The organism is Kitasatospora sp. NPDC101183 (assembly GCF_044767945.1).
Taxonomy (GTDB): Bacteria; Actinomycetota; Actinomycetes; order Streptomycetales; family Streptomycetaceae; genus Kitasatospora.
The window spans coordinates 340324-395318 of sequence record NZ_JBIWOW010000001.1; the positions used below are offsets into that span (position 1 = coordinate 340324).

Below are 54995 nucleotides of genomic sequence, written 5' to 3' on the forward strand. Positions count from 1 at the left end.
TCTTGTTCTCGCTCATCGGGTTCGGGCGGAAGGCGGCGGCCGTGTCGGACTGGCGTTCGGCCTCGGTGATGGGGCGGGGGACGGAGGCCGCGACGATGATGGCGTGGCGCTCACCGAACTGGCCCCCCAGGTAGGCGGTGACGTTCACCTCGGCCTCGGGGGCGGCGTTCTGGGCGATCCGCTGGAGTTCGGCCGTGCCGGCGAACGTGTCGTTGCGGGTCAATCCCTGGAAGGCGGCGGGGAGTTGGAAGCGCTTCAAGGGTTGGGTGGCGCCGCCGCCACCACTGCTCGTGGCCCCGCTTCCGCCGCTACCACTGGCGGACGCCGGCTTCCGCTGGTCCCCTCCGGCGGCACCCGTGCCCGAACTTCTGGTCGCCGGTGCCGCGTTGGTCACCTGCGCGGTGCCGCCACCCCCGGCGTCGCCCACCCCCGAGAGCGCGTACGCCCCGGCGCCCACCAGCAACGCTCCCCCGGCCACCCCGACCGTCACCCACACCCACGCCCGCGAGGGCCTCGGCGGCGGGGGCGGCGGCCCGTAGGGCCCGTACGGGCCGGGCGCGTACCCCGGCGGCACGACCGGTGGCACGCCCGGCGGTCCCGGAGGTGCGGGCGGCACCGGCGGGACGTTCCCGTACGGGTCTGCGGGCATGCCGGGCTGCTCGTACATCGGGGTGCTCCTGGAGACGTGGTGAGGCAGCGGTGGACGGTTCGCGCCGCCGCTGTGAAGAATGCCGATGCGGCGACCCGCCCCGCCAGACCTCGCCGCTCCTGTTGCCGTTCTGTAGCACGACCTGTCAGGACCACGACTGACGGTCCGTCATCCGGCGGATCTAGGGAATCCTCCCTATGGCCCGGCCGCCGCCGCGCTGACACGATGACCCGATGCGGATACTGATTATCGGCGGCACCAGGTTCGTCGGCCTCCACTTCGCCCGGGCGGCCCTGGCCGCCGGCCACGACGTCACCGTGCTGCACCGCGGCAAGACCGGCGCCGACCTGCTCCCGGAGGCGACGCACCTGATCGCCGACCGCGACGCGGACCTGTCCGTACTGCGTGGCGGCAGCTGGGACGCGACCGTCGACGTCTGCGCCTACTTCCCTCGCCAGGTACGGGAGTTGGCGGCCGCCCTCGACCCCGGTGCCGCCGGGCGCTACCTCCTGGTCTCCACCATGGGCGTGTACGCCGTCCCCGACGCCCCTGGGTTCACCGAGGACTCCCCGCTGCTGCCCGCCGACGGCCCGGAGGCCGACGCCGTCAGCCCCGCCACCTACGGCACCCTCAAGGTCCAGTGCGAGCGCACCGCCCTGGAGGCCTTCGGGCCGGAAACCCTGCTGATCCGCCCGACGTACGTGATCGGCCCGGACGACTACACCCACCGCTTCGACCACTGGGTGCAGCGCCTCGCCCGGGGCGGCGAGGTGCTGGCCCCGGGCCTGCCCGAGGCGCCCGTCCAGGTCGTCGACGCACGCGACCTCGCCACGTGGACGCTCGCCCTGCTCGAAGGCGGCGCGTCCGGCGCCTACCACGCCGCCGCCACGCCCCCGCCGTTCGGCATGCGTGACCTGCTCGACACCATCGCCTCCGCCGTCGCCCCGCCCGGCACCACGCTCACCTGGGTCGACGACGAGTTCCTGCTCTCCGCCGGCCTCACGGGCCGCACCCTGCCGCTCTGGTCCCCCGACCCGCTGCTGAGGGCCACCAGCACCGCCGACCCCGCCGCCGCGATCGCCACCGGCCTCAGGCTCCGCCCGGTGGCCGACACCGCCCGGGACATCCCGGCCTTCGAACCGCTGCCGGAGGCACTGACGCCCGCCCGGGAGGCGGAACTCCTCGCCGCCTGGCACCGGCAGCAGGCCTGAGGCGTCAACTATCCTTCCTTCACCCCCAGTTGACCGAAATCCCGCTTCCCGCAGCGCCGCCGCGGCTGCATTCTTGTGGCGCTCCGGCGAAGAAGCCGGGAAGAATCCATGGATCAACTGGGGGGAAGATGAAGGGAACTGCGAACCGGACCACCACCCGGCGGCTGCGGGCCGCCCTGAGCGCGGCGGTCGTGGCCTGCACGCTCACAGCGGTGCTGCCCACGGCCGCCTCGGCCGCGACCTCCTCCACGACCGGGGACACGGTCGAGAGGATCAGCGTCGCGGCCGACGGCACCCAGGGCGGCGACAACTCCCAGGACGCCTCGATCACGCCCGACGGCCACCACGTCGTCTTCTCCTCCTCCGCGGCGAACCTCACGCCCGACCAGGCGGACGGCGGGGCCAAGGTGTTCGTCCGCGACCAGCCGACCGGGCAGACCAAGCGGATCGGGTACCTGACCACGCTCCAGCCCCCGACGATCAGCGACGACGGGGCGTACGCCGCCTACCCGGTGCAGTGGATGGCGAACGTGCGGATCCGCGAGTACCAGGTGGGAACCGGCCGGACCATCTCCGCCAACTGCGTCTGGAGCTGCGACCAGCCGTCGTTCAACGGGGACGGCCGCTCCCTCGTCCTCGCCTTCTTCAACGAACGGCGGGCGGCCACCCAGCGCATCGAGGTCCAGAACCTGGGCGGCCCCACGCAGACCGTCGCCGACCTCGGCAACGCCCTGCCCGCCCGGCCGTCCATCAGCAGCGACGGCCACCACGTCGCCTACCAGGACGCCCAGGCGGGGAACGTCTTCGTGTGGGACGGCACGAACGGCACCACCTCCGACCCGATCTCGGGCCCGCAGGGGGCCTCGCTCGTCCAGCTCAGCGCGGACGGCACCGAGGTCGTCTACCTCTCGGGCTCCGACACCTACGTCCACGACGTGGCCTCGGGCAGCGAGCAACTCGTCCCGAACTCACGGGGCGTGGCCGTCGACCCCACCGGCCGCTACCTGCTGTACGCCCCGCAGGGCGCCACCGGCGGGCCCTCGCTCGTCCTGCGCGACCTGCAGACGGGCACCGACCGGACCGTCTCGGACCAGCCCGCCTCGGCCGGCGTCCGCGCGGTCAGCTCCGGCGGACGGGACGTGGTCTTCCAGTCCACGGCCGGCGGCATCGTGCCCGGTGACGCCAACGGCAAGTCGCAGGTCTACGTCCGCCACTTCGGCTGACCAGCCCGACACCCACGCGGCCGTACGGGCCGGCGAGTGCGACCTCGCCGGCCCGCACAGCCCGCACAGCCCGTACGGCCCGTACAGCCCGGCCGGCACCGACCGCCGTCACCGGCCTTCCGTCCGCCGAGCCGGGGCCCCTGCGGCGTCCATCCGACCGGGCCCCGGCCGACCGGGGTGCGACGGTCCACCGCCGGTCAGTCCGGATCCGCGGTGGCGCGGGCGTCGATGAGCTCGCCGATCGCGTCGACGCGGTCGAGGCTGCGCAGTTCGTCGTCCGTGATGTCGACTCCGAGGTCGCTGTAGACGCGTTCGGCGAGTTCGACGAGAGCCAGGGAGTCGAGTCCGAGACTGCTGAGCGCCGTCCCGGCGTCGAGGGTGTCGGGGTCGAGGTGGCAGGTGTCGGCGAGGAGGCCGAGGAAGGCGTCCGCGCTCATGACGCCGACGGGGTGAGGTCGGGCCAGGTCATCGTCGTGGAGGCCCAGGTGAGGCCCGCACCGAACGAGGTGACGAGGACGCGTCGGCCGGGGCGGAGACGGCCGTCGGCGGCGGTCTCGGCGAGCACCAGGGGGATGGAGGCGGCCGAGGTGTTGCCGACCTCGGCGATGTTGGAGAGGCAACGGGCCTCGGGCAGGCCCAGGTTGTGGGCCAGGACGCCCAGGATGCGGGCGTTGGCCTGGTGGGCGAGCAGGTGGTCGATGTCGGCCGGGGCCCATCCCGCGGCGTGGCAGGCCCGGCGGCCGGAGGCGGTCATGTGGCGGACGGCGTTGCGGAACATGGCGGGCCCGTTCATGGAGATGTGGTGGTCGTGCTCCCCCGGCGGGTGGCCCGCCGAGCGTCGGCGGGCTCCGGCGGGGACGTGGAGGAGTTCCTCTCCCGTGCCGTCGCTGCCCAGGTCGAAGGCGCCGAGCGCGCCGGGTTCGTCCCGGTGGCCCGCCCGCAGGACGACGGCTGCGGCCGCGTCGCCGAAGACGGTGGCCGTGGCACGGTCGTGGGGGTCCGTCAGGGTCGACATCGTGTCGGCGCCGACGACGAGGAAGCTGTCGCCGATCCCGGCCAGGAGCCAGCCGGCGGCAACGGCGAGGGCGTAGACGAAGCCGCTGCACGCGGCGCCGACGTCCAGGGCGGCGACGGGGCCCAGGCCCAGGCGCGAGGCGACCAGCGGGGCGGTGGCCGGTACGAGCCGGTCCGGCGTGCTGGTCGCGAGGACCACCCCGGCGGGGGTCCGGTCGGTGAGGGCCAGGGCGCGGCGGGCTGCGTGCACGGCGAGATCGGAGGTGGTCGTCCCCGCCGGGGCGATGCGGCGCCGGTGGATGCCGGTGGTCCGGTGGATGTCGTCCTCGGTGACGCCGAACCTGCGGGCCAGTTCGGTGTTGGTGAGCTGATCGGCGGGCAGGCAGGAGCCGACCGCGCACACGACGGCGGCACGGCCCGGAGCGACGATGCGGCTGACCGTGCTCACCGGGCGCCCAGCAGTCGGGCGGCGACGCGCTCGATGCCCTCCGCCAACTGCCGGGCCCGGCCGGCGGTGTAGTGGGCGCGCGGCACGGCCAGGGTGAGGGTCGTGGTACGGCCCTCGTGGCCGCTGAGGTAGACGGCCGGGACGGGCCCGGGGGCGGGGGCGTACCCCCAGGGCTCGGTCGAGGCGAGACCGGCGGGGAGGACGAGGCCGGCCGAGCGGGTGGAGAGGTTGCTGACGACGACGCTCATGGGGGCAGCCGCCTCCGGGTGGGCGCGGGCCTCGGCCATGAGCTGGGGCATCGCGGCGATCGCCCGTCCGGCGTCCCCGGTGCGCACGGTCTCGCGGATCTGGTCCCAGACCTGGCGGCCGACGCCCACCGGGTCGGCATCGTCCGCCACTTCGGCCACCGCTTCGGTCACGGCGGCGGCCATGACGACGCTCTCGCGGGGCAGCGGCGGGCTCATCCGCGGCCGCAGGTCGATGGCCGACATGCAGGTGAGGGCCCGGGTGCCGGGCGTCGGGTCGGCGGCGGTGCGCAGGGCCGTCAGGATGATGCCGCAGGCCAGCGCGTGGGGGGCGAGGCGGTGGTCGCGGACGAGGGCGAGCAGGCGGGTGCACTGGCCCGGGCTCAGGGCGATGCGGCGGACGTGGGCGCCCGTGTGCCCGGTGGCGTCCGGACCGTCCGGGGCCAGGCGCAGGGGGTCGAGGGCCTTCATCCGGGTGGCGCGGTCGAGGAGGTACGCCTCGATGTCGGCGGTGGTGAAGCGGGCGCGGAAGTGGTCCTCGACCGGTGCGCACAGCACGGCCCCGGAAGGCGACGGGCCCGGCCCGCCACCGGCGGCGAGGTCCGCGTAGGTCCTCCACAGCCGGGCCAGCAGGGACAGCGCGCTGGTCCCGTCGGCGATGGCGTGGTGGACCGTCAGGTACAGGTCCCAGCGCTGGGCCGCCTGCGGCAGGATCGCGGCGCGGACCAGGGGCGCGCCGACGGCGAACGGGGCTCCGGCAGCCTCCTCGTGCTCCTCCCGTCCGAGCGCGGTGTCCAACCGGGGCCTCGGCAGGTCGGGGTCGATGCGCAGGGTGTACCCGGTGGCGGTCGGCAGGCAGCGGGCGGCCAGGACCGGGTGGCGGTCCAGCAGGACCTGCCAGGCGTGTTCCAGCGCGGCGGTGTCGAGGGGGCCGGTCAGGGTGTGCCCGAGAACCATGGGGGTTCCGGGATCGACGAACATGGCCTCGCTGGCGGCCATCGGGCGTTCACGGACGCGGGGATCAACGGTCATCGTTCCTCCTGTTCTCGCGCCGGCACCCTCCACGGGGGGCAGCGCAGCGCCGCGCCACGGGTCACGGGTCACGGGTCACGAGGGAAGCTGTCCGCCGAGCTGGTGCAGCAGCGCGGCGAGGTTCCAGGTCTCGGTGACGTGGGCGACCAGTCCCTGGTCGTTGACCCGGACCAGGCTGGTGCCCACGAAGCTGAAGCGGCGGCCGACCGCGGAGTCGGGCCAGACCCCGGGCATCGCGGCCGTGATCAGTCCGGTGTAGCGCCAGTGCAGCGCCGCGCGCTGCCCGGCCTCGAAGGAGTCCAGGCAGTCGACGTGGGTACGGGCGCAGTCCACCCAGGCGGCGTAGGCCGCACGGAGCTCGTCCTTGGAGTGGAGGTCCCAGCCCAGGGTGGTCTCCTGGTAGTGGATGTCGGGGGCGGCGGCGGAGACGGTCGCGTCCAGGTCCTGGGCGTTGACGGCCTCGAAGGCGCGCCGGTACATCATGACGATCGGTCCGGTGCTCACACCGGTCTCCCTCCGGGCGGCGGACACGGCAGTCCCAGTACAGGCCCCCCCGTCGCCGCCCGGCAGGGCGCGCGAACCCCGAGCCGTAGCGCCCGGCCGGGGCGGGGTTGGTCGGTCCGGCGCGGGCCGGCCGGAGTGCGCCCCCAGATGCCCGGGCCGCCCTGCGCCCGTTCAAGCGACCGCCTGGCGCGGCGGGTTCACTCCGACGGGGCCGTGTGTGTACGACAGGGCCACGTTCCGCAGGACGCCGACGCGGCCTGCGCGATCCGCGAGAGATCCGAAAGGTGGCACCCGTGCCCGTTCCGTCCGCGATCGACCACACCGCCAGGGAGTACAGCCTCACCCAGGCGTACTGGCTGGCCAGGGCGTCCGACCTGGCCTACAAGGACGACGCCGTCATCGACCGGCAGGCGGCCGACTGGGGCTTCGACCAGGTGCGTCACCACGCCACCCGGTTCACCCCGCCGTTCCCGCTCCAGGACACCCAGGCGTACACCATGGCAAGCGATCACATGATCGTCACCGCGTTCCGGGGCACCGAGCCCCAGGAGCTCCGCGACTGGCTCTCCGACGCCACCACCCCGCCCTGGCCCGGCCCGGGCGGCACCGGCTTCGTGCACTACGGCTTCGCCGAGGCCCTCGCCTCCGTCCTCCCCGATGTCGAGAAGGCCGTGACCGGCCTGCGCACCAACGGCCAGAGCGTCTGGTTCACCGGCCACAGCCTCGGCGGCGCACTGGCGATGCTCGCCGCCGCCCACCTCGCCCTGGAAGCCCCGAACCTCCGCGCCGACTGCGTCGTCACCTTCGGCCAGCCCCGCACCTGCGAACGCCTCCTGGCCGCCGTGTACGACAAGGCGTTCAAGGGCCGCTCCTACCGCTTCGTCAACAACAACGACATCGTCCCCCAGCTGCCGCCCGAGCCCTTCACCCACGTCGAGGCGCTCAAGCACATCGACGCGAAGGGCGTGATCCACGACGGCCAGTCCCTCCTCGCCGGCCTGAGCAGCCGGGCCAAGGGCCTGACGGAGGCCGCCTTCTCCCCCACCGGCGAAGGCCTGCGCGACCACTTCATGCGGAGCTACCTCACCGCCCTGGAGAAGAACCTCGCCTGACCCCTGGGCTCCCCGCCCCGCCCTGCCGGCCCGAAGGGACCGGCAGGGCCTCTCGCGTCGGACGTCCGCTCAGCCGGACGGGACGGTCGACACCACGGTGTAGCTCCCGGGGGCCGGTGTCGTCACCGTGTACTGCGACACGCCGCTGCAGGTGTAGATCCCATCGCCCGGCACGTCCGTGGCGGGGTGCGTGCCCGCGTGGAAGTTCACCGGACTGCCGTTGGCCGTGACTCCGGTGTAGGAGACGTTCACCGGGGGGATGTCGGCGCAGGTGCTGATGCCCGAGAACTTCTCGATGAACGCGTTCGCGTTGGGGGAGAACCCGGCGAAGTCCTGCGGCAGGCGCCAACTCCCGATGGTCCGCTCCTTCCCGCTCGTGAGGTCCTTGATCGTGCCGGTGTAGGTCACGGCGTCGGCGCTCTCGGACTTCCGCGTGGTGATGGTGTACTTCCGCCCGGCCGCGTAGTCCAGGTCGTCGATGGCGCAGGTGACCCCGGCCCCACCGTCGGCATCCCCGTGGCAGTTGGGGTTGTCGGGTGTCGCGTTGGAACCGAAGTAGGAGAACCGCACCCCGGCCTTCCCGTTCGGGTGCGGCTGGATTCCCGAGTAGTAGCCGTTGTTGTTCTTCCCCCACACGTAGTGGGCGTAGTAGATGGAGTCGGTGGCCAGCGGCGTGTCGACCTCGACCGTGTACGTGTACGTGTTGAAGTCCTCCGGGACGGTGTAGTTGAAGTCGATGAAGTGCTGAGGGGGGCTCGCGGGGATCGACCCCGGGCCGGCGGCCTGCGCGGTTCCCAGGGTGAGGGTGAGGGTGAACGCGGCGGCCAGCGCGGTGGCCGCGGCCAGGCGCACGTGACGGGGGGAACGGGTCTGCATGGTCTGGGTTCTCCGGTTCGCTCGGTAGGGGCCACGGACGCGGCGTGGCGATGCCATCGACGCTGCGGGAGTTCGCCCGGGCCCGGACGGTGCCGTCGATCGGGCCTGGGATCAGCGAACCCGGCCGGCCCTTCGACGCGCATCGCCCGCAACGATCCCCGGCGACCGCGCCCGGGACGACCCGCGACGGACCGTTCCATCCGGGCGGCGTAAGCGCGTTGCGTCGCGCGGGCGGGCTTCGGACGGAGGCGCCCGTGCCCGTCGGCCGTCCGCCGTTGGCGTGCCTCCGCAGTTCGTCTTCATGCGAACGGATCACCTCTCCGAGCGACCCGGATCGACCCCGCCATAGCCTCGGGACAGGTGCACGGCGCCGGCCGCGGCACGCGGCCGCTCAGCGCGATTCGCATCGATCACCCCTGCAATCGATCACCCCTGGAGACGACATGGCCGCGCCCGTGCGCGAAGCCTCGACCACCGATCCGGTCACCTTCCCGATCCACGAGCCCTTCACCGGTGGCACCACGGTCAACCCGAACTGGGTCCTCCGCGGCAACGCCCAGCTCACAGCAGGCCCCAACGGCAGCCTGCGGCTGACCTCCGACGAGAACAACAAGGCCGGAACGGCGCTGCTCGACCAGCCGTTCTCGTCCACGAACGACGTCAGCATCGAGTTCGACTACGCCTGCGAAGGAACCGACAGCGGCAACTTCGGCGACGGATTCTGCCTCTACCTGATCGACGGATCGAAGACCACGGACACCGGCGCCTACGGCGCGGCACTCGGGTACTCCAGCATGGGCATCCCCCAGAGCTCCGCGAAGCCGGGCGTCACCGCGGGCTACGTCGGCGTCGGCTTCGACAACTACGGCAACTACTCCGACGACCTCGCCGGCCCGAACGGGCCCGGCCGGAGGCCCGATTGGCTCGCGGTGCGCGGCTCCGGCGACAGGAACACGGGGTTCCGCTGGCTCAAAGGGGAGCACGTGTCTGGTGGTTTCAAGGCGACCTGGGCACAGGAGGCCCACGTACAGATCAACATCATCGACGAGAAGCTGACGGTCCGTCACCGTCGTGGCGGCGATGTCACGCTCGTCATCGACGAGTTCGACCTCGCCAACGCCTCGAACCAGGTGCCGATGCCCGCCACCTTCAAGCTCGGCCTCTCGGCCAGCACCGGCGGGGCCCGGGCCGCCCACTCGATCAGGAACCTCCACGTGGCGCTGCCCGCCGACATGCCGGTGCGGATGGACGGCCCGAAGGAGGTCAAGGCCGGAGCGAAGGTCTCCTACACGATCGCGGTGAGCAACAACGGCCCGAACGACGTGCCCGACGCGGAGGTCACCGGAACGATCCCCGCCGAGCTCACCGGCGTCACCGTCACGTGCGAGCCGAAGGGCGGCGCCACCTGCGGCGGCAGCTCCACCGGTGGCGGCCTGCACCAGTTCCTCGACCTCCCCAAGGGCGGCAGCGCGCTGATCACCGTGACCGGCACCGTCTCCTCCACGGCCGGGGGCGGCACCCTCGCCTGCACCGCCGAGGTCAAGTCCCCGACCCGCGCGAACACCTCCGCCCACCCGTCCGACCGGCTCGACGTCAAGGTGCTGCCCAAGCCGCCCGTGCCGGTCGGCGGCCAGGTCCCCGCCGACGACTCCACCTGGAGCCAGGGCGGCGACTCCCGCATCGTCTTCGTCACCGTGGACACCAGCGCGGCGAACTTCGAGAAGACCCCGGTCTACGTGGCCTCCGTCGCGGGCCAGAAGTTCGTGGCGAACCTCGGCGCCCCCGGGATCTACGGCACCTCGAACAAGCACTTCTCGGTCGGGCTGCGGTGGACGGACCAGGCGGACCTCAGCGTCGCGGACGCGAAGGCCAACGGGTTCCGGCTCCACTGGATCGCCTGCCCGCAGGACGCCGAGGGCGTGGCCAGTGGCCAGACCAGCCCGGACTCCTGGCGGCAGGCGCAGGACGACCCCCGGGTGGTCCTCGTCGACATCAGCACCAGCCACGCGGGCTTCACCGAGACGCCCGTCCACGTCGCCTCCGTCGTGGGCGACAAGCTGACGGCCAACCTCAGCACGGTCGCCATCCTCGACCGGAGCCGCGACGGCTTCACCGTCGGCATCCGCCTCAGCGACCAGAGCGATCTCAGCCCCGGGACCGCGAAGGCCAACGGGTTCCGGATCAACTGGATCGCCTGCCCCGCCGGCCTCGCGGGCCTCGTCAGCGGCCGGACGGATCCCGCCGCGTGGACGCAGGGCGAGGACACGGGAATCCTGTTCACCAAGGCCACGGCCGGGCAGGCGAACCTGCCGCAGAGCCCCGCCTTCGTCGCCTCCGTCGCGGGCGGCGCCAAGGTCGTCGAGCTGGGCTGTCCCGGGCTCTACGGCGCCACGAAGGCCGGCTTCACCGCGGGCGTCCGCCGCAGCGACCAAGCCGTGCTGCCGCCGAAGTTCGCGCAGGACAACGGCATCGCCGTGGACTGGATCGCCTGCCCGACCCCGTCCGCCTGACCCGTCCCTCCACCTCCGGACACCGGGCCGGGAAGCGCCCGGGAAGGGAACCGACCATGTCCAGGCGTCAACTCCGGCGCACCCTCTGCGTGACCGCGACGGCGATCGGATCGCTGGCCACCGCCACCACGTCCGCCGGCGCCGCCACCGCCCAGGAGATCGCGATCACCAATCCGGCGTTCCTCCAGCCCCGCGTCGGCCCCAACAACCTCCTCAACAACATCGGCCCGAACGACAACAGGATCACGGGCTGGCGCGTCCTCGGCGCCAACGTCGACATCTACGGCACCACGCGCGCCGAACTCACCGACGGCTACCAGGCCGTGGACCTCAACGGCAACAACACCGGCGGGATCGAGCAGGCCGTCTCCGTCCCCGCGATCGACGCCGGCCCCAAGACCTCGGTGACGATCGGGTTCCAGGCCAAGAACAACAACCACCCCGACTGCCCCAAGACCACCGAGCAGAAGTTCCACGTGCAGTTCGCCGAGGACCCGGGCGACCGGGTCAACTTCACCGTCCACACCGTCACCTCCCCCGGCCCGTACCGGACCTGGCAGCACGTGACGGCGCAGTTCAACGTCGTTCCCGGAGTCCGGCTGCTGCAGTTCGTCTCCGACAACGCCGGCTACTGCAGCGCGCTCGTCACCAAGGTCACGGCCTCCGCCACCCGACCCTAGGACGACCTCCGGGACCCGCCCGGCCGGTCCAGCACCTCCGCCACCGGCCGGCGCGGGCCGGCCGCGTCCCCGGGGGCGCCTCCGGCTCGGGCGAGGGGGCGCGCCCGTGGCCTCCGCGCCCCAGGGCGCCCCTCCCGATCCGCGCCGCGACGGGCAGCGGCGCGGGCACCTGGGTACCGGGGATCACGTACCGGACGCACTGGGGAGGCACGGATGACCGCACAGGACGACGCGACGCCGATCTCGATCTTCTACCGCCGCGACGGGCTGAACCCCGGCCCGGCCCTGCGCGAGGCCCAGCACGAGGAGCCCGTCCAGAAGGTCCGGGACTTCTGGCTGTACCGCACCGGCGAGTACTGGCTCGTCACCCGCCACGCCGACGTGCGCCGCGTCCTGGCCGACGAGGACACCTTCGCCATGCACGACCCCGACCGCGCCCCGATCCTGCCCGACGAGCTCCTCAACATGGACCCGCCGGAGCACACCCGGCTCCGCCACGTCCTGACCCCGGAGTTCACCGGGCGGCGCATCCGCGCCCTGGAGCCCATGATCCGCGCCCTCGTCGGCGAGCTGATCGACGCCATGGAGGCGCACGGCCCCACCGCCGACCTGATGGACGTCTTCGCCCTGCCCCTCCCCCTCGGCGTGATCTGCGGTCTCCTCGGCGTCCCCTCCCCCGACCAGGCCGCCTTCCACCGCTGGTCCCGCACCACGCTGGACCTCGGGCTCCCCCTCGACGACCGCCTCGCCGCCGGACGCGAGGCGCACGAGTACATCGCCTCCCTCGTCGCGGAGAAGCGCCGCGCCCCGGACGAGGGCATGATCGGGATGCTCGTACGGGAGCACGGCGGCGCGGTCTCGGACTCCGAACTCGTCGGCGTCGCCGAGCTGTTGCTGCTCGCCGGCCACGTCACCGTCTCCAACACCATCGGCCTGGCCGTCCTCGCCCTGCTCGCCCGCCCCGAGCAGGCCGACCTGCTGCGCAACGCCTCCCCGACCGACCCCCTGCTCGACACCGCCGTCGAGGAACTGCTGCGCCACCTCTCCGTCTCCAGCACCGCCCTGGCCCGAACGGCCGTACGCGACGCGGAGATCGGCGGCGTGGCCGTCAAGGCCGGTGAGCAGGTCGTCTGCCAACTCCCCGTCGCCAACCGCGATCCCGCCCTCGGCCCCGGCCTGGACCACCTCGACATCACCCGCAGGCCCGTCTCCCACCTGGCCTTCGGCCACGGCCCCCACCACTGCCTCGGCGCCCCGCTCGCCCGCACCGAACTCCGCCTCGCCCTCCCCGAACTCCTCCGCCGCCTCCCGGCCCTGGCCCTCGCCCACCCGGCCGAGCCCGCCCGCTACCTCGCCAACAGCGAGGTCTACGGCCTCCACGCCCTCCCGGTCACCTGGTGACCGCTCAGCCGCGGTAGCCGTCCGCCCTGGCCCGGCTGAAGTCGCCGGCCGCGAGCGCGCCGACCGGAATCGTGAAGTACAGCGTCCCGGCGTCTCCCCGGTGCGCCGGACCGGCCTCGAAACCCCTTGGACGGTACGGGGATTGCCTTGCTGCAATGGGAGACGACCGCTGGTGCGTGCAGGCGAAGGGATACGGGCGATGACCGAGATCAGGCTGCAGGTGTCCGTCCGCGACCTCACCCACGCGGACCTGCCGTCCTGCGGGTGGGCCGGGGACGCCCTGCACGTGCGCCAGCTCGCCGAGCAGTTGCGCCGGGCCGAGGCCGGGGAGATCGACTACCTGGCGGCCTGCACACCGGTCGGGCTGCCGGTGGCGGTCGGCGGGATCGACTACACCGCCAAGCCCGGCGCCGGCGAGATCTGGCAGCTCGGCGTCCACCCCGCGCTGCGGTCCTGCGGCATCGGCACCCTGCTGATCCGCGCCGCCGAGCAGCGGATCGTCGACCGGGGCCTGTACCGCGCCGAACTCGGCGTCGAGGAGGGCAACCCGCGCGCCCGCGCCCTCTACGAGCGCCTGGGCTACCGGGCGTACGGCAGCGCGCCGGACTCCTGGGACGTGGTGGCCGAGGACGGCTCGATCCGGCGCTACGAGACGATGTGCACAGCGATGCACAAGGACCTGGCGTGACACGGGACTTCGCGGATTTCGCCGCCTTCGTCGCCGACGTGACGGCCGACCCGGCCGTCCTCGGGCTCGTCCTCAAGGGCTCGCAGGCCCACGACGGCATGGCCACCCGCCACTCCGACCACGACCTCTACGTCCTCCTCGCCGACGACGCGGCGAGCGGCCTGGCCACACTCGACGGCCACCGCTCCGCGCGGCTCGACCTGGTCGTCACCACCCTCGACCGCCTCCGCCGCCCCGCCGACTGGGAGCGGTACGCGATCGCCCGCTCCCGGGTACTGCTCGACCGCAGCGGCGGGGAGGTCACCCGGATCGTCGCCTCGGCGGGGCTGCTCGACGCCGAGGAGGCCCGCCGGTCCGCCGCCGACCTGCTGGACGCCTACGCCAACGCGTTCTACCGCTCCGTCAAGAACCACCGCGACGGCGACCCCCTCGCCGGCCGCCTCGACGCGGCCGCCGCCATCGGCTTCCTGCTCGACCTGCTCTTCGCCCTCGACCGCCGACCGCGCCCCTACAACAAGTACCTGGCCTGGGAGTTGGACCGGTTCCCCCTGCCCGGCTGGGAGAGCGCCGCGCTGCTGGCGAGCGTCTCCGCGATCACCGCGACCGGCGAGGTGGCGCCCCAGCAGCAGCTGTTCGCCCGCGTCGAGGCGGCCGCCCGGGCCGCCGGTCACACGGCGGTGCTGGACGCCTGGGGCGAGGACCTCCTCCTGATGCGGCCCGACCCGGCGGGGCTACCGCGCCCAACGCCCCATGGCCGGTGAGGTGCCGATCAGGCACTCGACGGCGCGCGGAAAGCCGACCAGGGCGTAGGCCGTCAGACGCAGGTGGCCCTCCAGGCAGACCAGGTCGTCCTGCCGCTCGCCGACGAGGATGAGCGGCGGGAACCGCTCACCTCTACCGAGCGCGCGGGCCGCGTCGACGAACGGTTCGTTGGGCACGTCGAACGCCCGTAGCCCTGCCCCGATGCGTGCGGCCGCGTCCGTCGGCCGGCGGCTGCCGCCCGACAGCTCGACCCAGTAGGAGTAGTCGAGGTAGCGCGCGCCCGCCGCCTCGTCGGCGGACAGGATCGCCCTGCTCCAGGAGACGTGGGCGGGGAAGTTCTCGAACAGGTCGCGGTTCTCGCCGTACCCGCGCGTCGCCCCGAGCAGGGCGCGACGTGCGCGGTTCGCCCCGGCGTCGGAGAGGTCCGGACGCGTCAGCAACTGCTCCGCCTGCCCGGCCTCCGCCAGCCGGGACCGGAGGTTCCCGCCGAACCTCCGGCTGGCCAGCTCGCCGCCCAGGAAGCAGGCGACCATCTCGTCCTCGCTGATCATGCCCAGTACCTGCACGACCGTCAGCCTAGGACCGATCCCCCGACTCCACGGTCTCCTCGCCCTCGCCCTGCGGCGCCTCGAACCGCGCGATGAAGTCGTCCAGGGCCTCCGGCGTCACGATCAGCGCGTTCGCGTCGCCCCGCCGGTTGCGCTCGGCCAGCCTGCGCAGCAGTTCGTCCCGGCCGACGGGGAAGTACAGCAGCCGCCACCGACCGCCGGCCGACTCCACCAGTTCCTTCATCGCGTCGCGGTCCCCGCGCGGCCACAACCCGTGGTCCCACACCACGTCCCGCCCCTCGGAGACCAACTCGACCAGCCGGGAGCGCAGTTCGGCGACGACCGGAGCCTCCTTCCCGGCGTAGGAGTCCTCCGGGTAGTCGACGCCGTACCGGCCGTGCCGCTCGTGGACGACCTCGTCCACCGACAGCCGCACCGCGCCCCACGGCTCCAACTCCCGCTGGGCGTAGGTCGTCTTCCCCGAACCGGTCAGCCCGACGAGCAGGTACACGACCGGGCCGCTCTCAGCCACCGGCACCTCCCCCGAGCGGCTGACCCCCAGCCGCCTCGCGGATGCGGGTGAGCAGCCAGCGGTGGGCCGGGTCGTTCTCGCGGCGGGGGTGCCACAGCAGGCTGACGCGGAGCGGCTTCACCTCCAACGGCAAGGGGAACGTGGCTAGTTGGAGCTTGCCCGCCAGGCTCGCGGCAAGGGTGGCCGGGGCGATCCCGACCAGGTCGCCGGTGGCGATCAGGCGCAGCGCCGTCGTGAAGTCGGGCACGGAGGCCGCCACGACACGCCCGACGCCTTCGGCCTCCAGCCGCCTGTCGATCGCGGTGCGCAGCCGCCCGTGGCGGGAGACCACGACGTGCTCGCCCGCCGCGAACCGTGCCGCCGTGATCCCCCCGCCGCGTGTCAGCGGGTGGCCGGCGCGGACCACGCCGACGAGCGGCTCGCGGGCCAGTCCCTCGACGCGGAGGTCGGGTTCCTTGGGGGCGTTGACGCTGATCGCGGCGTCGGCGACGCCCTCCCGTACCGCCGCGCCCTCGTCGGCCACCCGCCCCGTGCCGAGGAAGCGCAGCTGGACGCAGGGCGCCTCGGCCCGTACGCGGGTCAGCAGGTCCGTGCCGTAGCAGGCGATCAGGTCCTCGGGGGCCAGGACGGTGAAGGCGCGGCGCAGTGTGGCCGCCGTGTCCTCCTCGGCCGGGCCGAGCAGGCTCTGCGCGTCCTCGACCAGGGCGCGCACCCGGGGGCGCAGCGCCAGCGCGTACGCGGTCGGCTTCATGCCCTGCCGGGAGCGCACCAGCAGGGGGTCGGCGAAGGCGGTGCGCAGCCGCCCGAGGGCCCGGCTGACGGCGGGCACCGACAGGTCCAGGCGACGGGCCGCCGCCGTGACGCTGCCCTCCTCCAGGACGGCGTCGAGGACGACGAGGAGGTTGAGGTCGAGGGAGGTCACTTTCACTTGGCGAAAGTAGCACTTGCGTTCTTTTCACTGGCCGCAACCTCTCGACCGCTCCTAGGGTCGGACACATCCCCGCAAGCACCAGCAGGCGCAGGCAAGCACCAGCAAGGAGCGCACATCCATGTCGGACGCAACGATCAACGACCCGGCCACCCTCGTCTCAGCGGGCAGCCGGGCCCTGGCCGCCGCCGGGCACGGCGACATGGTGTGGGGGCACCTGGCGGTCCGCGACGCGGACGGGCGCGGCGTCTGGATGAAGTCGGCGGGCTGGGGCCTGGAGGAGATCACGCCCGAGCGGGTCCTGCTCGTCTCCTGGACCGGCGAACTGCTGGAGGGGACCGGCCGGGTCCACCTCGAACACCACATCCACACCGGGATCATGTGGGCCCGGCCCGACGTCCACGTCAGCGTCCACACCCACTCCCCCACGGTCAACGCCTTCAGCGCACTCGGCGAACCGCTTCGCGCGCTCAGCCACGACGCCGTCGTCTTCGCCGAACACGGCCTCCCCCGCTTCACCGCCACCGACAACCTCGTCCGCACCCCCGACCTGGGCCGCGCCCTCGCCGCCGACCTCGGCCCCGCCCGCGCCTGCCTGATGCCCGCCCACGGCCTGGCGGCGGTCGGCCGCGACATCGCCCACGCGGTCATGTACGCGATCCTCCTCGAACGCGCCTGCCGCGCCCAGCTCACCGCCCGCGCGGCGGGCGAACTCCGCCACTGGACCGGCCACGAGGAGTGCCTGGAGAAGGACGAAGTCGCCTGGCCCGACAGCCAGATCGACGCTGGCTGGCGCTACTGGCAGCGCCGCGCCGCCCGCGATCTGCCCGCCTGACGCCGGGAGGCGATGTCGCACCTGGCACCATCTCGCGGCGTCCCGGTGAACTGCGGGTCCCGCATCGGACGGCACGCGGCGGCCCTGACCTCCGATTCGATCGTCAATTCCCTTTGCTGGAGCACCTGTTCGATCGCCCGTGGCGCGGCAGCCAACCAGCGTGGCGCGGACCTCGGGGTTGGCCGTGGCACGCGCGCACCCGTGCGTCAACCCCGCGCCCGAGATTCGGGCGGAATGCACCGATTCCCGTGGAGAAGCGGTAAGTTGACCGCTGCCGACCGACCTCGGGAAGGAACGCCAGCGTGACCATCGACAAGGTTGCCCTCAAGAGCGCGGTGAAGGCCGTCGCCGCCGCCGCGCACGCCGATGACCCGGCCGCGATGTACCAGGCAGTGATGCCGCCGGCGGGCGGGGAGACGCCTCCGGCCGAGGTGACCGCCTGGTTCGGGACGCTCCTCATCCAGCTGGCGCTCACCGCCGCGTCCGACTCGCCGCTGGAGCAGGGGTGCTGCCGGGAGGCCGTCTCGGAGTGGATCGGGCAGGTACTCGGCCCGCCGCCCACCCCGGCGCTGCTGCGCGCCCAGGACCCGGGGCGCATCGACCACGTCGCGGCGGTGAGCACGGCGGAGGCGTACTCCCAGTACCGCGAGTACGCCGTCGACCTGGTCCGGATCGGCCTGACCGACCCGAACGAGGCCCCGGACCCGCGCGGCGTGAGCGCCCACTGCACGGTGACGAACGAGAAGACGACCCGGATCACCGTGATGGCGATGCTCGGACGCCTGGCCGCCGCCCCGGTGTGACACGGGCCCGCCCTCGCCAAGTCCCGCCCGCCCGGGCCGCCCCGGTGGGCGCCCAGGCGGGCGGGCGGGGGATCATGGACCGGTACGACGGAGGCTGGCGACGCGGCGGAGGATGCATGGTCCGGGTAGTGGTGGTGGACGACGAGGCCCTGATCAGGTCGGGCTTCAGCATGATCCTCAACGCGGCGGACGGCATCGAGGTGGTCGCGACCGCCGCCGGAGGGCAGGCCGTCGCCACCGTCCGCGAGCACCGGCCGGACGTCGTGCTCCTCGACATCCGGATGCCGGACGTGGACGGGCTCAGCGTGCTGCGCGAGCTGGTCGCGCTGCCGCAGCCGCCGGCGGTGGCGATGCTGACCACCTTCGACACGGACGAGTACATCCTGACGGCGCTGAACTCCGGGGCCTGCGGCTTCCTGCTCAAGGACACCGAGCCCGAACAGCTCGCCCCGCTGGTGCGCACCCTGGCGGCGGGCGGGGTCGTCCTGTCGCCCAAGGCCTCGCAGAGCCTGCTGCGCGACCACCCCGGCTCCCGGGCGGAGGCGCCCGACCCGCAGGCCGGGCGGGTCGACCGGCTCAGCGACCGGGAGCGGGAGGTGCTGGTCCTGATCGCCGAGGGGCTCTCCAACGCCGACATCGGCGCGCGGATGCACCTGGGGACGGGCACGGTGAAGGACCACGTCAGCGCGATCCTGACCAAGCTGCGGGTCGGCGGGAGGGTCCAGGCCGCGCTGCTCGCCCAGCGCGCGGGCCTGCTGGCCGACGGGCCGGAGCGGCGACCCTAGCGCTGCGCGTCCGCCCCCGTCTCCGTCTCCGTGTTCGTACGTGCCCGGGGTGAGCCCCGCAGGACGCGGGCGATGGCCAGCGAGCCGCCGCCGTGCAGCAGGATGCTGCCGAGCACGACGAGCACCATCGAGTCCAGCGCGCTGTTGGCCGCCGGCCCGTCCGGGAGGGCGTTGAAGGCCAGCAGGCCGAACACGATCGAGGTGGTGCCACGCGGCCCGAGCGCGGCGATCATGAGCCGCTCGCGCCTGCTCAGCGGGGAGCCGAGCAGGGACAGCAGGACGGGCCCGATCCGCAGCACGGTGAGCGCCGCCGTACACAGCAGGAGCACCGACCAGTCCAGGCCGACGACGAAGGTGAGCACCACCGCGTTGCCGAAGAAGAACCACATGACCATGGTCATGAGGGCGCTGGTGTCCTCGATCAGCTGGAACTCCGACCCCGAGTGCTCCGCCGCACCGTGGCGCTGCGGCGCCTGCCGCACGTAGCGGAAGGCGACACCGGCGACGAACGAGGCGACGAAGCCGTTGCCGTGCATCTCCGTCGTCGAGGTGTAGACCAGCAGCGGGACGACCAGCACCGTGATGCGCCCCGACTGGGCGGTCATCCAGTCCGCCCGCTGGGCGAGGTTCATCAGCCAGGCGAGCAGGGCGCCGATCAGGGCCCCGGCCACCAGCGCCTTCACCGCGAACGGCACGGTGGTCGCCAGCGCCTCCGCCGGTGTGCGCTTCTCGCTCGTCGACCCGGCCAGCACCAGGGCGAACAGGAACAGCGGCGACACGATGCCGTCGTTGTAGCCGCTCTCCACGTTGAGCACGCTGCGCACCCGCACCGGGATGCGTCGGTCCCGTACGAGGATCTCGGCCGGGGCGAAGTCGGTGGGGATCACCACGCAGGCGATCAGCAGCAGGGCGGCGACCGGCAGTTCGGGCAGCAGCGCCCCGCCGAGCAGGACCGTCGCGCCGAGGCTCAGCGGCAGGGCGACCAGCAGCACCCGCGCCGCCGCACCGGGGAAGCGGCCGAACAGGCGCCCGCCGCGCAGTTCGGTGGCATCCACGAAGAGGAGCACGGCCAGGATGATCTCCGCCACCCGCTGGGCGACCTCGGAGTTCAGGGCGACGGCGATCTGGCTGTGGGTGAACAGGCCGGTGACGACGCCCGCGAGCACCAGCACCAGCGGCGCGCGCACGTGCCGGCGCTCCAGCCTCCCGGCGACGAGCGACCAGGCCGCCGCCACCGCGGTGATCACGATCAGGACAGGGATCAGCAAGAGGACTTCCGCTTCCGACGCTTCCGACGCTTCCGAACAGCGACAGGGGACACCTCCCTGGGCGGTGAGGTGTCCCCGGGGGGCTCCAGTAGATGCCGGGTACGGCCCGGGCGGGCGCAGGCCGGCGGTGCGCCACCGCGTGTCGCAGTGCATCGTGTCCATCCAACCCCACCCGTCTCCCCCCGTCACTCCCCCGATCGTCGGGACCGCCCCCGCCGACCGGACGATGCGCCTCCGGTCTCCGCCGGGTACAGCCACGCACGGCCTCCGGCCCCGACGCCGCCCCTGCCGACCGGATGAGGACACCCCGCCGGGTGGCGGGAGCCGCCGTCCGACCTGCGCTCCGGCAGCGGCGAGGCCTTAGGGTCGGCTGCGACGAACCTGCCGGAGGCGGTCGCGGCACGGGCCGCGGCCGCTCCGGGGCCGAGGGGGCGGGGGTCGGAACGGAGCGAAGGCGAGGCGGCGCGGATGAGCAGGGAGGCGGTGACCCGGCGGGGACCGGTGACGGACCGCGAGGCACCCGACGGAGCCGGGCCCCGGACGGAGGCCGCGGGCCGGGCCCGCGCGCTGTGGACCAGGGTGCCCGCGCCCGTCGTGGACGCCGCCCTGGTCGCGGCGGCGGGCGTGGACGCCTGGCTGAACCTCACGGAGGACGCGACCCCCTTCGACGTGGTCGTGGCCACGCTCGGCTGCGCCGTCCTGGCGCTGCGGCGGCGGTACCCGCTCGGCGTCCTGCTGCTCACCCTGCCGCTCGCCCTGACCCAGGACGACATCGCGCTCGCCCCCCTCGTCGCGCTGTTCACCCTCGCCGAGAACTCCCGCAACCGCCGCCTGCTGACGGCCTGCGCCGCCCTCACCGCGCTCGCGCTCGCCAGCAGCGTCCCCTGGCTCTTCGGCGGCCTCTTCGAGGTCACCCGGACCGTCACCCTGGTCACCTTCCTGTACGGCCTGGCCACCGCGGCCGCCGCTGTCCTGTTCGGGCAACTCCTCCAGACCCGCAGGGACCTGGAGCACCAGATGGCCGAGACGGAGGAGGCCAGGGAGCACGAGCGGCTCCTGCACGCCCAGGCCGTGCTCGCCCGCGAACGCGCCCAGCTCGCCCGCGAGATGCACGACGTGGTCTCCCACCAGGTCAGCCTGATCGCCGTGCACGCCGGGGCGCTCCAGGTCTCCTCCCAGGACGCGGACGCCCGCGAGGCCGCCCGCACCATCCGCACCCTGAGCGTCACCACGCTCGACGAACTGCGCACCATGGTCCGGCTGTTGCGCGCCTCCGGCGGCCGCGACACCGAACTCACCCCGCAGCCCACCCTCGCCGACCTGCGGCGGCTCGTGGACTCCAGCGGCATCGAGACCCGGCTGACCGGCGGACTGCCCGCCGCCCTCGGTGCCTCCGCCCAGCGGGCCGTGTACCGGACCGTCCAGGAGGCGCTGACCAACGCCCGCAAGCACGCCCCCGGCGCCACCGCCACCGTCGAACTCTGGCAGGACGGCGCCGAGGTCGGGGTGACCGTCACCAACAGCGCCGCCGCCCGCCCCTCCCTGGCGCTACCCGGCTCCCAACAGGGCCTGATCGGCCTGCGGGAGCGCGCGGAGATCCTGCACGGCACCCTCGACTCCGGCCCGACCGCCGACGGCGGCTACCGGATCGGCCTGCGCATCCCGCTCAGCACCGACGGCGGGTGAGCCGGACCGCCCCCGCCGACGCAGGCGGTCGGCGGGGGCGGTCCGGCCGACCGGCGGGGGCCGCACGGAAGGGCGCCGGATGGTCCACGGGGCCCGTCGGCGGCGAGATTTGACGGCATGACACAGACCGATCCCGTCCAGGCCCCGCCCTCACCGAGCGCGTCGCCCCGGCCCGGCCCCTCGGCGTCCGCCTCGCCCGCGTCACCCGCCTCGACCGGCCGGCTGGTCGGGGTGGACCTGGCCCGCGCGCTGGCCGTGTTCGGCATGTTCGCCGTGCACATCGGTCCGCAGCCGGGCGCCGTGGGGGGCGTCGGCGGCTGGCTGCTCCGGCTCTCCGAGGGGCGCGCGTCGGTGCTCTTCGCGACCCTCGCCGGGTTCTCGCTGATGCTGATCGCCGGGCGGCGCGAGCCCAGGACCGGCCTCGACGGCCGTCGGGTGAAGATCCGGATCGCGATCCGCGCCCTCGTCCTCTTCGCGATCGGCACCGCGCTCTCGGCGGCCGGGGCCGGCGCCATGGTGATCCTCGCCTACTACGGCGTGTACTTCCTGCTGGCCCTGCCCCTGCTCCGGCTCCAGACACGGACGCTCGCGATCCTCGCGGCCGTGCTCGCCGTCGTCACCCCGCTCCTCCAGTTCGCCCTCACGACGTGGGTGGTCGGCCCCGTCGAGGCGACCGTCAACGCCAACGACCCGCTCAAGCAGCTCGGCGACGTCGGCGTCCTCGACCTCCTGGTCACCGGGTACTACCCGACCGTCACCTGGATGACCTTCGTGGTCACCGGCATGGCGCTGGGCCGCCTCGACCTGTCCGCCGTCGGCGTGCAGCGCCGGCTCGCCGGGCTGGGCGCGGCGTTGATCGCCTTCGGGTACGGCGTGCCGTACCTGCTGACCAGGCTCTCCGGACGCCTCCACGAGGTGGCACAACTGCCCTGGGGGCGTGCGGCCGAGGGCGGCGGCTCCGGCAAGGCGGCCCTGGAGGCGGCCGGTGACACCGACGGCTGGATGCTGCTGCTGGCGCAGCCGCACAGCGGATCGACCTTCGACATGGCCGGGAGCCTGGGGGTCGCGTTCACCGTCCTGGTCGGCGCGACCGTCGCGCTGGCCCGACTGCCGTGGCTGCGGCGGCTGCTGGCCCCGGTCGTCGCCGTGGGCACCATGTCGCTGACGGCGTACGTCGGCCACTTCGTCGCCTCCACGGCCCTGGGCGTGCCGCTCGGCGAGGACATCGTCTCCGCCGCACCGCTGCTCTGCTTCATCGCCGGTGCCGTCCTGTTCGCCGCGCTCTGGTCCCGTTTCTTCCGCCGCGGGCCGCTGGAGCACCTCGTCCACCTCGCCACCAGGGCGGCCAGGTGACCGCGACGGCCTGCCACTCGAACCACACGTGATCTCCGCAGAAGCCTCGCTCGGCCCCGGTAGGCGACCGGGGCCGCTCTGCGTAGGCTCGAAGATCATCCGCCGCCGCAGGCACGCGAGCCCCCACGGAAGACCCCATGAGCTACTGCACGTTCTGCCAACGGCGTCTCAACGGCGCGTTCTCCTGCCCCGGTTGCGGGCGCCCCAAGGAGGAGCTCCCCGAGCGGGAGCCCGAACGCCCGGCCACGGACCCGCCCACCGCGACCCCCGTACCACGCCGGGCCCGGCAGCGTACGACCCGACGTCGCGGCGCCCCGATCGCCCTGGCAGCGCTCGGCATCGTGGCGGGCGGCCTGGCCAGCGCGGTCATGGCCTTCGGCCAGGACGACGGAACACCGCCCCCTCTCCCGCCCGAGGCAACATCGGCGGCCCCGCTCCCCACCCGGGGACCCACCGGCACCCCCACGACGGCGACGGCCGTACCGGTCACGGCGAGCCCCTCGGCGCAGCCGTCGGCCACCGGCGCCCGGCCCTCGCCGTCCAGGACGGCCGCCACCCCGCCACGCCCGTCCGCCCCGACCGAGACCACCGCCCCACAACCCCCGCCCCCGGCCCAGCCCACCCACCAGCCACCCGGACCGGGCACCCCGACGGCGGCGCCGACGTGCACGAAGTTCATCGTGTGGTGCGTGTGACAGCACGGGGCGGGAGCGCCTCCGCAACGTCGGTCGGATGTACGTGCGGGAGCGGCGACCGCCAGGGTCGTACGCCGGAAGCCGACGCTCGGCGGCCGCCTGCCCCGGGCCGAACGGGGCAGCGGGCAGTACCGCACCCTCCCCGGCCTGCACTCCCGTGCCGACGCCGACCGCGCCGACGCAGACCGCGCCGACCCGACCGGTAGATTCCTCCCGGCCCACCTGTGGACTTCCGGCGCGGGCGGGTGGTCACCGGCGCCTGCGAGGAGCAAGACCCTGAGTACGTCGTTCGCCGAAGCCCTGTCCATCGGGCTGCTGGTCCTCGTCCTGGTGTGCGCGGTGGCCCGGCCGTGGGGCCGGCCGGAGGCGGTGGTCGCCGTCCCGGCGGCCGGGCTGGCGGTGGCCGTCGGGGCGATCTCCTGGGACCACGCGGTGGCCGAGGCGCAGCGGCTCGGGCCGGTGATCGGGTTCCTGGCCGCCGTGCTGGTGCTGGCGCAACTGTGCGACGACGAGGGCCTGTTCCGCGCCTGCGGGGCGTGGATGGCGCGGACCTCGGCCGGGAGCCCCCGGCGGCTGCTGGTGCAGGTGTTCGCGATCGCGTCGCTCGTCACGGCGGTGCTCAGCCTGGACGCCACCGTGGTGCTGCTGACGCCCGTCGTGTTCGTGACCGCGGCCCAGCTCGGCGCGCGCCCCAAGCCGCACCTGTACGCCTGCACGCACCTGTCGAACACCGCCTCGCTGCTGCTGCCGGTCTCCAACCTCACCAACCTGCTGGCCTTCACCGCCAGCGGGCTGAGCTTCACCCGCTTCGCCGCCCTGATGACGCTGCCGTGGCTCGCGGCGATCGCCGTCGAGTACGCGGTGCTGCGCCGGTTCTTCGCCGCCGAGCTGGACGCGGGCGCCCCCGCCCCGGCCGCGACGGACGCGCCGGAGCTGCCGCTGTTCGCGCTCGTCACCGTCGCGGGCACGCTGGCCGGCTTCGTGCTGACCTCGGTCCTCGGCGTCGACCCGGCCTGGGCGGCGGCCTGCGGCGCGCTCGTGCTCGCCGTCCGGGCCCTCGTCCGGCGCCGCGCCACCCCGGTGACGATCCTGCGCTCGGCCGCCGTGCCGTTCCTGGCCTTCGTCCTCGCGCTCGGCGTCGTGGTGCGGGCCGTGGTGGACAACGGGCTGGCCTCCGCGCTCGGCCACCTCGTCCCGTACGGCACCTCGCTGCCGGCCCTGCTCGGCGTCGCGGCGCTGGCGGCCGTCCTGGCGAACGTCATCAACAACCTGCCCGCGACCCTCGTCCTGCTGCCGCTGGCCGTCCCCTCCGGCGCGGGCGCCGTCCTGGCCGTGCTGCTCGGGGTGAACATCGGCCCCAACCTGACCTACGCCGGTTCGCTGGCCACGCTCCTGTGGCGGCGGATCGTCCGGGAGCACGACACGGACATCGGCCTGGGCGAGTTCACCCGGCTCGGGCTGCTCGTCGTGCCCGCCGCGCTGGCAGCGGCCGTGGTGGCGCTGTGGGGGTCCCTGCGCGTCGTCGGAATCGGAGGCTGACCGCGCGACCGTCCCGTCCGGGCCGTGGTCTTCGATGCCGAACCTCCCGCCACGGGCGGGAGGTTCGGGCCGGCTCACCGGTTCCGGTCAGGCGTACACCTTCACGGAGTTCGTGGACGTGAGGCTGGTCCACAGGCCCGTCGAACAGTTGTTGGAGGTGAGGTTCCAGGCGATGCTCCCCGTGCCGTTCCAGCCCGTGAGTCCCATGACGCCCGCGCCGCCCGTCTGGCAGTTCCTCACGGTGTAGTCGCCGATGAGGTTCTGCACGTTGTAGGTCCCGTAGTTGTAGAACCTGTACACCATCGGGTGGTTGCTGCTGCCGTCCCAGACGTCGCCCTGGTAGATGCAGACGTAACCGTCGCCGCACACGTCGGTGGCCGATGCGGCGGGCGCGATCGCGACCGACGCGCCCAGCAGCAGCGGGACGGCGGCGGCCAGCGTGGCGATCTTCTTGCGGATGTTCATGGGAACGTCCTTCCGTGTCGTGTACGACTCGGTGTGGTTGGGGTGGTGGAGCCGGTCATCAGGTGCTCACGCAAAGGGTCGTGCGCCGGGCGCGGCCCGGCACGTCTCCGGCTCCGTTCGCCATCCTGGGTCGGGCCCCCGGGCCGGGCAAGGGATCAACCGGTGGACGGGACGTCCCCGGGACGGCGTGCCCCCTGACCTGCTGGGACGCCCCGTTGGGATGTCGGTGGGACGTGAGGGGACCACCAGGCTCGTCGTGCCCGCCGCGCCGGCGGCGGCCGTGGTGGCACTGTGGGGGTCCCCGCACGTCATCGGAGGCTGACCGCGTGACCGTCCTCGTCTGGATCACCGAAGGCACCTGGCCCGCCTGCGTGGACGCCGCCCGCGCCCACGCGCCCGGGGAGGCGGAGATCGTCCTGCTGCACGTCAGCGGCCAGGAGCTCCCCGGCGTCGCGCACGGCGCGTTCGCGGGGCTCCTCGGCCGCGGCCACCGGGACCGTGATCCCGGCACCCGGGTGGAGGCCCTCGCGGCGGACTCCGCCCGGCGCCTCCTCGACGCCGCCGCCGAGCGCCTCGGGCGGCCCTGCGCCCGGCTGGAGCGCACCGGGCGGGTGGAGCGCGAGGTCGTCACGGCGGCCGAGGGCGCGGCCCTGCTCGTCCTCGCCCGCGACGGCGACCGCACCCGCCTCGGCCCGCACAGCCTCGGCCCGGCCACCCGCTTCGTCGTCGACCACGCCCCCTGCCCGGTCCTCCTCGTCCGGCCGGAACCGCCGCCGGGCACCGCGACGATCCCTCCCCCGCCCGAGGGGCGGTAGCGCCGCCACCTCACCAGGCGCGGCACCCGGGCCGGACCACGGGCAGCCCCCACGGCTCCGGCGCGCCGCCGACCAGGTCGGCGAGGAACTGCACCAGCCCGCCGGCGTAGTGCCACCAGGCGCCGTTGCGCGAGGCGACCGTGACGGTCCACTCCTGCGGGCCCGCCGGGCTGGTGGTCCACAGGAAGAAGTCGCCCTGGTTCGACCCGCCCCAGGGGAGCAGGCCGCCCGGGGCGGGGTACGGGTGCAGCGGGACGACGGGGTCGCTGTCCTCGCACCACTCCATGACGGTCTCCAGGTCCTCCTGCTGTCCCTGCGGCCAGTCCCGTTCGCGCCCGGGCACCGGGCGGTGGACGGAGAGGAAGTCGCCGAGCACGAAGACGGGGTAGAGCTCGCAGAGCCGCTTGTAGTCGGCCGGCAGGGGGGCTCCCAGCGCGGCTTCGAGGGCCGGCCAGTCGAAGGCCTGCGGCGCCGCGCGGCGCAGCGAGCGGAAGCCGGGGACGGCCCGCTCGAGTTCCGCGATCGCCTCGTCGGCGTCGGTCAGGCGGCGGTGCGGTCGCTGGGTTCCGATGAGCTCGTCCACCGATGCAGGCTGTCACGGCGGCACCGCCGCCCGGCGCCGGGTCGGCCCCGGGTGGGCCCCGGGTGGGCCCGGATGCCGGGCACCGCCTCCCGGCATAGCGTGGCCAGCGGCGCCCGTCGGCCCGACGGCGGGCCTCGGCACCCCCGGAGGTCGGTCATGCGCGCGGTGACCTACGACGCGTACGCCCAGGACAACTCCCGCCTGCGCTACGGCGAGGTGCCCGATCCGAAGGTGGGCCCCGGCCAGGTGCTGATCCAGGTCAGGGCGGCCTCCGTCAACCCGGTCGACTGGAAGGTCATGGCGGGCGGGCTGGACGGCATGATGGACGCGGTCTTCCCCGTCGTCCCCGGCTGGGACGTGGCCGGCGTGGTCACCCGCGTCGGCCCGGACACCCCCGAGTTCTCGCCGGGGGACGAGGTGATGGCCTACGCCCGCAAGGACGTCGTCGAGGCCGGCACCTTCGCGGAGTACGTCGCCGTCTCCGCCCCCGCCGTGGCGCTCAAGCCCGCCGCGCTCGACTGGGCGCAGGCCGCCGGGCTGCCGCTGGCCGGATTGACCGCGCTGCGCAGCCTGGAGCGGCTCGGCGTCGGCGCCCAGGACGTGCTGCTGGTGCACGGCGCGGCCGGCGGCGTCGGCAGCCTCGCCGTCCAGTTGGGCCGCGACCGCGGGGCGCGGGTGATCGGCACCGCCTCGGAGCGCAACCACGCGTTCGTGCGCGGGCTGGGCGCCGAACCGGTGACGTACGGGGACGGCCTGGCCGAGCGGGTGCGCGCGCTGGCGCCCGCAGGGGTGTCCGCCGTGGCGGACTTCGTCGGCGGCCAGCTGGACGCGACGCTGGCCGTGCTCGCCGACGGCGGCCGGCACGTCTCCGTCGCCGATCCGGCGGTGACGCAGCACGGCGGCCACTGGATCTGGGTCCGCCCGGACGGGGCGCGGCTCGCCGAACTGGCGGCGGCGGCCGACCGGGGCGCGCTGACCGTGGAGGTCGCCCGGACGTTCCCCCTGGAGCTGACCGGGGAGGCCTTCGACGCCAGCCGAACCGGCCACACGCGCGGGAAGCTCGTCGTCGTGCCCTGACCTTCCGGGCGGTTTCCCCCGGAGGCGCACGATGGGCCGGCGCCCGGCGGGCGCCGGCCCGACGGGGAGCGCTACGAGGCGTCGGCCTTGCGGCGGGCGCGGGTGAGGCGGGAGGTGACGGCGCCGGCGGCCAGGACGGCGGGGACGGCGAGGATCAGGCTGGTCGCGGTGCCCGCGCTCCCGCCGATCAGGGTGGTGAAGTTGCTGAGGACCAGCCAGATGGCGCCGGTGAGGCCGAGGGCTCCCAGGACGGGAGCGATCAGGGTGTTCCAGGGGCGGGTGTCGAGGCGCTCGCGGCGGAAGAAGACGATCACCGAACACGAGGTCAGCAGGTACAGCACCAGGCAGGCGAGGACGCCGACGCCGCTGAACCAGGAGAACAGGGCCAGGACCGGGTCCTTGCCGAACAGGGCGAACGGCGCGACGAGCGCGGCGGCGACCAGGGTCTGGACGCAGCCCGCGGCCCAGGGCGAGTGGCGGCGGTTGAGGGAGCGCAGGCGTCCGGGGAGCAGTCCGTCGCGGCTGAGCGAGAACAGGTAGCGGTTGGCGGAGTTGTGGAAGGCGAGGACGCCCGCGAACAGCGAGGTGGCCAGCAGGACCGGCAGGACGGTGGTGACCCAGCCGCCGAACCGGTCGGCGATCGGCGCGAACACGAAGGCGGTGCTGTCCCCGCCGTTGACGGCCGCCGCGGCGGCGTCGCTGACGTGGGAGGCGCCGTAGGAGGAGACCAGCATCCAGGAGACGAAGGCGAAGAAGGCCGTGATCACGCCGACGGACACGTACGTGGCGCGCGGGACGGTGCGGCGCGGCTCGCGGGCCTCCTCGCCGTAGATGGCGGTGGCCTCGAAGCCGAACATGGAGGCCACCGCGAACATCAGGGCGACGCCGGGGGCGCCCTTGAGGGCCGCGCCGGGCGAGAAGCTGTCGGTGAAGCCGAGGCCCTGCGGGCCGCCGCCCTTGACGAGGGTCACCACCGCGAAGGCGAGCAGGATGCTCGACTCGGCGAGGACGAAAACGGCGAGCACCTTGGCGCCCATCTCGATGCCGGTGGCGCCGAGCACCTGGACGAGCGCCATGGTGGCCAGGGAGAAGACCCACCAGGGCACGTCCACGTGGGCGTAGTGGACGACCAGGCCGTTGACGGTGGCGCCGTAGAGCCCGTACATGGCCGCCTGGACGGAGCAGTAGGCGAAGAACGCGACCGCCGCGCTGCCCGTGCCGGTGGCGTGGCCGAGGCCCCGGCCGATGTAGGTGTAGAAGGCCCCGGCGTCGACGACGTGGCGGCCCATGGCGACGAAGCCGACGGAGAAGAGCAGGATCACGGCGCCGACGGCGGCGTAGGCGGCGGGTGCGCCCGCGCCGTTGCCGAAGGCGATGGCGACGGGGACGGCGCCGGCGATGCCGGTGAGCGGCGCCTGGGCGGAGAGGACGAAGAAGAGGATGCCCAGGACGCCCAGTGCGTTGGGCTTGAGCTTGCCGGGGGCCGGGGTGCTGCCTTGCCGGGAGTGGTCGGGAGTGACCGTCTGACTGTCCACTCGGATCACCTGCTTGAGGAGGGAGGCTACTGTTTAGAGCCAAACGAGTTGCCTCATCCTGGGGTGAAACTATCCACCTGACAAGGGGTTTGGAGCGTGGAGTTCCAGGGGGCCGGTCAAGACTTGGTCACGGCCGTCAGGTGGTGACGAAGCGTCAGATTCGCTCGGCGGCAGGGATGTTGGCGGGGTCGAGGAGCTGGAGCAGGGAGCGCAGCCGGGCCAGCGCGGCCTCGGTGACATCCGGCTCCTCGAAGACGAGCTGGTGCAGGACCAGCCCGTCCAGGGCCGCGAAGACGAGTCGCGTCAGCCCGTCGTCCGCGCCCTCGGGCAGCATCAGGGAGAGCTCGCGCCGGGTGGCGTCGAAGTACTCGTCGTACAACACCCGTACCTGCGTGAGGAGTTCGGGGCGGCGCCGGGCTTCGAGGAGCAGGTCGTACTGGAAGGCCTGGGTGTCCGGGTCGGAGCTGACCATCTCGGAGACGCCCGCGGAGAAGTCCGCGAGCCGGCCGGTGCCGCTGCCGAGGGCGCTGGTGTTGAGGCTGGTGCGGATGGTGTGGGCGAGCGCCGCCTCGATCAGGGCGTCGCGGGAGCCGAAGTGGTGGACGACCAGGCCGTGGGTGACGCCCGCCTCCTGGGCCACCGCCCGGTAGGTGAGCTTGCGCAGCCCGCCCCGGGCGACCACGCGTACGGCGGCGCGCAGCAGCGCCTCGCGCCCCGTGCCGTAGCCGGCCGCCTTGCGCGCCCCGTGTGCTTCGCCCGGGCGGCCCGCCTCGTTGGTCTCCGTCATGCCGGTGACCCTACAAGGCGTGCCGCCCGCGGCCGGGGCGCGATCACGCACGCTCCCGGTGGGCCCGGATCACACCGTGGTGTTCGAGGCGAGCAGCCGCCCGCCGTCCCAGGTGACGCCGACCTGGCGGTAGTAGGCGCCGATCGGCTCCCAGACCTCCAGTCGGGCCAGCTCCTCGGTCGGGGCCTCGAAGAGGTCCAACTCCGCGTCGGCGGACCAGGGTTGCCCGCCCTCGAAGGCCGCCGCGCCGGACTCCACCAGCTCGTCCAGCGCCAGGCCACCGCCCTTCTCGACGGAGGGCAGCCAGCGGTGGTGCGCCATGGGATGGCCGTTGACGAAGCCGTTGGTCTCGGCCGGTTCGCGCAGCGTCACCACCGCCTGCGCGAGCCGCCGGTCCGCCGCCGCGAGGGTCGCGCCGAAGCGGGCGCCGGCCTCGATGCGGGGCGCGGGGCCGTACGGGTGGGGGCGGGTCAGGTGGATCGAGCCGAGCTTCTTCGGGTAGCCCTGGTGGAGGCCGCGGGCGATCGCGAAGTCCTTGTCGACCCAGATGTAGACGCAGCGCGAGAAGGTGCGGCCCTGGTAGGAGCAGCGGACGACGGCGAAGGCCTCCTTGTACTGGGCGCGCACCGGGTCCAGCAGTTCCTCGTGGCCGGTGGAGCAGGACTGCCAGTCGGCCCAGATGAGGGCGACCGCGCCCGGGTCCTCCTCGGCGAGTTCCAGCGGCTCGGGCAGGAGTTCCCGCACCCGGGCGGGGTCGGTGCGGTACTCGACGGTGAGCAGGTCACCGGAGTAGTGCCACGGCGGCGCCGGGATCAGGGAGGAGCGGCCGGTGCCGCTCTTGGGGTGGAACCAGCCACGCGGGGTGGTCATGGGGACTCCTTGAGGGGGGTGGTGGGCTGCTGCAGCAGTTCGGTGCGGTAGCGGGCCGCGGCGGCGGTGGCGGAGCGGCCGCCGAGGGCGAGGACGCCGACGAGGCGGTCGTCGCGGTGGTAGCCGACGAGGAGGTCGTCGCCCGGGCCGTCGGAGAGCGTCCGGACGTCGCCGGTGCCGAGGGCGGGGGCGCCGAAGGACTGGAGGCGGAAGTCGTGCTGGTCGCTCCAGAAGCTCGGCAGCGGGGCGAAGGGCGCCTGCCCGGCGTCCTCCCCGTGCAGGTGGGCGACGAGGGCGCGCGCCGCGTGCCGGGCGGTGTCCGTCGGGATGCACCAGTGCTCGACGCGGCGCGGGACGCCGTCGTAGCGGGCGTTGGGGAAGCGGGCGACATCGCCGACCGTGACCACGTGGGGCAGGCCGCCGACGCGCAGGTGCTCGTCGGTGAGGACGCCGTCGGTGAGGTCGAGGCCGTTGCCGGCGAGCCACTCGGTGTTGGGGAGGGAGCCGACGGACTCCACGACGACGTCGGCGGGCAGCTCGGTGCCATCGGTCAGGACCGCGCCGGTGACGTTCGTCGTACCGGTGAAGGCGGAGACGCCCGTACCGAGGGCGAAGCGGACGCCGCGCTCCCGATGGCGGCGCAGCAGCTCCCGGGCGGGGAGTTCGCCCAGGGCCCGCAGCATCGGCAGCGGCTCGGGGTCGACCACGGTGACCTCGGCGGCGCCGAGGGCGAGGGCGGTGGCGGCGACCTCGCAGCCGATGAACCCCGCGCCGACGACGACCACCCGCACGCCGGGGCCGCCGGGGCTACCCGGTCGCAGCAGCGCGGCCCGCAGTCCCTCCGCGTCGTCCAGGGTGCGGACGGTGTGCCGTCCGACCGTCGGCCCGGGGCAGCGCAGCCGCCGGGCCCGGGTGCCGGTGGCGACGACGAGGCCGTCGAAGTCCAGCTGTTCGCCGTCGCCGAGGACGACCCGGCGCCCGGCCAGGTCGGCGGAGGCGACGCGGGTGCCGAGGCGCCACTCGACGTCGGCGACGGACTCGCGCAGGGCGAAGGCGAGGGAGGCGAACGGCGCCTTGCCCGAGAGCGCCTCCTTCGACAACGGCGGCCGGTTGTACGGGAGGTGGGCTTCCTCGCCGAGGACGGTGACGGCGCCCCGCCAGCCCGCGGCGCGCAGCTGTTCGGCGGCGCGCAGGCCGCCGAGGGAGGCTCCGGCGACGAGGACGCGGGCGGTCATCGCGGCTCCCGCCGCGGACGGCCGGGCATCAGTCCTCGATCCGGATGGCCTGGAGGGGGCAGACGTCGGCCGCCTCCTCGACCTCCTCGCGCAGCGCCTCGTCCGGGTCGCTCAGGTGGGCGAGGCGGCCGGTGTCGTCGAAGCGGAAGACGTCGGGGGCGGCGAAGACGCACTGGCCGTGGTCCTGGCACTTGTTCATGTCGACGACGACCTTCATGGCCGGTCCTCCTGGGGTGGGAGTGCGTCGGGGAAGAGGGGTCCCGGCAGCCGGTGGCCTGTGCGCGGCCGGCTGCCGGGACGCTGCCAACGGGGGCGGCGAGGCCGCCCCCGAACTCGTTTGGCATCAAATAACGTAGGGCGGGCACCGGCCCCGGTCAAGAGCTATCCGAATGGATAAATTCTCTGCTCCGCCCCTTGCGGGCCATGCGCGGTCGCCCTAGCGTTTGAGGCCAAATGACGCGGGTGTCCACGCCCCGCCCCCCGCGTCCCGCACTCCTTCCCCCCGCACACTCCCGCCCCAGGAGGCACCGGTGAGCGCATCCGCGCCCTCAGACATCAGCGACCGACTCCAGCGCCTGGCCGCCGAGGGCGTCGACGTCGTCCGGGTGACCTACCCCGACCTCATCGGCACCGACCGCGCCCGTGACGTCCTCCTCGACCACCTCCCATCCGCCTGCTCGCACGGCCTCGCCTTCTGCCGCGCCGTCTACCACACCGGCCCCCAGGGACACGTGATCCCCGTCCCCGGCGGCCTCGACGCCGGCCTCCCCGACGTCACCGTGCGCCCCGACCTGGACACCCTGGTCAAACTCCCCTGGGAGCCGGGCGTCGCCACCTGCCTCGGCGAGGTCACCGACCCCCGCACCGGCGCCCCCGCCCCCGAATCGCCGCGCGACCTGCTGCGCACCGTCCTCGCCCGCTGCGCCGAGCACGGGCTGCGCCCGGTGGTCGGCCCGGAGCTGGAGTACTTCCTCTGCTCGCCCGCCCCCGGCGGCGGCTGGCAGCGGTACTCCGAGGCCGAGGGCGCCGTCTACACCGCCGGCCTGCGTGCCGACCCGACCAACCATCTACTGCGCACCCTGCGCCAGCTGCGCGAACTCGGCATCGGCGTCATCTCCGGCAACCACGAGTTCGACGGCGGCCAGTTCGAGATCAACCTCGCCCACTCCGAGGCCCTGGACGCGGCCGACCGCGCCTTCCGCTTCAAGAGCGCCGTCAAGGAACTCGCCCGCCAGGAAGGCAAGTTGGCCACCTTCATGGCCAAGCCCTTCAACGGCTCCGGCGGCTCGGGATTCCACCTCCACCTCTCCTGCGCCGACGCGGAGGGCGGCAACGCCTTCGACGACCCGGCCGCACCGTACGGGCTCTCCGCCACCGCCCGGCACGCCGTCGCCGGCATCCTGGCCCACGCCCCCGCGCTGGCGGCCCTCGCCAACCCGACCGTCAACTCCTACAAGCGCTTCGGCCCGGACACCCTCGCCCCATGGCTCATCGACTGGGGCCTCGACAACCGCAGCGCCATGGTCCGCATCCCCCCGGAGCGCGGCTCCGGCGCCCGCTTCGAACTGCGCCTCGGCGACGCGAGCGCCAACCCCTACCTGCTGATCGCCGCCGTGGCGGCCGCCGCCCTCCTCGGCGTCCTCGCCGGCGAGGAGCCCCCCGCACCGCTGGACGGCTACGGCTACGACCCCACCCGCTCCGAGATCCTCCCGGCGGGCCTGCCGGCCGCGCTCGACGCCCTGGAGGCCGACACCGCGCTGACCGGGCTGCTCGGCGAGGAGTTCACCGCCTCCTTCCTCGCCTACAAGCGCAACGAGGTCGCCCGCTTCCAACGGCACGTCACCGACTGGGAGTTCGACGAGTACGCCTACCACCTCTGAACCCCGGCAGGAGAGAACCGTGACCGCCACCCCCGCCACCGCCGCCGAACTCCGGGCGCGCCTCGACGAGCCGATGCCCCTCGGCGAGGTCGACCTCGCCGACCTCGACAACTTCGCCGACGGCGTCACCCCCTGGCGCATGTTCCGCACCCTGCGCCGCCAGGACCCCGTCCACTGGCAGCCCGAACCCGCGCCCAACTCCGGCTTCTGGGCCGTCACCCGGCATGCGGACATCGCCCGCGTCGACCGCGACGCCGAGACGTTCACCTCCACCCGGTTCGTCAACCTGGAGGAGGTCGACGAGGACCAGATCGCCAGGCGCGCCTCCGTCCTGGAGCTGGACGGCGTCCGCCACCGCGCCCTGCGCTCCCTCCTGCAACGGCAGTTCGGGCAGGCCACCGTCAACGCGTACGCCGACTTCCTGCGCGGGCTGACCGCGCGGACCCTGGACGCGGCGCTCGCCAAGGGCCGCTTCGACTTCGTCGCCGAGGTCTCCGCCGACTTCCCCATCAACGTACTGGCCCGGCTCCTCGACGTCCCGCCCGAGGACAACCGGAAGCTCATCGACTGGGGCAACCGCATCATCGGCAACACCGACCCCGACTACGCCGACGTGCTGCTCCACAGCGCGGAGAGCGAGCAGTACCGCGACCTGCCCTTCCGCTCCCCGGCCTCGCTCGAAGTCTTCGAGTACGGCCGCGAGTTGGTCCGGCAGCGGCGCGGCGGCGACGGCACCGACCTCGTCTCCCGGCTGGTCAACGGCACCCCGCGCGACGGCGTCCCGCTGTCGGACCGCGACTTCGACAACTACTTCCTGCTCCTCGTCGTCGCCGGGAACGAGACCACCCGGCACACGATCAGCCACGCGATGCTCGCCCTCCTCCAGCACCCCGACCAGCTCGCCCGCCTCCAGGAGGACCCCTCCCTCATCCCCACCGCCGTCGAGGAGTTCCTGCGCTGGGCCTCCCCCGTCTACCACTTCCGCCGCACCGCCACCCGCGACGTCGACCTCGGCGGCCGGCGGATCCGCGAGGGGGACAAGGTCGTCATGTGGTACGCCTCGGGCAACCGCGACGAGGAGGTCTTCCCCGACCCCGACGCCTTCGACGTCGCCCGACCGAACAACGACCACGTGAGCTTCGGCAAGGGCAGCCCGCACCTGTGCCTGGGCAACCTCCTGGCGCGCACCGAGATCCGCATCATGTTCGAGGAACTGGTCCCGCGCCTGTCGTCGATCCGCCTCACCGGCGACGTCCCCCGGGTCCGCTCCAACTTCGTCAACGGCATCAAAAAGCTGCCGGTGGACGTCACCCTCGCCTGAACACCCGACGGGCGGCGGCTCCTCCCCCACGTCCTGCGGCGCACGCGGCAGGAGGCCGTATCGTCGGTGCCATGAGCCGAGGACTCCACCTGGACGCCTACCTGCTGGCCTACGACACCGGGGCGCAGTCCCTCCAGGACCGTACCCGGGCGGGCTTCCTGGTGCGCGCCGCCGCCCTGGCCGAACTCGCCCACCGGGGCGCCGTCGAGGAGGACGGGGCCGGGCGGGTGCGGATCGTCTCCGCCGCCGCCACCGGGGACCCGGTCCTGGACGCGCTGCTCTCGGAGGTGGGCGAGTCCAGGGTGAGGCCGGCGGTGACGGCCGCGAAGTCCTGGCGCAGGCCCCGGGCCAGGCTGGAAAGGGAGGGGAAGCCGGTGGCTACGGCTCGTGCGATCCAGCCGGCGAGGTCTTGGCCCCGGCGCTTGGTCATCATCTCGGCGAAGGTGCGCACGCAGTCCGCGACCGCGTCCAGCAGCGGGCAGCGGGCCAGATCGACATCGAGCGGGAGAGCGTTACGAGTACACGCAGGTACAGGCAGAGGTTCGGCATGAAAGTCAGGCCGGCGGGTTCGGCCCATCCTGCTGCCGGTCGGGCACTGTCTGTCGTGCCAGTTCAGCCAGCAGTGCCTGACCCTGACGTGTGTAGACTCGCGGGACCTCCCAGCCCACTACGGCGGGGCCGCGCACTCCGATGACGACCCGCTCCGTCTTGGTCAACAAACCCGGGTCGGCGACCGGCTCACCGATCCACTCAATCTGCTCGCGGGGCACCTCGTACACCAGCGTCTTCGGCTTGTTCGTCAAAGAGCTGTTCTCGAATATCAGTAGCCGCAGGTTGGTGACGGCGACGGTGCACCGCTGGGGCAGCGGCACTCGTGAACCGGCTGCGCGGGGATCGATGTTTGCTCTTCCTCCCGCACCTATGAGGGATCCGGCAATGGTCCCGACGACACCGAGGCTGTGTGGCAGCGCGGTGGCGGCGTACTCGCGCATACCCCCCAGCCGGGCCGCCGGAGTGGCGTTCACCACCAGTTCGCCGTCCCTGAGCCCACGCTTCATCCGCCGTGAGACCTTGCGCGTCAAGTAGGACATCGGGCCACTTTCGTCAGCCGACGGACACCGAGCGTGATCAAAAATCAGCGTACATCCATAGCCCGTGCGGCGTCACCGAAATCAGCCTGCTCGCCGGAACCGTTGCACGGGTTCGGCACGTCAGTTCCAAGCTCCTTGATCCAGGCGGTTTCTGATGATTCATCATGTGACTGGAGGTGATGGGAGCCCGCCTCTCCTGCTCCAGTGGTTCGTTCTTCTCGGAGATCCGCGCTCGAAGGACGGGTACTCCTTCACTGCGGTGACGCCGGTGGGGTGACGGCGGTCGTGGCAAGCGGTTCTGATCCGCTTCTTGCGGGGCGGTGACAAGACGTCACAACCACGTGGAAGGATGGCCGTTCGAGTGACTGCAGCGTGTTCTCGACGTTCTCCACGGCGTTCTCCCATCTGTCCTGCGTGGTGGTGGACGAGGTCAAAGCGGACGGTGGTGGGATGGTCCTCACGGCGCGGTCGGCGACGCGCGAGGCGGCTTGTCCCGACTGTGGCATGGTGTCCGGCCGGGTCCACGGTGCGGGCTGAACCTGACGATGGTCGCGGCCCGGGGCGGCGCGGGCGGGAGCTGAAACGCCGTCCGTCGGCGGGCCGCCAGGGCGTTGGAATCCGCGCACGGGTGCGTCGATGGACACCGCCGTCGAGCAGACCGGCATGGAGGGCGGCGGCATCACCCCCGACGGCCTGCCGCAGGGCCGGCCGCCTGAGGACCCTGACGGCCTGGGTGAAGGGGGTGTCCGGTCCTCGCCGAGTCGGCCCGGACCGGACACCCTCCCCCAACGGCCTGCGGTCAGGCCGCCACCACCGGGAGCCCGACCAACTCGGCGGAGCCGCTGCGGTTGTGGCGCTCCTGCCACTGTTCCAGCGCACTGTGGCAGGCGTGGTCGAGGTGGCGCACACCGGAGAGGTCGAGCCTGACGGGCCGGTCCGCGGGCAGCTCCGCCAGCGACTCCAGGGTCTCCAGCAGCCTCGGCAGCCGCAGGAAGGTGGCGTTCCCGATCAGGGTCACCCGTACGGTGCCGTCCGCCGGGTCGGGATCGGCGACGGCGATGGTCAGGTGGGAGGTGTCCCAGGCGCTCTTGAGCACCGCGAGGAGCAGGCCGAGCAGCACGCCTTCGAGCAGGTTGGTCACCACGATCGCCACGGCGGTGACCGTCAGGATCGCCGCCTCCCCCCGGTCGGCCCGCCAGAGCGGGCGCAGCGCCCGGAGCGGGACCAGCTTGGCGCCGGCGTGCACCAGGACGCCCGCCAGGGCGGCGAGCGGGATGGCGGAGAGCGCGGCCGGGAACAGCGCCGCGAACAGCAGCAGCCACACCCCGTGGAGCACCCGGGAGGCCTTGGTGCGGGCGCCGGCCTGCACGTTGGCGGCGCTGCGCACGATCACGGCGGTCATCGGCAGCGCGCCGAGGAATCCGCAGACGGTGTTGCCGACGCCCTGGGCGAGCAGTTCGCGGTCGTAGTCGGTGCGCGGCCCCTCGTGCAGGCGGTCGACGGCCGCGGCGCTGAACAGGCTCTCGGCCGAGGCGATCAGCGCGAACGCGAGCGCCGTTCCGAGGACGCCGGCGCTGCCGAGCGCGGCGAGGTCGGAGCCCGTGGGCAGGTGGACGACGTCCAGGAGGCCGGCCACCCGGACCCGGGCCACGGACAGGTCGAGGAGCGCGGTGACGGCCGTCGCGAGGGCGACGGCGGCGAGCGGCGCGGGCACGAGGCGGGCCCGGGCGGGCAGCCGGGGCCAGAGCACCAGGACCGCCACCGTCCCGGCGCCGATCGCGGCGGCGGCGAGGGCCTGCGGGCTCCGCGCGACGTCGAGGGCCAGGCCCGGGAGGCCGGCCAGCTTGGCGATCCCGCCGGCCGGGCCCTTGGCGTCGGCCAGGGAGTAGAGCTGACCGGCGATCAGGACGAGGCCGATCCCGGCGAGCATGCCCTGCACCACGGAGACGGATATCGCCCGGAAGAGCCGGCCCAACCGGGCGGCTCCCATGGCGAGTTGGAGCAGGCCGGCGGTGGCGGTGATGACGCCGAGCGCGGCGAGGCCGTGCTCCTGGACGGCGGCGAGGACGAGCACGGTCAGGCCGGCGGCGGGGCCGGACACCTGGAGGCTGCTGCCGGGCATCAGCCCGGTCACCAGGCCGCCCACGATGCCGGTGATCAGGCCGAGTTCGGCCGGGACACCGGAGGCGACGGCCACGCCCACGCAGAGCGGGAGGGCGACCAGGAAGACGACGACGGAGGCGGGGAGGTCAGAGCGCAGAGTGCTCAGCCGAAGGGCGGGACGACGGGTCATCGGGTCCTCGGGAGAGTAGCGGTGCGGACGGTCTCGGTCCGGACGGTGGTGGCGGTGATGTGGACGGCGCCGAGGGCGCGGGGCCGGTCGGCCCCGGATCGCGGCGGACCGTACGGGTCGGACTGCGGCTTCACAGCGGCAGGAAGAGGCCGGCGTCGGGCCGGTGGGCGAGTACGAGCCCGGTGTGGATCTCGTAGAACCAGCCGTGCAGCCGGACCTCGCCCTCGCGCAGCCGCCGGGCCACGGCCGGATAGCCGCGCAGCCGATCCAGCTGGGTGAGGACGTGGCGCTGCACGGGCCCGGCGACGGTGGGGTCGAACACGTCGGCCCCGGCGCCGAGTTCGGCCGGGTCGGCCTGGCGGAGCCAGTCGCGGACGGCGGGGACGACGCTGAGGTCCTCGCCGCGGACCACGGCGCCGACGGCGCCGCAGTGCGAGTGGCCGCAGACGACGATGTCGCGGACGCCGAGCACCTCGACGGCGTACTCGACGGTGGCGCTCTCGCCCGAGGCGTGGTCGGCCCGGTAGGCGGGCACGATGTTGCCCGCCGTGCGGAGTTCGAAGAGGTCGCCGGGGTCGGCGCCGGTGATCAGCGCGGGGACCACGCGCGAGTCCGAGCAGGTGATGAAGAGGGCCTGGGGCGCCTGGCCGGCGGCGAGGCCGGTGAGTTCCCGGCCGGTGTCGCCGGCGCGCTGCGGGAAGGCCCGGGCGCGGTCGATCAGCGGATCCATGAGGGTGCTGCCTCCTTCGTGCCCCTCGCGGCTCCGGCCGGAGGGGTAGTGGACGGGGCGGTGGCCCGGAACGGTACGCTCCGGGCGGACGGTTGCGTCGGCGCGACGGCCGCGACAGGTCGCCGGGCCGCGCCGTCAGCGGCGCCGTTCAGGCGGCCTATTGGCGCTTCAAGGGCGAGTAAAGCACGCACATGAGAAGAGTAAAGACGCGTTCCGAGCACAATGTGTGGTGATCTCGTTAACATCCTGTTACTTCACATGGGATCGTTCCATCCCGAATGTCGCCGCCGGGTCGGGAGGGCCGGCACGGGTTCGGGCCGGGGTGCTCGGGCCCGTCGGAGAGGTGATCGCTGACGGGTGATCATCCGTCAGCGGGACACCTCGGCGTTCGTCAGCACGAGCAAGGCCCGCAGGAGCGCCGTCGCGTGACGGGCGTTCATGCGGGCCTTGGTGAGGATGCGCCGGCTCCTCAGGTCGGCGAAACCGTGCTCGTCGGCCGCACGCTCGCGGCAGGACGGCATCCGAACCGTTCAGACGCTGATGCTGCTGGGCACCTTCGAGGGCTGCAGGTAGGTGTAGGGGCGGGCGCGGCGGGTGTTGCGGTCCTTGATCGTCTCTTCCGCGCCCTTCAGCGCCTTCTGGAACCGCCGGGCGGAGCCGGCCGCGCGGCCCAGCGCGATGTCGGGGCCGTAGTGCCCGATGCGGGTGGTGCGTGCTCCGACGAGCACGTTCGTCGCGCCGGCCTGCAGGACGGCGATGTCAGCGGGCGGGTAGTTGTCCATCCAGTCCTGCTCGGTGTGGCCGGTGCCGTGCGGTTCCGGGGTGAAGCCGGCCATCGGGGCGGCCGGGCAGAAGGACATCCAGTCGGCCTGCGAGAAGTTCACCGCCGCGTGCTGCGGCCCGGTGATCCACACCAGCGTCGTCAGGATCTCCACCAGGCCCTGCCTGTCGGAGACTCCGCCCGGCGTCGGGCCGAAGTCCCGCAGGTTCACGTTCCTGGCGAAGGACTGCAGCGCGGCGTCCGCGCGGACGTTCGCGTCGGAGCTGTAGAACGTGCCGACGAAGTCCGTGATCCACGCGCTGATCGCGTTCCACACCAGCATCCCGTCGTCGCGGTAGGGGTAGTGCGACAGCGCCTTGGTGTCGCCGGTCCTGTGCCCGGAGAACTGCCGGGGCAACGCGGCGCCCTGGAACGAGAAGGTGTCCAGATGCTTCTCGATGAAATCGTTCATGGACGGCACTGTGGCGGCGGTCAGCAGGTCGAACCAGCCGTCCTTCGGTGTCAGCAGGACCGGCACCTGGGCGTTGATGAACGGCATCCCCTCGAAGTGGTAGAACATCAGCCGTCCCACGGGATGCAGGTTCGACAGGTGCACCGCGGCCGATTCCAGGACCCGCCCGGCGACCAGGTGGGTGTTGGTGAGGTGGGTGACGGCCTCGTGCACGGTGTGATGGGCGACCTGCACCGTGTTGCGGGCCAGCAGCCAGCTGTAGCCGTCGGCGGGGGTGTAGATCCGCCGCCCCGCCGGGTCCTGGCCGCACTGGATCGCGAACGGCAGGGTCGCCCTGCCGTCCGCGGTGACGCACAGCGCGATCATCGGCGCATACATGTACTTCGCGCGGCCGTCGGTGTGCTTGCCCGCCTCCAGGGCCTCGGTGAGCGCGTAGTCCACCCAGTAGACGCGCCCGGCGGCCATCGCCGCACCGAGGTCGGGCGCGCCCAGTTCCGGCACGGCCGCCAGGTGGCGGGAGGTGATCGGGAACTTCGCCGGGACGCGGGTCATGCGGACCAGGCGGGTGGGGTCGGGGCCCGCGACGAACTGCTCGGCGAACGCGGCCTGGGTGCGGTAGGTGGAGGCGATGTCCGGCGGACTGAGCACGGGCTTGGTGAACACCGCGCGGTAGCCGTCCTCGGTCTGCACCACATCGCCCCCGACGACCGGCCCGGGGTAGAAGCCGAGGAGTTCCTGAAGTGTGTGCGGGGGGCCGGTGACCAGCCAGTTCGGGATGTTCGCGATGGAGTTCCTGAACTTCCATCGGCCGGAGTTCATCACGGCCTGGGTGTTGAGGAACACCCGCGTGACGGCACCGGCCTCCTGCGCCACCCAGGACGGGGTGGGGCCGGTCACGACGTTCAGTGTCGCGAATTTGGCCTTGAAATTGCTGCGGCGAGTGGGTTCGGACACGGTGGGAGCTCCTGTCACCTCGCGGAAGTTCGCCTCTCGCGCCGTCACATGACAGAGTGATGCGACGGCGCGCGAGGGGAGACAGGCGCGCGGTCCGTCCATGTCCGCGTCATTCGACCGGCCTTACACATGGTGAGCAGGGTCGTCGGGTCTGTCAACGGCCGCTGAGGCCTCATCGAGGCCTTCCGTCCTCGAAGTCGCCGGTCGGCGCGGCCGGCACGCCTCTCACATGGCCACGGCACGCGCGGGCGGCCCAAGTCCCTTTGGTGTCAGGCCTCTTGACAGTGCTTCACCGAGGAACCAGGGTTGCCCGATCGGGAGCCCTCCCACGATTCACCGAGCCCCCGAACCGGCCGGCACCCGTTCGCCCACCGATCCCCATGGGAGCACCCCGTCATGACTGCGGCCCCACCGGACGTCGGTTCCGCCCGACGCGCCTTCCCGCCGGGCTTCGTCTGGGGCACGGCCACCGCCGCCTACCAGATCGAGGGGGCCGTCGCGGAGGACGGCCGCACCCCGTCGATCTGGGACACCTTCAGCCACACCCCCGGCAGGGTCGACGGCGGCCACACCGGCGACATCGCGGTGGACCACTACCACCGCTTCCGCGAGGACGTCCGGACGATGGCCGAACTCGGCCTCGCCTCCTACCGGTTCTCCCTCTCCTGGCCCCGCATCCGGCCCGGCGGCCGCGGCCCCGCCTCCCGGCGCGGCCTGGACTTCTACCGGCGGCTGACCGACGACCTCCTCGCCCACGGCATCACCCCCGTCGCCACCCTCTACCACTGGGACCTCCCCCAGGACTTGGAGGCGGCCGGCGGCTGGCCCGAGCGGGAGACGGCGTACCGCTTCGCGGAGTACGCGGCGCTCGCCGCCGAGGCGCTCGGCGACCGGGTCCCCACCTGGATCACCCTCAACGAGCCCTGGTGCAGCGCCTTCCTCGGCTACGGCTCCGGCGTCCACGCCCCCGGCCGCACCGACCCCGGCGACGCGCTGCGGGCCGCCCACCACCTCAACCTCGGCCACGGCCTGGCCGTCGGCGCCCTGCGCGCCGCCCTGCCGGCCTCCGCGAAGGTCGCCGTCTCGCTCAACCTCCACGTGGTGCGCCCGTTGAACGACCGCCCGGAGGACCTGGAGGCCGCCCGCCGGATCGACGCCGTCGGCAACCGGATCTGGACCGGCCCGATGTTCGGCGGCCGGTACGACGAGGACCTGCTGAAGGACACCGCCCACCTGGTCGACTGGGACGAGTTGGTCCACGAGGGCGACCTCACCGAGATCTCCCGCCCGATCGACCTGCTCGGCCTGAACTACTACAACCCGACCGTCGTCTCCGCCGCACCGGCGGACGCCGAGGGCCGTCCGCGCGAGGACGGGCACGGCGCCGGCGCGTTCTCCCCCTGGCCGGGCGCCGACGGCGTCGCCTTCCACCGCGCCAACGACGACCTCACCGCCATGGGCTGGCCGATCGACCCCACCGGGCTGTCCGACGCGCTGCTCGACATGCACCGCCGGTTCGGCCTGCCGCTGATCGTCACCGAGAACGGCGCGGCCTTCCAGGACACCGTCTCCGCCGACGGCACCGTCCACGACCCGGAGCGGACGGCGTACCTGCGCCGCCACCTCGACGCCGTCGCCGACGCGATCGAGGCCGGCGCGGACGTCCGGGGCTACTTCCTCTGGTCCCTGCTCGACAACTTCGAGTGGGCCTACGGGTACGACAAGCGCTTCGGCATCGTCCGCGTCGACTACGACACCCTGGAGCGCACGCCCAAGAGCAGCGCCCGCTGGTACTCCGAGGTGATCCGCCGGGGCGGACTGGACTGACGGCGGCTCGACGGGGCCCGGCGCTCCTGCGCTCAGGGGCCGACCGGCAGGACGGAGGTGGGCTCGGTGAGCGTCAGCGGCTCCCCGGCCCGGGTCAGGGCGCCGGAGGACGGGTCGACGTGGAAGGCCGTCAGCGAGTCGGAGCGCTGGTTGGCGCAGAACAGGAGCCGCCCGTCCGGGGTGAGGGCGATGTCGCGCGGCCAGACGCCGCCGCAGGGCACGGTGGCGAGCAGCTCGACGGACGCGCCGTCCTCGCGGACGGCGTGGACGGCGATCGCGTCGTCGCCCCGGTTCGTCGTGTAGAGGAAGCGGCCGTCCGCCGAAAGCCGTACGGCCGCGGCGTAGTTGACGGTCGGCGAGCCCGGGTCCTGCCGGGTCTCCAGCTCGGCGACGGCTTCGAGGCTGCCGGAGGCCGCGTCCCAGGTGCAGACGGTGAGGGTGGAGGAGAGCTCGTTGACCACGTGGACGTACCGGCCGGCGGGGTGGAAGACCAGGTGCCGGGGCCCGCGCCCGCCCGGCAGCTGGACCGTCCCGTGGGGACGGAGCCGGCCGCTGGCCCCCTCGAAGGCGTAGACGTGGATCCGGTCGGTGCCGAGGTCCGTGCAGAGCAGGAACCTGCCGTCCGGCGAGGGCGCGGCCATGTGGGCGTGCGGCGCGGTGAGCAGGTCGCCCTCGGGCTCCCGCCCGGCGAGGCGGATGGTCTGCGTCGCCCCGCCCGCCACCGCGCCGTCCGCTCCCGTCGGCAGGACGGAGAGGACGCCGTCGCCGTAGTGGGCCACGAACAGGTGCGAGCCGCCGGGGTGGACGGCGAGGTGGCAGGGCCCCGCCCCGCCGCTGGCGGCCCCGGCGAGCGGGGTCGGCGCGAGGACGCCGGAGTCGGCCCCGAAGGACACGACGCGCCCGGCCTCCTGCTCCACCACGGCGTGGACGACCGTGCCGCCCGGCCCGCCGACCGCCGCGTACGAGGGGTGGTCGACCGCCACCGTCCGTACGAGGCTCATGCGGCCCTCGGCGTCGTACCGCACGGCACTCAAGCCGGCGCCCGCCGCCGCGCTGCCGACGACCAGGGTCCCTCCGCCGACCGTCGGGAACAGGGCTTGGTCCGGCGTGAGGTCCATCGGTGTCTGCTTTCCGCCCACCGATCGGCGGGCTGTCCGTCGGCGCGACGCGTCACGGGCCGCGGCCCCGGATTCCACCGTGCCCGTCCCGTCGTGACGGGAGCCTAGCCCACCCCATCTCGGCGGCCACCAGGGCGTCCGGGAATCGGCGGCGGAGGCGTCCCCGCTCAGCCCAGGGGGACGTCCAGGCGGGCGCGGCGGTGGCTGAAGGTGGCGAGGGAGTGGGGGCCGTGGTAGCTGCCGAGGCCGGACTCGCCGACTCCACCGAAGGGCAGGTCGGGCACCCGCAGGTGTGCCATGGGCAGGCCGAATCCGACGCCCCCGGAGGAGGTCTCGGCGACGAGGCGGGCGCGCGTGGTCTCGTTCCCGGTGAAGCCGTACAGGGCCAGGGGCTTGTCGCGGTCGTTGATGAAGGCGATGGCCTCGTCGAGGTCCGCGACCTCGACGATCGGCAGGACGGGGCCGAAGATCTCCTCCCGCATGACCGGGTCCTCGGCCTTCACACCGGTCAGGACGGTGGGCGCGATGTAGAGGTCCTCGCGGTCGGTGGTGCCGCCGAAGGCGAGGGTGCCGGAGTCGAGCAGGGCGGCGACCCGGTCGAAGTGGCGCCGGTTGACGAGGCGCCCGTACGCCGTCGAGGCCTGCGGGTCGCCGCCGAAGATGCGCTCCACGACCTCGGCGAGTGCGACCGCCAGGCGCCGGGCGGTGGCCGGGTCGGTCAGGACGTAGTCGGGGGCGACGCAGGTCTGGCCGGCGTTGCGGAACTTGGCCTCGGCGAGGCGGGTCGCGACCGTGTCGACGTCGGCGTCACCGTCGACGAACACCGGGGACTTCCCGCCCAGTTCGAGCGTGACGGGCGTGAGGTGCTCGGCCGCCGCGCGCATGACGATGCGGCCGACGGTGCCGTTGCCCGTGTAGAAGATGTGGTCGAAGCGCAGGGCGAGCAGCTCGGTGGTCTCGGGCACCCCGCCCTCGACGACGGCGACCGCGTCCCGGTCGAGGTACTCCGGCACCAGGCGGGCCATCAACGCCGAGGTGGCGGGGGCGAGTTCGCTCGGCTTGAGGAGGACGGCGTTCCCCGCGGCGAGCGCCCCGGCGACCGGGACGAGCGACAGCTGGACCGGGTAGTTCCAGGGCGCGATGACGAGGACGGTGCCCAGCGGCTCGTAGTGGGTCCCGGCGGTCGTGCCCTCCGGCAGGCCGGCCAGGGCGTGGGCGCCGAGCGGCTCGGGGGCGAGCCACTCCTCCAGGTGGTCGAGGGTGTGGTCGATCTCGCGGACCGGGAGGTCGACCTCGGCGCCGTACGCCTCGGGGCGCGGCTTGCGGAGGTCGGCGTGGAGGGCGTCGGCGATGGCCTCGCGGTTCTCGGTCAACAGGGCGCGCAGTGCGGTCAGTTGGGCGCGGCGCCAGGCGAGCGGCCTGGTCCTGCCGGAGCGGAAGGTGGCTCCCAGCGAGGCGACGAGGGATGGGATGTCGGGCTTGGCATTGATGGCGGTCATGGCGGTGGTCTCCTGGCGCCGCTCGGCGGGTGCCGAACAGCAGGTCGGGTGCCGGGCGGGGGGTCGCTCTCCGCCGCCCGGCGAGGGCCTGGGTCAGGCCTGCGGGAGGCGGACGAGCATCTTGCCGGTGTTGGCACCGCGCATCATGGCCCGGAAGGCCTCGAAGGCGTTCTCGATGCCGTCGACGACGGTCTCGTCGGTGACGAGCGAACCGTCCTTGAGCCAGCCTCCCACCTGTCGGGCGAAGTCCGGCACGAGGTGGAAGTGGTCGCTGACGTTCATGCCGCGCAGGTTGATGCGCTTGCCGATGGCCAGCGGCAGGTGCGCCGGGCCCGCGGGCAGTTCGGTGGCGTTGTACATCGAGATGGCGCCGACCAGGGCGACGCGGCCGCGCAGGTTCATGGTGCGGATCGCGGCGTCGAGGTGGTCGCCCCCGACGTTGTCGAGGTAGACGTCGATGCCGCCCGGAGCGGCGGCGGCGAGCTGCCCGGCGATGTCGCCCGCGCGGTAGTCCAGGGCCGCGTCGTAGCCGAAGTCGCCGGTCAGCCGTGCGGCCTTGGCCGGGCCGCCGGCCGAGCCGATGACGCGCGAGGCGCCGAGCCTGCGGGCGAACTGCCCCGCGACGGAGCCGACCGCGCCCGCGGCGCCGGAGACGAAGACGACGTCGCCCTCCTGGACGGGGGCGACCTCCGTGAGGCTGGCCCAGGCGGTCAGGCCGGTGGTGCCGAGGACGCCCAGGTACGCCTGGGCGGGAGCGAGTTCGGGGTCGACGAGCTGGACGTCGCCGGCGCCCAGCAGGGCGTACTCGCGCCAGCCGAGGAAGTGGGTGACGGTCGCGCCGACGGGGATCTCGGGGGCCTGCGAGGCGACGACGGTGCCCACGGCCGAGCCGGTCATGGCCTCGCCCAGCGCGAACGGGGGGATGTAGGACTCGCCCTCGTTCATCCGCCCGCGCATGTAGGGGTCGACGGAGAGGTGGTCGTTGCGGACGACGACCTGGCCGGGGCCCGGGTCGGGCACGGTGGCCGTCGCGAGCGCGACGTCCGAGTCCTTGGGCTCGCCGACGGGGCGGGCGGTCAGGTGCCATTCACGGCTGGAGAAGGACATGACGATCCTCAGTGGTGGTGTGGAGTTCGGCTCAAAAAAAGGGGTGGGGGGTCAGCCGCTCGCGGTCACCGGCGCGCCCAGCAGCCCGGCCACGAGGGCGTCCGACCCCAGGGACAGCAGGCTGTGCGCGTCCGCGGCGGTCTCCAGGCCGGCCACCAGCGCGATGCACAGGTCCGCGGCCTCGCCGGGCTCGATCCCCTCGGCGGTGCCCGCCTCGGCGAAGAGGCCGGCGAAGAGAGCGACGAGCAGGCCGCGCAGGTCGGCGGTGAAGGCGGAGCAGATCCCGCCGAAGAGGCGGGCCTTCTCGTCGAGCAGCTCCGCCGTGTGCGGGGAGTCCTCGTGCAGGGCGAGGACGAGATCGAGCTTGGCGGCGAGGACGCCCCGGACGCGTACGGCGTACGGGGCCTCGCCGTCGGCCGCCGCCCGGCCGGCCCGCGCGAGCGCCTGCTCGTGCAGGCGCCCGGCGAGCCGCCGGAAGGCGTCGTCCTTGCTGCGGACGTACTGGTAGACCGCGGACCGGGACACGCCCATGGTGGTGGCGATGTCGTCCATCGTGGTGCGCCGCACGCCGTACCTGGTCAGGCAGTCGTACGTGGCGTCGAGGACCTCGTCGAGCCGGTCGGTGCCCATCGGGTCAGGCCAGCTTGCGGAGCAGCTCGGCGGCGAGCGGGGCGGAGGAGGCCGGGTTCTGGCCGGTGACCAGGTTGCGGTCGACGACCACCTTCGGCGCCCACGGCTCGCCGACCAGGACGTTCACGCCCGCCTCGGTGAGGCGGTCCTGCAGCAGCCACTTCGCCCGGTCGGCGAAGCCGGCCTGGGCCTCCTCCTCGTTGGTGAAGGCGGCGACCTCGTACCCGGCGAAGACGTTGGTGCCGTCGGCCCGGGTGGCGGCCAGCAGCGCGGCCGGGGCGTGGCAGACCACGCCGAGCGGCTTGCCGGACTCCAGGGCGAGGGTGAGGAGGCGCCCGGAGTCGGCGTCGACCGCGAGGTCCTCCATGGGGCCGTGGCCGCCGGGGTAGAAGACGGCCGCGTAGTCGTCGAGGTCCACGTCCTCGATCCTGACGGGCGTGCGCAGCTCGTCGAAGCCGGCCAGGACCTCGGCGACGCGGTCGGCGCCCTCCTGGCCGCCGTTGACCTCGGGGGCGAGGCTGCCCCGGTCGACGACCGGAACGACGGCGCCGGGGGTGGCGACGACGATCTCGTGACCGGCCGCCGTGAAGGCCAGGTACGGGGCGACGGCCTCCTCGGCCCAGAAGCCGGTGGGGTGCTTGGTTCCGTCGGCCAGCGTCCAGTGGTCGGCGCCGGTGACGACGAAGAGGATCTTCGACATGAGGGTGCTCCGAGCGTGCGGATCCCGTACGGGATCGGGGACGGTGGGGCGCCGCCACCGACGTTTCCGAAGCGCTGACACTCCGCGCCCGGTTCGTCAGTGTGACGACTCCCCGACGGTAGAGCGCCCACCCCATCGGAATCCAATAGGCTCGTGCATGTGAGAGATAGGGAATCCGATGGACGGCCGGGAATGCCGCCAGGAACGCCGCCGGGGACGCCCTCGCAGGGGAACGGCCTGCTCGACCTGAACCTGCTGCGCACGTTCCTCGCGGTGTACCGGGCCGGCGCCTTCACGGCGGGCGCCCGCGTGCTGGGCCTGTCGCAACCGACGGTGACCACGCAGATCCGCTCCCTGGAGACCCAGCTGGGCCGGGAACTGTTCGAGCGGCTGTCGCGCGGCGTCGCCCCGACCCCGTTCGCCGACGAGCTGGCCGCGCGGGTCATGGAACCGCTGGACGCCCTCGGCCCGGTCGGCGGCGGCGCCCTCTTCGGCGAGGGCGAGGCGGAGCCCGTGCACCTGGCCGGGCCCGCCGAGTACATCACGCACTGCGTCATGCCGACGCTCGCCCCGCTCGTCGACAAGGGGGTGCGCCTGCGCATCGCCTTCGGCCTCACCGACGACCTGCTGGACGGGCTCCGCGCGGGCCGGCACGACCTGGTCATGGCCACCCTGCGGCCGCGCGGCCGCGCGCTCGCCTCCGTACCGCTGGCCGACGAGGAGTTCGTCCTGGTCGCCGCGCCCTCCTGGGCCGAACGGATCGGATCGCGGCTCGCCACCGAGGGGCCCGCCGTCCTGCACGCGGTGCCGCTGGTCGCGTACGCCGAGGACCTGCCGATCGTCCGGCGCTACTGGCGGCACGTGTTCGGCAGGCGCCTGACCTGCCGGCCGACCGTCACGATCCCCGACCTCAGGGCGGTCAGGGAGGCGGTGGTCGGCGGCGCCGGATTCAGTGTGCTGCCCCGCTACCTGTGCGCCGACGACCTGGCCTCGGGCGCCCTGGTCCTGCTCAACGACCCCGACGACCCGCCGATCAACACCGGCTTCCTGGTCCAGCGCCCGGGGGCGTCCACCAACCCCCACGTCACGCTGGTCCGCGACCACCTGCTGCGCTCCGCGCAGGACGCCTGAGCCGCCCCCGCCGGCCACGGTGGTGGCGTTCACGGGTGGGGAGGCGCCTCGCCCCCGGCCGCAGGAGGCGACCGGGGGCGAGGCGTCGGAGAGGTCGTCCGCCGTCTACGGGTGGGCGTTGACGACGAACCAGTAGAAGGCCGTGGTCGCCATGACGGCCGCGTTCCCGGCCAGCGCGAGGTAGCGGCCCGTGGCGCGGTTCTTCAGGGCGACGGTGCCGCCGGGGCCGGCGACGGTGGCCCACTCCCAGGTGTTGCCGTGGCCCCAGTTGGCCTCGACGGCGCCGTTGTCGTCCTCCAGGCCCTGGCCCGCGAACCCGTAGTTCTGCAGCTCGACGGCGCCGTTGACGGTGTGCGCGGTCCACAGGGCGTTGTGGTAGCTGTCGCCGTACCACATCCTGCTGGCCTGCGTCCCGATGTGGTTCCAGGCGTACTCGCCCAGCCACTGGTCGGGCGCGTTCTGCGGGGCGAGCACGTAGTTCTGGCCGTCGGTGATGGCCGCCAGCGCGACCGAGGCCGACGCGGGGGTGGCGTTCGGAGCGGCGACCGGGGCGGCGACCGCCTCGGAGGTGGCCAGCGGCACCAGGGTCATCGCGGCGACGGCCGCCGCGGCCAGGGCCTTCACGCCCGGAAGGGTACGGAGGATGCGCGCCACGGGTCAGCTCACCTTCTCGACGGTGAAGGTGACGTAGGCGTTGTCGCCGCTGCCACCGTTCCAGTAGCAGCGGTAGCCCTTGTCCGTGTTGACCTTGCAGCCGTACGAGTTGCTGCCGGAGTAGGGGTTGTTCCACGAGATCTCGACGGTGGTCTCGCCGTCCGCGTTGAAGACGGCCTTGCCCTCGGTGCCGGTCATGAAGCCGTTGGACTCCGACTGCCAGGCGCCGTTGGACATCGGGAACACGGCGTCCGGCGGCAGCATGTTCTCGGTCCAGGTGCCGTGCTTCAGGGAGGAGGACGTCCGGTCCAGCTTGGAGACCGTACGGTTCTGCAGGATCACGTGGGTGCTCCGGGCGGCGGCCGCGGTCACGGGCGGCGCCAGGTCGGCGCGGGCGGCGGCGACGGCCGGGCTGCCGCTGAGGCTGAAGGCGACGGAGGCGTTGTTCCCCGAACCACCGGTCCAGGAACAGGTGTAGCCCCGGGGGGCGCTGCAGCTGTACCCGTTGCTGCCGGAGAACGGGTTGTTCCAGTGGATCACCACCTGGCCGCCCGCGACCTGGTAGCGCACCTCACCCTCGGTCCCCGTCATGAAGCCCGACGAGTGCGAGCCCCAGGAACCCGTCTTGTTGGCCTCGATGTTCTCGGGCGGAGTGGCGTCGTCCCAGACCCCGTGGGACAGGTCGCTGTAGTTGCGGTAGATCGTGCTCGTCGTGCCGTTGTACAGCGAAACGGCGGTACTGCGCGCCGACTGCACCAAGGCCGGCCCCTCGGCCGCGCCCGGCCCCTGGGCGGCGACCGCCGCCGGCGCGGCGGCGAGCAGGAGCGCCCCGACCGCCGCCACCGCGACACCCGCGCCCCCGACCGCCCGCGCCGCCGTCGCTCCGGACCTACCGGTTGTGCCCTTGTACAACATCGTGCCTCCTTGTCGTTCACCGCCCGTTGCGGCATGTACACGCTCTGACACTCGACTAATGCTTTACTAACGATTGACTGTCGTGGGCATGACCGATAGAGGGAGGCGCACGTACCAGGGCCGCCCATTCGCACGCTGACCTGCGCGTTCGTGCGACTCGGGCAGAGCTGGAAGCACGGGCCGTCAACTACACCGTGTGGTAAAGAAATCGCCAACCATCCGCATTCTCGCCACCACCTGCCCACCCCCGCGCCCCCGGACCGCAACTCGGCCGCGACTCGGCCGCGACTCGGGGCCCGAGCGGCTCCGGTGTACGGTCGCCGTGCGGGGCGGTCGTTTCCTTCGAGGCGGTGGGGGCAGGCGTGGAGCTGCGGTTGAGCATCGCGGTGGCGCAGCCACGGTGCGTCGCGCACGACGTGGCGGCCAATGCGGAGGCGCACGCGCAGGCCGTTCGGGCGGCGGGCGCACGGGTGGTGGTCTTCCCCGAACTCTCGCTGACCGGTTACGAGTTGGACGCCGAACTGGTCTCGCCGGAGGACGACCGGCTCGCGCCGGTCGTCGCCGCGTGCGCCGAGACCGGAACGCTCGCCCTGGTCGGTGCGCCCGTGTCGGGCCCGCGCATCGGCATCCTGGCCGTCGACGGCGACGGAGCCCGCGTGGTCTACGGGAAGGTCTTCCTGCACCACACCGAGGCCGTGCGCTTCGTGCCCGGGGAGCCCGCCGTGATCGACGTGGACGGCTGGCGGCTCGGGCTCGCCGTCTGCCGCGACACCGGCATCCCCGAACACGCCGCGCGGACGGCCGCGTTGGGCATCGACGGCTACGTCGCCGGGGTCGCCCACGCCGACCACGAGGCCGCCGTCCACGGCGCACGGGCCCGCCGCGTCGCCGCCGACCACGGCGTCTGGGTGGCCACGGCCGCCTTCGCGGGCCCCACCGGCGGCGGCTTCGCCCGTACGTCCGGCCGCTCCGGCATCTGGTCGGCCGACGGGGAACTGCTCGCCGAGGCGAGCGCCGCCCCCGGCGACCTCGTGCGGGCCGTCCTCAGCAGGAGCGCGCGCTGAATCGGGCTGTCAGGCGGGCCCGTTCGGCTCCGCACCGGTGAGGTCCACCCACCGGCCCACCTCGCCGGCGTGACTGCCCGAGGCCGTCGCCTCCGCGACGGCCGCGACGGCCTCGGGCGTCGGCCCGCCGTCGCGGAAGAGCAGGGTGAGCGGCCAGGACGGGGCGCCCGGCTGCTCCCCGTCGAACGCGTTCCAGTGCCAGGGACCGTCGAACGTCCACGCGCGCCCGTCGCGGTCGACGACCTCGTCGCCGGTCTCCAGGAACGCGAAGGGGCGGAGGAGCAGTTCGAGCCGGAACGGCTCGCCGCCGGCCGGATCGAACTGGTACCCCTGCTCCTCCAGCCGGGCGTCGTAGGACTCGCCCTGCCGCAGGACGTCGAGGTACGTCGCCGGTCGCGGGAGCCAGCCCGTCTCCAGCGGCGGGTCGAAACGGTGGACCGCCAGCACGTGCACCACGGTCTCGGGGACACCGACCCGGCACCTGTCACCGGCCTTCAGCGTCTCCTCCGCCGGCACCGTCCGGAAGTACTCGCGTTCCCGGTCGCGGTCCGTCGGCATCGGGAGAGCCACGTCGCCCGTCCACTCGATCCCGTCCGCGGCCGTGTCGATCTCCCACCACGGCCAGCGCACCGCGACGTGGTACCGGTCGACCCCGGTGACCGTCACCTCGGTGAACGGGCACTCCATCCTCAGCACGTCGCCCGGACGGTAGTCCTCGGCGCCGACGGTCCGGTTGCTCATGTGCCTCACGTTGCCCTCGGGACCTCGGCACCGTCAAGATCGTTCGGGTCAGCCGGAGCCGATGACGGTGTCGCGAATTCCGGAGCCGTCGCGGGTCGGGTAGCCGGTGCCGGTGATGGAGAACGGCCTGCCCGCGTGATGGCAGTCGATCATCGCGCCGAGGGCGTGGGTGGGCTCGGGGATCTGCAGGCCCCCACCCGGCGGACGGCGTCGACCGGGCATCGGCTGGTTCGACGGCCGATGCCCGGTCAGGTACGAGGGCCGGGACTACTCGCAATGCGTCGCAGATCCCTGGTCTCGCCGGAGCCCTACTCGCTGACCCCGCCGAGGAGACGGAACTGCGCCGTCGCTGTGGCTTTGAGGATCTCCGAACGGGCGGAGGAGCCTCAGTGCCAGGCGGTGCAGACGTCCTTCAGGATGCAGGCACACGCGGTGCCGGAGCCGTCGACCATGTCGCCGTATCCGGTGGAGCCGATCGCGTGCCACCACACGGACCTGGTCTCGGTTTCCACGTAGAACTGCTGCCCGTTCGAGGCGTCGTAGATCCGGGCCCAGTTCGCCGTGCACGAAGAGCTGTAGCGGAGTTCGATCGTGCCCCTCCGCCGAATCCACCGACTCCACCGTGCAGGCGTCCGTGTTGCAGCCCATCTCCACCGGGTCCTGTCCGTTGCACGACGCCGCCGGCCGCAGGGGGAAGCTCAGTGCGCGTTGGTGTAGATGTAGCTGCCGGTGTCCCAGTTGTAGATGGCGAGCTTGATGGTCTTGCCGGCGTCGGAGCGCCCGTAGTCGACGGCTCCCCACCAGCCGTTGCCCTCGTCGATGGTGGCGGGGGTACCGGACCAGTCCCACCCGCTGCCGTTCCACGTCAGGGTCCACAGGTTCTGGCCCTGGTGGGTGGTGTTGAGGAACGCGTCGACGTACTCATGACCGTCGCTCCCCCAGTACACGTTCATCTGCGCGTACTCGCCGGTGGCGCCGACGGCGTCGCACCAGTGGTAGTGGCTGGTCGCGCAAGCGACCGGGGAACGGAGCTGCTGCGGAGCGGCGGAGGCCGGCCCGGCGATGGCAATGGTGCCGCCGATGAGCGCCGCGCCCGAAGCGAACGCGACCATCGCGGTACGGATCTTGACGAGTGACATTGCTGTCTCCTTGCGGTAGGGAACACGGAGGGGACTTCGCGGCAGTCCGAGAACCGCGGGGGTCTGGATGCCGTTGCGCTTCACGGAAGCGGCGAACGCGGCCCGTACGGGCGGTGGTGTCGCCGAGGCGTGCTTGTGCCGACGCCGGGCCGGTTGTTGCTCTCCGGCTCTGGCGTGGTTCGAGTTTTCACGGCCGACCGGTTGTTGCGCAGCCCTCCTCGCCACTCGAAACAAAAGGCCGCCCCGCAGGCCGGAAGGACCGCCGGAACGAGACA

General features: G+C 73.4%; 56 protein-coding genes and 1 pseudogene (1 of these 57 running past the window's edge). 24 read left to right on the forward strand and 33 right to left on the reverse strand.

Annotation, left to right across the window (positions count from 1 at the left end; translation table 11 throughout):
* A protein-coding gene (locus ACIRRS_RS01375; protein ID WP_402963109.1) for a hypothetical protein crosses the window boundary here: on the reverse strand, positions 1-223 show its beginning. The gene continues 239 nt to the left of window position 1, outside the view; the window shows 223 of its 462 coding nt (coding positions 1-223); it begins with the start codon at positions 221-223; its stop codon lies beyond the left edge, outside the window.
* A gap of 133 nt (positions 224-356) precedes the next feature.
* Between ACIRRS_RS01375 and ACIRRS_RS01380 the strand changes: the two genes are divergently transcribed.
* From ACIRRS_RS01380 to ACIRRS_RS01390, 3 genes are all read left to right on the forward strand, one after another.
* A complete protein-coding gene (locus tag ACIRRS_RS01380) occupies positions 357-539 on the forward strand; it encodes a hypothetical protein (RefSeq protein ID WP_402963111.1) in 183 nt (60 codons plus the stop codon).
* 343 nt (positions 540-882) lie between these two features.
* Positions 883-1860 carry an NAD-dependent epimerase/dehydratase family protein gene (locus ACIRRS_RS01385; RefSeq protein ID WP_402963114.1) on the forward strand — a complete coding sequence of 326 codons (978 nt, stop codon included), beginning with the start codon at positions 883-885 and terminating at the stop codon, positions 1858-1860.
* Between the two features lie 128 nt (positions 1861-1988).
* Positions 1989-3083, forward strand: coding sequence for a hypothetical protein (locus ACIRRS_RS01390; RefSeq protein ID WP_402963117.1), 1095 nt, complete (start codon positions 1989-1991; stop codon positions 3081-3083).
* A gap of 197 nt (positions 3084-3280) precedes the next feature.
* Here the strand turns inward: ACIRRS_RS01390 and ACIRRS_RS01395 are convergent, their stop codons facing one another.
* The 4 genes from ACIRRS_RS01395 to ACIRRS_RS01410 form a co-directional block, all read right to left on the reverse strand.
* Positions 3281-3520, reverse strand: a complete 240-nt coding sequence (locus ACIRRS_RS01395; RefSeq protein WP_402963119.1) for an acyl carrier protein — start codon at positions 3518-3520, stop codon at positions 3281-3283.
* Positions 3517-4545, reverse strand: a complete 1029-nt coding sequence (locus tag ACIRRS_RS01400; protein ID WP_402963122.1) for a beta-ketoacyl-ACP synthase 3 — start codon at positions 4543-4545, stop codon at positions 3517-3519. Before ACIRRS_RS01400 ends, ACIRRS_RS01395 begins: the two co-directional genes overlap by 4 nt.
* Positions 4542-5822 (reverse strand): condensation domain-containing protein, encoded by a 1281-nt coding sequence (locus ACIRRS_RS01405; RefSeq protein WP_402963125.1) that lies wholly within the window; start codon positions 5820-5822, stop codon positions 4542-4544. The genes ACIRRS_RS01400 and ACIRRS_RS01405 overlap by 4 nt, the downstream gene beginning before the upstream one ends.
* Positions 5823-5897: 75 nt before the next feature.
* Complete coding sequence (locus ACIRRS_RS01410) at positions 5898-6326, reverse strand: nuclear transport factor 2 family protein (protein ID WP_402963127.1); 429 nt, start codon at positions 6324-6326, stop codon at positions 5898-5900.
* Positions 6327-6619: 293 nt separating this feature from the next.
* On the opposite strand from ACIRRS_RS01410, the gene ACIRRS_RS01415 reads away from it, so the two are divergent.
* A complete protein-coding gene (locus ACIRRS_RS01415; RefSeq protein WP_402963130.1) occupies positions 6620-7438 on the forward strand; it encodes a lipase family protein in 819 nt (272 codons plus the stop codon).
* Between the two features lie 69 nt (positions 7439-7507).
* Here the strand turns inward: ACIRRS_RS01415 and ACIRRS_RS01420 are convergent, their stop codons facing one another.
* Complete coding sequence (locus ACIRRS_RS01420; RefSeq protein WP_402963133.1) at positions 7508-8314, reverse strand: DUF3472 domain-containing protein; 807 nt, start codon at positions 8312-8314, stop codon at positions 7508-7510.
* A 443-nt stretch (positions 8315-8757) separates the two neighbouring features.
* Here ACIRRS_RS01420 and ACIRRS_RS01425 point away from each other — a divergent pair, with 443 nt between their 5' ends.
* The 5 genes from ACIRRS_RS01425 (at position 8758) to ACIRRS_RS01445 (ending at position 14354) form a co-directional block, all read left to right on the forward strand.
* Positions 8758-10824: a hypothetical protein gene (locus ACIRRS_RS01425; RefSeq protein WP_402963136.1), complete on the forward strand. Its 2067-nt coding sequence runs from the start codon at positions 8758-8760 to the stop codon at positions 10822-10824.
* Positions 10825-10880: 56 nt separating this feature from the next.
* Complete coding sequence (locus tag ACIRRS_RS01430; protein ID WP_402963139.1) at positions 10881-11504, forward strand: hypothetical protein; 624 nt, start codon at positions 10881-10883, stop codon at positions 11502-11504.
* Positions 11505-11717: 213 nt separating this feature from the next.
* Positions 11718-12905: a cytochrome P450 gene (locus ACIRRS_RS01435; RefSeq protein WP_402963142.1), complete on the forward strand. Its 1188-nt coding sequence runs from the start codon at positions 11718-11720 to the stop codon at positions 12903-12905.
* Positions 12906-13104: 199 nt separating this feature from the next.
* Complete coding sequence (locus tag ACIRRS_RS01440) at positions 13105-13593, forward strand: GNAT family N-acetyltransferase (RefSeq protein WP_402963145.1); 489 nt, start codon at positions 13105-13107, stop codon at positions 13591-13593.
* Entirely contained in the window at positions 13590-14354 is a 765-nt protein-coding gene (locus tag ACIRRS_RS01445) for a hypothetical protein (RefSeq protein ID WP_402963148.1), read from the forward strand. The genes ACIRRS_RS01440 and ACIRRS_RS01445 overlap by 4 nt, the downstream gene beginning before the upstream one ends.
* On the opposite strand, the gene ACIRRS_RS01450 is transcribed toward ACIRRS_RS01445, so the two are convergent.
* Genes ACIRRS_RS01450 through ACIRRS_RS01460 form a run of 3 tightly spaced genes read right to left on the reverse strand, consistent with a single transcriptional unit; the run spans position 14325 to position 16363 of the window.
* The gene (locus tag ACIRRS_RS01450; protein WP_402963151.1) at positions 14325-14921 is read right to left on the reverse strand and encodes a hypothetical protein; all 597 of its coding nucleotides are present in this window, start codon (positions 14919-14921) and stop codon (positions 14325-14327) included. The genes ACIRRS_RS01445 and ACIRRS_RS01450 overlap by 30 nt on opposite strands.
* 10 nt (positions 14922-14931) lie before the next feature.
* Positions 14932-15435, reverse strand: coding sequence for an AAA family ATPase (locus ACIRRS_RS01455; protein WP_402963154.1), 504 nt, complete (start codon positions 15433-15435; stop codon positions 14932-14934).
* Entirely contained in the window at positions 15428-16363 is a 936-nt protein-coding gene (locus ACIRRS_RS01460; RefSeq protein ID WP_402963157.1) for a LysR family transcriptional regulator, read from the reverse strand. Before ACIRRS_RS01460 ends, ACIRRS_RS01455 begins: the two co-directional genes overlap by 8 nt.
* Before the next feature lie 121 nt (positions 16364-16484).
* On the opposite strand from ACIRRS_RS01460, the gene ACIRRS_RS01465 reads away from it, so the two are divergent.
* The 3 genes from ACIRRS_RS01465 (at position 16485) to ACIRRS_RS01475 (ending at position 18786) form a co-directional block, all read left to right on the forward strand.
* On the forward strand, positions 16485-17198 hold the full coding sequence (locus ACIRRS_RS01465; protein WP_402963160.1) for a class II aldolase/adducin family protein: 714 nt from the start codon (positions 16485-16487) through the stop codon (positions 17196-17198).
* 302 nt (positions 17199-17500) lie between these two features.
* Entirely contained in the window at positions 17501-18001 is a 501-nt protein-coding gene (locus ACIRRS_RS01470) for a hypothetical protein (protein WP_402963163.1), read from the forward strand.
* A 116-nt stretch (positions 18002-18117) separates the two neighbouring features.
* Positions 18118-18786 carry a response regulator gene (locus ACIRRS_RS01475; RefSeq protein ID WP_402963166.1) on the forward strand — a complete coding sequence of 223 codons (669 nt, stop codon included), beginning with the start codon at positions 18118-18120 and terminating at the stop codon, positions 18784-18786.
* Here ACIRRS_RS01475 and ACIRRS_RS01480 read toward each other — a convergent pair.
* Entirely contained in the window at positions 18783-20054 is a 1272-nt protein-coding gene (locus ACIRRS_RS01480) for a cation:proton antiporter (protein ID WP_402963169.1), read from the reverse strand. The genes ACIRRS_RS01475 and ACIRRS_RS01480 overlap by 4 nt on opposite strands.
* A 579-nt stretch (positions 20055-20633) precedes the next feature.
* On the opposite strand from ACIRRS_RS01480, the gene ACIRRS_RS01485 reads away from it, so the two are divergent.
* The 4 genes from ACIRRS_RS01485 to ACIRRS_RS01500 all read left to right on the forward strand — a co-directional run bounded on the left by ACIRRS_RS01485 (position 20634) and on the right by ACIRRS_RS01500 (position 25327).
* Positions 20634-21740, forward strand: a complete 1107-nt coding sequence (locus tag ACIRRS_RS01485; RefSeq protein ID WP_402963542.1) for a sensor histidine kinase — start codon at positions 20634-20636, stop codon at positions 21738-21740.
* A 117-nt stretch (positions 21741-21857) separates the two neighbouring features.
* Positions 21858-23093 (forward strand): DUF418 domain-containing protein, encoded by a 1236-nt coding sequence (locus tag ACIRRS_RS01490; RefSeq protein WP_402963172.1) that lies wholly within the window; start codon positions 21858-21860, stop codon positions 23091-23093.
* A 137-nt stretch (positions 23094-23230) separates the two neighbouring features.
* Positions 23231-23788, forward strand: a complete 558-nt coding sequence (locus tag ACIRRS_RS01495) for a hypothetical protein (protein WP_402963175.1) — start codon at positions 23231-23233, stop codon at positions 23786-23788.
* 276 nt (positions 23789-24064) lie between these two features.
* Positions 24065-25327 carry an SLC13 family permease gene (locus tag ACIRRS_RS01500; RefSeq protein ID WP_402963545.1) on the forward strand — a complete coding sequence of 421 codons (1263 nt, stop codon included), beginning with the start codon at positions 24065-24067 and terminating at the stop codon, positions 25325-25327.
* An 87-nt stretch (positions 25328-25414) separates the two neighbouring features.
* On the opposite strand, the gene ACIRRS_RS01505 is transcribed toward ACIRRS_RS01500, so the two are convergent.
* On the reverse strand, positions 25415-25792 hold the full coding sequence (locus ACIRRS_RS01505) for a hypothetical protein (RefSeq protein WP_402963178.1): 378 nt from the start codon (positions 25790-25792) through the stop codon (positions 25415-25417).
* A 326-nt stretch (positions 25793-26118) separates the two neighbouring features.
* On the opposite strand from ACIRRS_RS01505, the gene ACIRRS_RS01510 reads away from it, so the two are divergent.
* Positions 26119-26607 (forward strand): universal stress protein, encoded by a 489-nt coding sequence (locus ACIRRS_RS01510; protein ID WP_402963181.1) that lies wholly within the window; start codon positions 26119-26121, stop codon positions 26605-26607.
* 10 nt (positions 26608-26617) lie between these two features.
* Here ACIRRS_RS01510 and ACIRRS_RS01515 read toward each other — a convergent pair whose 3' ends face one another.
* Positions 26618-27190, reverse strand: a complete 573-nt coding sequence (locus ACIRRS_RS01515) for an SMI1/KNR4 family protein (protein ID WP_402963184.1) — start codon at positions 27188-27190, stop codon at positions 26618-26620.
* Positions 27191-27346: 156 nt separating this feature from the next.
* Between ACIRRS_RS01515 and ACIRRS_RS01520 the strand changes: the two genes are divergently transcribed.
* Positions 27347-28267, forward strand: a complete 921-nt coding sequence (locus ACIRRS_RS01520; RefSeq protein WP_402963187.1) for an NADP-dependent oxidoreductase — start codon at positions 27347-27349, stop codon at positions 28265-28267.
* A 71-nt stretch (positions 28268-28338) separates the two neighbouring features.
* On the opposite strand, the gene ACIRRS_RS01525 is transcribed toward ACIRRS_RS01520, so the two are convergent.
* The 5 genes from ACIRRS_RS01525 to ACIRRS_RS01545 form a co-directional block, all read right to left on the reverse strand.
* Positions 28339-29802 (reverse strand): APC family permease, encoded by a 1464-nt coding sequence (locus ACIRRS_RS01525; RefSeq protein ID WP_402963190.1) that lies wholly within the window; start codon positions 29800-29802, stop codon positions 28339-28341.
* Between the two features lie 154 nt (positions 29803-29956).
* The gene (locus ACIRRS_RS01530) at positions 29957-30589 is read right to left on the reverse strand and encodes a TetR/AcrR family transcriptional regulator (protein WP_402963193.1); all 633 of its coding nucleotides are present in this window, start codon (positions 30587-30589) and stop codon (positions 29957-29959) included.
* 69 nt (positions 30590-30658) lie between these two features.
* A complete protein-coding gene (locus tag ACIRRS_RS01535; protein ID WP_402963196.1) occupies positions 30659-31459 on the reverse strand; it encodes an acetoacetate decarboxylase family protein in 801 nt (266 codons plus the stop codon).
* Positions 31456-32694 (reverse strand): NAD(P)/FAD-dependent oxidoreductase, encoded by a 1239-nt coding sequence (locus ACIRRS_RS01540; protein WP_402963199.1) that lies wholly within the window; start codon positions 32692-32694, stop codon positions 31456-31458. Before ACIRRS_RS01540 ends, ACIRRS_RS01535 begins: the two co-directional genes overlap by 4 nt.
* Before the next feature lie 28 nt (positions 32695-32722).
* Positions 32723-32911, reverse strand: a complete 189-nt coding sequence (locus ACIRRS_RS01545; RefSeq protein ID WP_402963202.1) for a ferredoxin — start codon at positions 32909-32911, stop codon at positions 32723-32725.
* Positions 32912-33224: 313 nt separating this feature from the next.
* On the opposite strand from ACIRRS_RS01545, the gene ACIRRS_RS01550 reads away from it, so the two are divergent.
* The 3 genes from ACIRRS_RS01550 to ACIRRS_RS01560 all read left to right on the forward strand — a co-directional run bounded on the left by ACIRRS_RS01550 (position 33225) and on the right by ACIRRS_RS01560 (position 36446).
* Complete coding sequence (locus ACIRRS_RS01550) at positions 33225-34574, forward strand: glutamine synthetase family protein (protein ID WP_402963205.1); 1350 nt, start codon at positions 33225-33227, stop codon at positions 34572-34574.
* Positions 34575-34647: 73 nt separating this feature from the next.
* Positions 34648-35895 (forward strand): cytochrome P450, encoded by a 1248-nt coding sequence (locus tag ACIRRS_RS01555; protein WP_402963548.1) that lies wholly within the window; start codon positions 34648-34650, stop codon positions 35893-35895.
* 71 nt (positions 35896-35966) lie between these two features.
* A complete protein-coding gene (locus ACIRRS_RS01560) occupies positions 35967-36446 on the forward strand; it encodes a GPP34 family phosphoprotein (protein WP_402963208.1) in 480 nt (159 codons plus the stop codon).
* Positions 36447-36449: 3 nt separating this feature from the next.
* On the opposite strand, the gene ACIRRS_RS01565 is transcribed toward ACIRRS_RS01560, so the two are convergent.
* The 5 genes from ACIRRS_RS01565 to ACIRRS_RS01585 form a co-directional block, all read right to left on the reverse strand.
* Positions 36450-36986, reverse strand: a complete 537-nt coding sequence (locus ACIRRS_RS01565) for a hypothetical protein (protein WP_402963211.1) — start codon at positions 36984-36986, stop codon at positions 36450-36452.
* Between the two features lie 799 nt (positions 36987-37785).
* On the reverse strand, positions 37786-39279 hold the full coding sequence (locus ACIRRS_RS01570) for a SulP family inorganic anion transporter (protein ID WP_402963214.1): 1494 nt from the start codon (positions 39277-39279) through the stop codon (positions 37786-37788).
* Between the two features lie 130 nt (positions 39280-39409).
* The gene (locus ACIRRS_RS01575; protein WP_402963217.1) at positions 39410-40009 is read right to left on the reverse strand and encodes a carbonic anhydrase; all 600 of its coding nucleotides are present in this window, start codon (positions 40007-40009) and stop codon (positions 39410-39412) included.
* Positions 40010-40377: 368 nt separating this feature from the next.
* On the reverse strand, positions 40378-40530 hold the full coding sequence (locus ACIRRS_RS01580; RefSeq protein WP_402963220.1) for a hypothetical protein: 153 nt from the start codon (positions 40528-40530) through the stop codon (positions 40378-40380).
* A 9-nt stretch (positions 40531-40539) separates the two neighbouring features.
* Positions 40540-42138, reverse strand: coding sequence for a lipoxygenase family protein (locus tag ACIRRS_RS01585; RefSeq protein WP_402963223.1), 1599 nt, complete (start codon positions 42136-42138; stop codon positions 40540-40542).
* Positions 42139-42591: 453 nt separating this feature from the next.
* Here ACIRRS_RS01585 and ACIRRS_RS01590 point away from each other — a divergent pair, with 453 nt between their 5' ends.
* Positions 42592-44022 (forward strand): GH1 family beta-glucosidase, encoded by a 1431-nt coding sequence (locus ACIRRS_RS01590; protein ID WP_402963226.1) that lies wholly within the window; start codon positions 42592-42594, stop codon positions 44020-44022.
* A 32-nt stretch (positions 44023-44054) separates the two neighbouring features.
* Here the strand turns inward: ACIRRS_RS01590 and ACIRRS_RS01595 are convergent, their stop codons facing one another.
* The 5 genes and pseudogenes from ACIRRS_RS01595 to ACIRRS_RS01615 form a co-directional block, all read right to left on the reverse strand.
* The gene (locus ACIRRS_RS01595; protein WP_402963229.1) at positions 44055-45140 is read right to left on the reverse strand and encodes a lactonase family protein; all 1086 of its coding nucleotides are present in this window, start codon (positions 45138-45140) and stop codon (positions 44055-44057) included.
* A gap of 167 nt (positions 45141-45307) precedes the next feature.
* Positions 45308-46648: pseudogene (locus tag ACIRRS_RS01600) on the reverse strand (aldehyde dehydrogenase family protein); the annotation flags it as partial.
* 84 nt (positions 46649-46732) lie between these two features.
* Positions 46733-47746: an NADP-dependent oxidoreductase gene (locus tag ACIRRS_RS01605; RefSeq protein ID WP_402963232.1), complete on the reverse strand. Its 1014-nt coding sequence runs from the start codon at positions 47744-47746 to the stop codon at positions 46733-46735.
* Positions 47747-47797: 51 nt separating this feature from the next.
* Positions 47798-48376 carry a TetR/AcrR family transcriptional regulator gene (locus tag ACIRRS_RS01610; RefSeq protein WP_402963235.1) on the reverse strand — a complete coding sequence of 193 codons (579 nt, stop codon included), beginning with the start codon at positions 48374-48376 and terminating at the stop codon, positions 47798-47800.
* A 4-nt stretch (positions 48377-48380) separates the two neighbouring features.
* Positions 48381-49076 (reverse strand): type 1 glutamine amidotransferase domain-containing protein, encoded by a 696-nt coding sequence (locus ACIRRS_RS01615; protein ID WP_402963238.1) that lies wholly within the window; start codon positions 49074-49076, stop codon positions 48381-48383.
* Positions 49077-49268: 192 nt separating this feature from the next.
* Between ACIRRS_RS01615 and ACIRRS_RS01620 the strand changes: the two genes are divergently transcribed.
* On the forward strand, positions 49269-50207 hold the full coding sequence (locus tag ACIRRS_RS01620) for a LysR family transcriptional regulator (protein ID WP_402963241.1): 939 nt from the start codon (positions 49269-49271) through the stop codon (positions 50205-50207).
* 105 nt (positions 50208-50312) lie between these two features.
* Here the strand turns inward: ACIRRS_RS01620 and ACIRRS_RS01625 are convergent, their stop codons facing one another.
* Both ACIRRS_RS01625 and ACIRRS_RS01630 read right to left on the reverse strand, forming a co-directional pair.
* Positions 50313-50831 carry a hypothetical protein gene (locus ACIRRS_RS01625; RefSeq protein WP_402963244.1) on the reverse strand — a complete coding sequence of 173 codons (519 nt, stop codon included), beginning with the start codon at positions 50829-50831 and terminating at the stop codon, positions 50313-50315.
* Between the two features lie 33 nt (positions 50832-50864).
* Positions 50865-51776, reverse strand: coding sequence for an aegerolysin family protein (locus ACIRRS_RS01630; protein ID WP_402963247.1), 912 nt, complete (start codon positions 51774-51776; stop codon positions 50865-50867).
* Between the two features lie 374 nt (positions 51777-52150).
* On the opposite strand from ACIRRS_RS01630, the gene ACIRRS_RS01635 reads away from it, so the two are divergent.
* Positions 52151-52840, forward strand: a complete 690-nt coding sequence (locus ACIRRS_RS01635; RefSeq protein ID WP_402963250.1) for a carbon-nitrogen hydrolase family protein — start codon at positions 52151-52153, stop codon at positions 52838-52840.
* A gap of 9 nt (positions 52841-52849) precedes the next feature.
* Here ACIRRS_RS01635 and ACIRRS_RS01640 read toward each other — a convergent pair whose 3' ends face one another.
* From ACIRRS_RS01640 to ACIRRS_RS01655, 4 genes are all read right to left on the reverse strand, one after another.
* The gene (locus ACIRRS_RS01640) at positions 52850-53581 is read right to left on the reverse strand and encodes a hypothetical protein (protein ID WP_402963253.1); all 732 of its coding nucleotides are present in this window, start codon (positions 53579-53581) and stop codon (positions 52850-52852) included.
* A gap of 48 nt (positions 53582-53629) precedes the next feature.
* Positions 53630-53803, reverse strand: coding sequence for a hypothetical protein (locus tag ACIRRS_RS01645; protein WP_402963256.1), 174 nt, complete (start codon positions 53801-53803; stop codon positions 53630-53632).
* A gap of 164 nt (positions 53804-53967) precedes the next feature.
* Positions 53968-54189 carry a DUF2690 domain-containing protein gene (locus ACIRRS_RS01650; RefSeq protein ID WP_402963551.1) on the reverse strand — a complete coding sequence of 74 codons (222 nt, stop codon included), beginning with the start codon at positions 54187-54189 and terminating at the stop codon, positions 53968-53970.
* 90 nt (positions 54190-54279) lie between these two features.
* Positions 54280-54720 carry a hypothetical protein gene (locus ACIRRS_RS01655; RefSeq protein WP_402963259.1) on the reverse strand — a complete coding sequence of 147 codons (441 nt, stop codon included), beginning with the start codon at positions 54718-54720 and terminating at the stop codon, positions 54280-54282.
* Positions 54721-54995 lie beyond the last annotated feature (275 nt).

Excerpts from the sequence above, each read along its gene's own strand:
- ACIRRS_RS01630 (WP_402963247.1), bottom strand. The coding sequence starts at position 51,776 with ATGTTGTACAAGGGCACAACCGGTAGGTCCGGAGCGACGGCGGCGCGG.
- ACIRRS_RS01520 (WP_402963187.1), top strand. The coding sequence starts at position 27,347 with ATGCGCGCGGTGACCTACGACGCGTACGCCCAGGACAACTCCCGCCTG.
- ACIRRS_RS01575 (WP_402963217.1), bottom strand. The coding sequence starts at position 40,009 with ATGGATCCGCTGATCGACCGCGCCCGGGCCTTCCCGCAGCGCGCCGGC.
- ACIRRS_RS01565 (WP_402963211.1), bottom strand. The coding sequence starts at position 36,986 with ATGTCCTACTTGACGCGCAAGGTCTCACGGCGGATGAAGCGTGGGCTC.
- ACIRRS_RS01615 (WP_402963238.1), bottom strand. The coding sequence starts at position 49,076 with ATGTCGAAGATCCTCTTCGTCGTCACCGGCGCCGACCACTGGACGCTG.
- ACIRRS_RS01425 (WP_402963136.1), top strand. The coding sequence starts at position 8,758 with ATGGCCGCGCCCGTGCGCGAAGCCTCGACCACCGATCCGGTCACCTTC.
- ACIRRS_RS01570 (WP_402963214.1), bottom strand. The coding sequence starts at position 39,279 with ATGACCCGTCGTCCCGCCCTTCGGCTGAGCACTCTGCGCTCTGACCTC.
- ACIRRS_RS01605 (WP_402963232.1), bottom strand. The coding sequence starts at position 47,746 with ATGTCCTTCTCCAGCCGTGAATGGCACCTGACCGCCCGCCCCGTCGGC.
- ACIRRS_RS01545 (WP_402963202.1), bottom strand. The coding sequence starts at position 32,911 with ATGAAGGTCGTCGTCGACATGAACAAGTGCCAGGACCACGGCCAGTGC.
- ACIRRS_RS01385 (WP_402963114.1), top strand. The coding sequence starts at position 883 with ATGCGGATACTGATTATCGGCGGCACCAGGTTCGTCGGCCTCCACTTC.
- ACIRRS_RS01555 (WP_402963548.1), top strand. The coding sequence starts at position 34,648 with ATGCCCCTCGGCGAGGTCGACCTCGCCGACCTCGACAACTTCGCCGAC.
- ACIRRS_RS01420 (WP_402963133.1), bottom strand. The coding sequence starts at position 8,314 with ATGCAGACCCGTTCCCCCCGTCACGTGCGCCTGGCCGCGGCCACCGCG.
- ACIRRS_RS01435 (WP_402963142.1), top strand. The coding sequence starts at position 11,718 with ATGACCGCACAGGACGACGCGACGCCGATCTCGATCTTCTACCGCCGC.
- ACIRRS_RS01395 (WP_402963119.1), bottom strand. The coding sequence starts at position 3,520 with ATGAGCGCGGACGCCTTCCTCGGCCTCCTCGCCGACACCTGCCACCTC.
- ACIRRS_RS01530 (WP_402963193.1), bottom strand. The coding sequence starts at position 30,589 with ATGACGGAGACCAACGAGGCGGGCCGCCCGGGCGAAGCACACGGGGCG.
- ACIRRS_RS01390 (WP_402963117.1), top strand. The coding sequence starts at position 1,989 with ATGAAGGGAACTGCGAACCGGACCACCACCCGGCGGCTGCGGGCCGCC.
- ACIRRS_RS01595 (WP_402963229.1), bottom strand. The coding sequence starts at position 45,140 with ATGGACCTCACGCCGGACCAAGCCCTGTTCCCGACGGTCGGCGGAGGG.
- ACIRRS_RS01540 (WP_402963199.1), bottom strand. The coding sequence starts at position 32,694 with ATGACCGCCCGCGTCCTCGTCGCCGGAGCCTCCCTCGGCGGCCTGCGC.
- ACIRRS_RS01590 (WP_402963226.1), top strand. The coding sequence starts at position 42,592 with ATGACTGCGGCCCCACCGGACGTCGGTTCCGCCCGACGCGCCTTCCCG.
- ACIRRS_RS01535 (WP_402963196.1), bottom strand. The coding sequence starts at position 31,459 with ATGACCACCCCGCGTGGCTGGTTCCACCCCAAGAGCGGCACCGGCCGC.
- ACIRRS_RS01610 (WP_402963235.1), bottom strand. The coding sequence starts at position 48,376 with ATGGGCACCGACCGGCTCGACGAGGTCCTCGACGCCACGTACGACTGC.
- ACIRRS_RS01405 (WP_402963125.1), bottom strand. The coding sequence starts at position 5,822 with ATGACCGTTGATCCCCGCGTCCGTGAACGCCCGATGGCCGCCAGCGAG.
- ACIRRS_RS01490 (WP_402963172.1), top strand. The coding sequence starts at position 21,858 with ATGACACAGACCGATCCCGTCCAGGCCCCGCCCTCACCGAGCGCGTCG.
- ACIRRS_RS01465 (WP_402963160.1), top strand. The coding sequence starts at position 16,485 with ATGTCGGACGCAACGATCAACGACCCGGCCACCCTCGTCTCAGCGGGC.
- ACIRRS_RS01560 (WP_402963208.1), top strand. The coding sequence starts at position 35,967 with ATGAGCCGAGGACTCCACCTGGACGCCTACCTGCTGGCCTACGACACC.
- ACIRRS_RS01620 (WP_402963241.1), top strand. The coding sequence starts at position 49,269 with ATGCCGCCAGGAACGCCGCCGGGGACGCCCTCGCAGGGGAACGGCCTG.
- ACIRRS_RS01640 (WP_402963253.1), bottom strand. The coding sequence starts at position 53,581 with ATGAGCAACCGGACCGTCGGCGCCGAGGACTACCGTCCGGGCGACGTG.
- ACIRRS_RS01440 (WP_402963145.1), top strand. The coding sequence starts at position 13,105 with ATGACCGAGATCAGGCTGCAGGTGTCCGTCCGCGACCTCACCCACGCG.
- ACIRRS_RS01645 (WP_402963256.1), bottom strand. The coding sequence starts at position 53,803 with ATGCCCGGTCGACGCCGTCCGCCGGGTGGGGGCCTGCAGATCCCCGAG.
- ACIRRS_RS01580 (WP_402963220.1), bottom strand. The coding sequence starts at position 40,530 with ATGCCGTCCTGCCGCGAGCGTGCGGCCGACGAGCACGGTTTCGCCGAC.
- ACIRRS_RS01655 (WP_402963259.1), bottom strand. The coding sequence starts at position 54,720 with ATGTCACTCGTCAAGATCCGTACCGCGATGGTCGCGTTCGCTTCGGGC.
- ACIRRS_RS01430 (WP_402963139.1), top strand. The coding sequence starts at position 10,881 with ATGTCCAGGCGTCAACTCCGGCGCACCCTCTGCGTGACCGCGACGGCG.
- ACIRRS_RS01495 (WP_402963175.1), top strand. The coding sequence starts at position 23,231 with ATGAGCTACTGCACGTTCTGCCAACGGCGTCTCAACGGCGCGTTCTCC.
- ACIRRS_RS01505 (WP_402963178.1), bottom strand. The coding sequence starts at position 25,792 with ATGAACATCCGCAAGAAGATCGCCACGCTGGCCGCCGCCGTCCCGCTG.
- ACIRRS_RS01475 (WP_402963166.1), top strand. The coding sequence starts at position 18,118 with ATGGTCCGGGTAGTGGTGGTGGACGACGAGGCCCTGATCAGGTCGGGC.